The organism is Pedobacter nototheniae (assembly GCF_004335085.1).
Taxonomy (GTDB): domain Bacteria; phylum Bacteroidota; class Bacteroidia; order Sphingobacteriales; family Sphingobacteriaceae; genus Pedobacter; species Pedobacter nototheniae.
In genome coordinates, this window is sequence record NZ_RQRS01000007.1 from 1 (window position 1) to 57,671 (window position 57,671).

58 protein-coding genes, 1 tRNA gene and 1 other RNA gene (1 of these 60 running past the window's edge) are annotated in these 57,671 nt (G+C 33.7%); 40 read left to right on the top strand and 20 right to left on the bottom strand.

Annotated features, from left to right (window positions below; all coding sequences use genetic code 11):
* Positions 1-255: 255 nt before the first annotated feature.
* Together EHC72_RS07690 and prmC are read right to left on the bottom strand one after the other, a co-directional pair.
* Positions 256-984, bottom strand: coding sequence for a LytR/AlgR family response regulator transcription factor (locus EHC72_RS07690; protein ID WP_131537102.1), 729 nt, complete (start codon positions 982-984; stop codon positions 256-258).
* 454 nt (positions 985-1,438) lie between these two features.
* Complete coding sequence (prmC, locus tag EHC72_RS07695; RefSeq protein ID WP_131537103.1) at positions 1,439-2,290, bottom strand: peptide chain release factor N(5)-glutamine methyltransferase; 852 nt, start codon at positions 2,288-2,290, stop codon at positions 1,439-1,441.
* Between the two features lie 88 nt (positions 2,291-2,378).
* On the opposite strand from prmC, the gene ribD reads away from it, so the two are divergent.
* Genes ribD through EHC72_RS07715 form a run of 4 tightly spaced genes read left to right on the top strand, consistent with a single transcriptional unit; the run spans position 2,379 to position 5,775 of the window.
* A complete protein-coding gene (gene ribD / locus EHC72_RS07700) occupies positions 2,379-3,431 on the top strand; it encodes a bifunctional diaminohydroxyphosphoribosylaminopyrimidine deaminase/5-amino-6-(5-phosphoribosylamino)uracil reductase RibD (protein WP_170311720.1) in 1,053 nt (350 codons plus the stop codon).
* Positions 3,431-4,297, top strand: a complete 867-nt coding sequence (locus EHC72_RS07705; RefSeq protein ID WP_131537104.1) for a DMT family transporter — start codon at positions 3,431-3,433, stop codon at positions 4,295-4,297. Before ribD ends, EHC72_RS07705 begins: the two co-directional genes overlap by 1 nt.
* Positions 4,287-4,901 (top strand): IMPACT family protein, encoded by a 615-nt coding sequence (locus EHC72_RS07710; RefSeq protein WP_131537105.1) that lies wholly within the window; start codon positions 4,287-4,289, stop codon positions 4,899-4,901. The genes EHC72_RS07705 and EHC72_RS07710 overlap by 11 nt, the downstream gene beginning before the upstream one ends.
* Before the next feature lie 13 nt (positions 4,902-4,914).
* Complete coding sequence (locus tag EHC72_RS07715) at positions 4,915-5,775, top strand: nucleoside phosphorylase (protein ID WP_131537106.1); 861 nt, start codon at positions 4,915-4,917, stop codon at positions 5,773-5,775.
* Positions 5,776-5,877: 102 nt separating this feature from the next.
* Here EHC72_RS07715 and EHC72_RS07720 read toward each other — a convergent pair whose 3' ends face one another.
* Entirely contained in the window at positions 5,878-6,273 is a 396-nt protein-coding gene (locus EHC72_RS07720) for a DUF1398 domain-containing protein (RefSeq protein WP_131537107.1), read from the bottom strand.
* 3 nt (positions 6,274-6,276) lie between these two features.
* Positions 6,277-7,326 carry an aldose epimerase family protein gene (locus tag EHC72_RS07725; RefSeq protein ID WP_131537108.1) on the bottom strand — a complete coding sequence of 350 codons (1,050 nt, stop codon included), beginning with the start codon at positions 7,324-7,326 and terminating at the stop codon, positions 6,277-6,279.
* A 74-nt stretch (positions 7,327-7,400) separates the two neighbouring features.
* On the opposite strand from EHC72_RS07725, the gene EHC72_RS07730 reads away from it, so the two are divergent.
* The 4 genes from EHC72_RS07730 to EHC72_RS07745 all read left to right on the top strand — a co-directional run bounded on the left by EHC72_RS07730 (position 7,401) and on the right by EHC72_RS07745 (position 11,308).
* Positions 7,401-8,552: a galactokinase gene (locus EHC72_RS07730; protein WP_131537109.1), complete on the top strand. Its 1,152-nt coding sequence runs from the start codon at positions 7,401-7,403 to the stop codon at positions 8,550-8,552.
* Between the two features lie 18 nt (positions 8,553-8,570).
* On the top strand, positions 8,571-9,101 hold the full coding sequence (locus EHC72_RS07735; protein WP_131537110.1) for an RNA methyltransferase: 531 nt from the start codon (positions 8,571-8,573) through the stop codon (positions 9,099-9,101).
* A gap of 14 nt (positions 9,102-9,115) precedes the next feature.
* Positions 9,116-9,781: a YdeI/OmpD-associated family protein gene (locus EHC72_RS07740; RefSeq protein ID WP_131537111.1), complete on the top strand. Its 666-nt coding sequence runs from the start codon at positions 9,116-9,118 to the stop codon at positions 9,779-9,781.
* A gap of 210 nt (positions 9,782-9,991) precedes the next feature.
* The gene (locus tag EHC72_RS07745) at positions 9,992-11,308 is read left to right on the top strand and encodes an OmpA family protein (protein WP_131537112.1); all 1,317 of its coding nucleotides are present in this window, start codon (positions 9,992-9,994) and stop codon (positions 11,306-11,308) included.
* A 100-nt stretch (positions 11,309-11,408) separates the two neighbouring features.
* Here EHC72_RS07745 and EHC72_RS07750 read toward each other — a convergent pair whose 3' ends face one another.
* Complete coding sequence (locus EHC72_RS07750; protein ID WP_131537113.1) at positions 11,409-12,710, bottom strand: DEAD/DEAH box helicase; 1,302 nt, start codon at positions 12,708-12,710, stop codon at positions 11,409-11,411.
* A 215-nt stretch (positions 12,711-12,925) separates the two neighbouring features.
* On the opposite strand from EHC72_RS07750, the gene EHC72_RS22640 reads away from it, so the two are divergent.
* The 10 genes from EHC72_RS22640 to EHC72_RS07790 all read left to right on the top strand — a co-directional run bounded on the left by EHC72_RS22640 (position 12,926) and on the right by EHC72_RS07790 (position 22,782).
* A complete protein-coding gene (locus EHC72_RS22640) occupies positions 12,926-13,087 on the top strand; it encodes a hypothetical protein (RefSeq protein WP_165585787.1) in 162 nt (53 codons plus the stop codon).
* A 7-nt stretch (positions 13,088-13,094) separates the two neighbouring features.
* Positions 13,095-13,166: transfer RNA gene (locus EHC72_RS22645), tRNA-Met, on the top strand.
* Positions 13,167-13,470: 304 nt separating this feature from the next.
* Positions 13,471-14,496 carry a S66 peptidase family protein gene (locus EHC72_RS07755; protein ID WP_131537114.1) on the top strand — a complete coding sequence of 342 codons (1,026 nt, stop codon included), beginning with the start codon at positions 13,471-13,473 and terminating at the stop codon, positions 14,494-14,496.
* Between the two features lie 166 nt (positions 14,497-14,662).
* Positions 14,663-15,958: a TolC family protein gene (locus tag EHC72_RS07760; RefSeq protein ID WP_131537115.1), complete on the top strand. Its 1,296-nt coding sequence runs from the start codon at positions 14,663-14,665 to the stop codon at positions 15,956-15,958.
* 41 nt (positions 15,959-15,999) lie between these two features.
* Complete coding sequence (locus EHC72_RS07765; RefSeq protein WP_131537116.1) at positions 16,000-17,199, top strand: efflux RND transporter periplasmic adaptor subunit; 1,200 nt, start codon at positions 16,000-16,002, stop codon at positions 17,197-17,199.
* The gene (locus tag EHC72_RS07770) at positions 17,199-17,945 is read left to right on the top strand and encodes an ABC transporter ATP-binding protein (protein WP_131537117.1); all 747 of its coding nucleotides are present in this window, start codon (positions 17,199-17,201) and stop codon (positions 17,943-17,945) included. The genes EHC72_RS07765 and EHC72_RS07770 overlap by 1 nt, the downstream gene beginning before the upstream one ends.
* 10 nt (positions 17,946-17,955) lie before the next feature.
* Positions 17,956-19,179, top strand: coding sequence for an ABC transporter permease (locus EHC72_RS07775; protein ID WP_131537118.1), 1,224 nt, complete (start codon positions 17,956-17,958; stop codon positions 19,177-19,179).
* Between the two features lie 133 nt (positions 19,180-19,312).
* Positions 19,313-20,383 carry a sensor histidine kinase gene (locus tag EHC72_RS07780; RefSeq protein WP_131537119.1) on the top strand — a complete coding sequence of 357 codons (1,071 nt, stop codon included), beginning with the start codon at positions 19,313-19,315 and terminating at the stop codon, positions 20,381-20,383.
* A complete protein-coding gene (locus tag EHC72_RS07785; RefSeq protein WP_131537120.1) occupies positions 20,380-21,078 on the top strand; it encodes a LytR/AlgR family response regulator transcription factor in 699 nt (232 codons plus the stop codon). The genes EHC72_RS07780 and EHC72_RS07785 overlap by 4 nt, the downstream gene beginning before the upstream one ends.
* Positions 21,079-21,126: 48 nt before the next feature.
* Positions 21,127-22,782: a MutS-related protein gene (locus tag EHC72_RS07790; protein WP_131537121.1), complete on the top strand. Its 1,656-nt coding sequence runs from the start codon at positions 21,127-21,129 to the stop codon at positions 22,780-22,782.
* Here the strand turns inward: EHC72_RS07790 and EHC72_RS07795 are convergent, their stop codons facing one another.
* Together EHC72_RS07795 and EHC72_RS07800 are read right to left on the bottom strand one after the other, a co-directional pair.
* Complete coding sequence (locus tag EHC72_RS07795; RefSeq protein ID WP_131537122.1) at positions 22,783-24,096, bottom strand: nicotinamide mononucleotide adenylyltransferase; 1,314 nt, start codon at positions 24,094-24,096, stop codon at positions 22,783-22,785.
* Between the two features lie 156 nt (positions 24,097-24,252).
* Complete coding sequence (locus tag EHC72_RS07800; RefSeq protein WP_131537123.1) at positions 24,253-24,687, bottom strand: Hsp20/alpha crystallin family protein; 435 nt, start codon at positions 24,685-24,687, stop codon at positions 24,253-24,255.
* A 67-nt stretch (positions 24,688-24,754) separates the two neighbouring features.
* Here EHC72_RS07800 and EHC72_RS07805 point away from each other — a divergent pair, with 67 nt between their 5' ends.
* Positions 24,755-25,243 carry an acyl-CoA thioesterase gene (locus EHC72_RS07805; RefSeq protein ID WP_131537124.1) on the top strand — a complete coding sequence of 163 codons (489 nt, stop codon included), beginning with the start codon at positions 24,755-24,757 and terminating at the stop codon, positions 25,241-25,243.
* Here EHC72_RS07805 and EHC72_RS07810 read toward each other — a convergent pair.
* Genes EHC72_RS07810 through EHC72_RS07820 form a run of 3 tightly spaced genes read right to left on the bottom strand, consistent with a single transcriptional unit; the run spans position 25,237 to position 27,979 of the window.
* Positions 25,237-26,166, bottom strand: coding sequence for an alpha/beta fold hydrolase (locus EHC72_RS07810; RefSeq protein WP_131537125.1), 930 nt, complete (start codon positions 26,164-26,166; stop codon positions 25,237-25,239). The genes EHC72_RS07805 and EHC72_RS07810 overlap by 7 nt on opposite strands.
* 33 nt (positions 26,167-26,199) lie before the next feature.
* The gene (locus EHC72_RS07815) at positions 26,200-27,609 is read right to left on the bottom strand and encodes an FAD-binding oxidoreductase (RefSeq protein WP_131537126.1); all 1,410 of its coding nucleotides are present in this window, start codon (positions 27,607-27,609) and stop codon (positions 26,200-26,202) included.
* Positions 27,610-27,616: 7 nt separating this feature from the next.
* Positions 27,617-27,979 (bottom strand): dihydroneopterin aldolase, encoded by a 363-nt coding sequence (locus tag EHC72_RS07820; protein WP_131537127.1) that lies wholly within the window; start codon positions 27,977-27,979, stop codon positions 27,617-27,619.
* 113 nt (positions 27,980-28,092) lie between these two features.
* On the opposite strand from EHC72_RS07820, the gene EHC72_RS07825 reads away from it, so the two are divergent.
* The 4 genes from EHC72_RS07825 (at position 28,093) to EHC72_RS07840 (ending at position 30,870) form a co-directional block, all read left to right on the top strand.
* Positions 28,093-29,283, top strand: coding sequence for an acyl-CoA dehydrogenase family protein (locus tag EHC72_RS07825; protein ID WP_131537128.1), 1,191 nt, complete (start codon positions 28,093-28,095; stop codon positions 29,281-29,283).
* A 100-nt stretch (positions 29,284-29,383) separates the two neighbouring features.
* Entirely contained in the window at positions 29,384-29,764 is a 381-nt protein-coding gene (locus EHC72_RS07830; RefSeq protein WP_131537257.1) for an SRPBCC domain-containing protein, read from the top strand.
* 22 nt (positions 29,765-29,786) lie between these two features.
* Positions 29,787-30,605 (top strand): hypothetical protein, encoded by an 819-nt coding sequence (locus tag EHC72_RS07835; RefSeq protein ID WP_131537129.1) that lies wholly within the window; start codon positions 29,787-29,789, stop codon positions 30,603-30,605.
* Positions 30,606-30,657: 52 nt separating this feature from the next.
* A complete protein-coding gene (locus EHC72_RS07840) occupies positions 30,658-30,870 on the top strand; it encodes a YidH family protein (RefSeq protein ID WP_131537130.1) in 213 nt (70 codons plus the stop codon).
* A gap of 72 nt (positions 30,871-30,942) precedes the next feature.
* Here the strand turns inward: EHC72_RS07840 and lysA are convergent, their stop codons facing one another.
* Entirely contained in the window at positions 30,943-32,112 is a 1,170-nt protein-coding gene (lysA, locus tag EHC72_RS07845; RefSeq protein WP_131537131.1) for a diaminopimelate decarboxylase, read from the bottom strand.
* Positions 32,113-32,480: 368 nt separating this feature from the next.
* A complete protein-coding gene (locus EHC72_RS07850; RefSeq protein ID WP_131537132.1) occupies positions 32,481-33,794 on the bottom strand; it encodes an aspartate kinase in 1,314 nt (437 codons plus the stop codon).
* A gap of 183 nt (positions 33,795-33,977) precedes the next feature.
* Here EHC72_RS07850 and EHC72_RS07855 point away from each other — a divergent pair, with 183 nt between their 5' ends.
* The 13 genes from EHC72_RS07855 to EHC72_RS07915 all read left to right on the top strand — a co-directional run bounded on the left by EHC72_RS07855 (position 33,978) and on the right by EHC72_RS07915 (position 44,894).
* Positions 33,978-35,714 (top strand): phospho-sugar mutase, encoded by a 1,737-nt coding sequence (locus tag EHC72_RS07855; RefSeq protein ID WP_131537133.1) that lies wholly within the window; start codon positions 33,978-33,980, stop codon positions 35,712-35,714.
* Between the two features lie 183 nt (positions 35,715-35,897).
* Positions 35,898-36,026 (top strand): ORF6N domain-containing protein, encoded by a 129-nt coding sequence (locus EHC72_RS23185; RefSeq protein WP_262711061.1) that lies wholly within the window; start codon positions 35,898-35,900, stop codon positions 36,024-36,026.
* The gene (locus EHC72_RS07860) at positions 36,023-36,418 is read left to right on the top strand and encodes an ORF6N domain-containing protein (RefSeq protein WP_262711062.1); all 396 of its coding nucleotides are present in this window, start codon (positions 36,023-36,025) and stop codon (positions 36,416-36,418) included. Before EHC72_RS23185 ends, EHC72_RS07860 begins: the two co-directional genes overlap by 4 nt.
* Positions 36,419-36,636: 218 nt before the next feature.
* Complete coding sequence (locus EHC72_RS07865; protein WP_131537134.1) at positions 36,637-36,951, top strand: hypothetical protein; 315 nt, start codon at positions 36,637-36,639, stop codon at positions 36,949-36,951.
* 93 nt (positions 36,952-37,044) lie between these two features.
* The gene (locus EHC72_RS07870) at positions 37,045-37,863 is read left to right on the top strand and encodes an MbnP family protein (protein WP_131537135.1); all 819 of its coding nucleotides are present in this window, start codon (positions 37,045-37,047) and stop codon (positions 37,861-37,863) included.
* Positions 37,863-38,900, top strand: coding sequence for a cytochrome-c peroxidase (locus EHC72_RS07875; protein WP_246029401.1), 1,038 nt, complete (start codon positions 37,863-37,865; stop codon positions 38,898-38,900). The genes EHC72_RS07870 and EHC72_RS07875 overlap by 1 nt, the downstream gene beginning before the upstream one ends.
* The gene (locus EHC72_RS07880) at positions 38,863-39,840 is read left to right on the top strand and encodes a transporter (protein ID WP_131537136.1); all 978 of its coding nucleotides are present in this window, start codon (positions 38,863-38,865) and stop codon (positions 39,838-39,840) included. Before EHC72_RS07875 ends, EHC72_RS07880 begins: the two co-directional genes overlap by 38 nt.
* Positions 39,841-39,844: 4 nt before the next feature.
* Positions 39,845-40,324, top strand: coding sequence for a hypothetical protein (locus EHC72_RS07885; protein WP_131537137.1), 480 nt, complete (start codon positions 39,845-39,847; stop codon positions 40,322-40,324).
* A gap of 3 nt (positions 40,325-40,327) precedes the next feature.
* Positions 40,328-40,573, top strand: coding sequence for a YHS domain-containing protein (locus EHC72_RS07890; RefSeq protein ID WP_211660297.1), 246 nt, complete (start codon positions 40,328-40,330; stop codon positions 40,571-40,573).
* Between the two features lie 195 nt (positions 40,574-40,768).
* Complete coding sequence (locus EHC72_RS07895; protein ID WP_131537138.1) at positions 40,769-41,419, top strand: SCO family protein; 651 nt, start codon at positions 40,769-40,771, stop codon at positions 41,417-41,419.
* 77 nt (positions 41,420-41,496) lie between these two features.
* Positions 41,497-41,919 carry a c-type cytochrome gene (locus EHC72_RS07900; protein ID WP_131537139.1) on the top strand — a complete coding sequence of 141 codons (423 nt, stop codon included), beginning with the start codon at positions 41,497-41,499 and terminating at the stop codon, positions 41,917-41,919.
* A 700-nt stretch (positions 41,920-42,619) separates the two neighbouring features.
* Positions 42,620-44,200: a hypothetical protein gene (locus EHC72_RS07910; RefSeq protein WP_131537141.1), complete on the top strand. Its 1,581-nt coding sequence runs from the start codon at positions 42,620-42,622 to the stop codon at positions 44,198-44,200.
* A 10-nt stretch (positions 44,201-44,210) separates the two neighbouring features.
* Positions 44,211-44,894, top strand: coding sequence for a hypothetical protein (locus tag EHC72_RS07915; protein ID WP_131537142.1), 684 nt, complete (start codon positions 44,211-44,213; stop codon positions 44,892-44,894).
* Positions 44,895-45,080: 186 nt separating this feature from the next.
* On the opposite strand, the gene EHC72_RS07920 is transcribed toward EHC72_RS07915, so the two are convergent.
* Together EHC72_RS07920 and EHC72_RS07925 are read right to left on the bottom strand one after the other, a co-directional pair.
* Positions 45,081-45,818, bottom strand: a complete 738-nt coding sequence (locus EHC72_RS07920; protein ID WP_131537143.1) for a hypothetical protein — start codon at positions 45,816-45,818, stop codon at positions 45,081-45,083.
* Between the two features lie 237 nt (positions 45,819-46,055).
* Positions 46,056-46,454, bottom strand: a complete 399-nt coding sequence (locus EHC72_RS07925) for a helix-turn-helix domain-containing protein (protein WP_131537144.1) — start codon at positions 46,452-46,454, stop codon at positions 46,056-46,058.
* Between the two features lie 100 nt (positions 46,455-46,554).
* Between EHC72_RS07925 and rnpB the strand changes: the two genes are divergently transcribed.
* An RNA gene (gene rnpB / locus EHC72_RS07930) (RNase P RNA component class A) lies at positions 46,555-46,931 on the top strand.
* 139 nt (positions 46,932-47,070) lie between these two features.
* Entirely contained in the window at positions 47,071-48,474 is a 1,404-nt protein-coding gene (locus tag EHC72_RS07935) for a sigma-54-dependent transcriptional regulator (protein WP_131537145.1), read from the top strand.
* Between the two features lie 75 nt (positions 48,475-48,549).
* Here the strand turns inward: EHC72_RS07935 and EHC72_RS07940 are convergent, their stop codons facing one another.
* The 5 genes from EHC72_RS07940 to gatB form a co-directional block, all read right to left on the bottom strand.
* Positions 48,550-50,340, bottom strand: coding sequence for a chloride channel protein (locus EHC72_RS07940; protein WP_131537146.1), 1,791 nt, complete (start codon positions 50,338-50,340; stop codon positions 48,550-48,552).
* 75 nt (positions 50,341-50,415) lie between these two features.
* The gene (locus EHC72_RS07945) at positions 50,416-51,138 is read right to left on the bottom strand and encodes an RluA family pseudouridine synthase (protein WP_131537147.1); all 723 of its coding nucleotides are present in this window, start codon (positions 51,136-51,138) and stop codon (positions 50,416-50,418) included.
* 167 nt (positions 51,139-51,305) lie between these two features.
* Entirely contained in the window at positions 51,306-51,995 is a 690-nt protein-coding gene (locus tag EHC72_RS07950; protein ID WP_131537148.1) for a response regulator transcription factor, read from the bottom strand.
* A gap of 104 nt (positions 51,996-52,099) precedes the next feature.
* Complete coding sequence (locus tag EHC72_RS07955; protein ID WP_131537149.1) at positions 52,100-53,212, bottom strand: TlpA disulfide reductase family protein; 1,113 nt, start codon at positions 53,210-53,212, stop codon at positions 52,100-52,102.
* Between the two features lie 2 nt (positions 53,213-53,214).
* Positions 53,215-54,672, bottom strand: a complete 1,458-nt coding sequence (gatB, locus tag EHC72_RS07960; protein ID WP_131537150.1) for an Asp-tRNA(Asn)/Glu-tRNA(Gln) amidotransferase subunit GatB — start codon at positions 54,670-54,672, stop codon at positions 53,215-53,217.
* Between the two features lie 143 nt (positions 54,673-54,815).
* On the opposite strand from gatB, the gene EHC72_RS07965 reads away from it, so the two are divergent.
* Together EHC72_RS07965 and EHC72_RS07970 are read left to right on the top strand one after the other, a co-directional pair.
* Positions 54,816-55,379, top strand: a complete 564-nt coding sequence (locus EHC72_RS07965) for a hypothetical protein (RefSeq protein ID WP_131537151.1) — start codon at positions 54,816-54,818, stop codon at positions 55,377-55,379.
* A gap of 127 nt (positions 55,380-55,506) precedes the next feature.
* Complete coding sequence (locus tag EHC72_RS07970) at positions 55,507-56,013, top strand: hypothetical protein (RefSeq protein ID WP_131537152.1); 507 nt, start codon at positions 55,507-55,509, stop codon at positions 56,011-56,013.
* Between the two features lie 56 nt (positions 56,014-56,069).
* On the opposite strand, the gene alaS is transcribed toward EHC72_RS07970, so the two are convergent.
* Positions 56,070-57,671, bottom strand: partial view of an alanine--tRNA ligase gene (alaS, locus tag EHC72_RS07975; protein WP_131537153.1) — the 3' portion only. 1,014 nt of this gene lie beyond the right edge of the window; 1,602 of the gene's 2,616 nt are visible here — the last part of the coding sequence; its start codon lies off the right edge, out of view; its stop codon occupies positions 56,070-56,072.

Sequence of the window (57,671 nt, forward strand, 5' to 3'; positions counted from 1 at the left end):
CGTATTAAAAAATTAGTGAGTAATTCAATGAGTAGAATTACTGAACAGCCTCAAATACTATTTAACCGTCGATTTTTGCACTAGGTGCAAATCCCAGCGGGATCACAGAAAGCCTTACAGAAATGTAGGGCTTTTTTGTTTAAGAATATTTTAATAGCTTATTAAATTGCTACTTAGTTAACATAAATATATAAACTGGGAAATGATTATATATCTTTTCTTTTTAAAGTAAACTTCTGGTAAAAGCCTTCAACCTTAACTAATCCCTTTCTTAAGAGTTCTATCGCCGATAAACGATAACAAATTTTTCTTGTAACTTTTACCCATTGGAATTGTGATTCCATTTGTCATTAATATTTTATCATCCATTAAGCTATTAATAAATTTGGCGTTAACAATAAACGATTTGTGAACTCTCAAAAATTCGGAATAAGGCTCTAAAAATTCTTCAATATCCTTAATGGTATGATAACCCAAAATGGTATTTTTAATTGCGTGCAACTTCACATTTCCAATCTCAGCTTCAACAGCTATTAAATTTTCTATTTCCATTTGATTGAAAGTGTTTTTAAGCTTTCCCTTAACATAAAACATTTTTTGTACCTGTAAATCTACCCTTCTTTTAGGTTCTCCAATAGCACGTTGTACAGTAGTAAAAAACTTAATTTGTCCAAATGGCTTGAGTAAAAAATCATCTGCATTAACCTGAAACGCATTCAGGGCATACTTTGGATAAGCAGTTACAATTATGATTTTCTTTGCCATTGGCCTTGCTAATGGAAGTATATCTAAGCCAGAAACCTCTCCCATTTCTACATCTAAAAAGAGTATATCAATAATTGGCATCTTTTTCATATCTATTAATGCATTTACAGGATTAAGGTATGTGGCAATTAGTCTCAAATCCTCAGAACCATTGATAAGCTCAGTTAAATAATTTACAGAACTTGCATCATCGTCTATAACGATACAATTATATTTCATAGTTTATATTTTGAAATGCCTTCCCTAGACACCGTTTTAATTACAATTAACCTCTTGGGATGAGGCAGGGATGCATGGCTAAATATACAACATTTAGAAAAACTGCCAAATTTAAATTAGACTATAATGTTTTATAATTCATAAAAGTAAGGCTTTAGTGCGTTAACGATGGTCGCGGCATCCCCCGAATTTTTTCTATCGGGGATATAGCAAACAGCGTGTTAAAACGCCCAAATAAATTTTATTTAATTCAGAAATTAAAAGGAAATTATAATGATGATTTGAAGCGCAAGGTTCTGCAATAATCGTTTATACCTCTCCTGCTTTCCATTATTGCACCGATAAAAATCGGTAGCCGCCATTTCAATCAGGGCTATTAAACAAAGATTATACTTAAATTTCCTTGCAGATATTGTACTACGAAATAAATTTAATTTGCTTCAAAGAAAATATTTTAACTGATTTTAGCCTTAATCATTCTATCCTTTCCCTGCATATCTTTCCTCAACTCCACATCATTAAAGCCTTTGTTTTTTAGCATTTCAATAGTTTCTGTACCGAGATATTCATTAATTTCAAAAAATAACTGCCCATTTTCAGTAAGATTGCTTAAAGCAAAGTCTGCAATTACATTGTAAAAAATCAGCGGGTTTTCATCACTAACAAATAATGCCAGGTGAGGTTCAAAAGTTAGTACATTTTTATGCATATCCCTCTGTTCCAAAATTCTTATATATGGCGGATTGCTTACTATAACGTCGTATTTCTCGTTACTTTTATACGTTAATATATCCGCCTCAATAAAATTAATCTTCTGTTCTAAAATTATTGCATTTTCTTTCGCCTGTGCAATTGCCTTTGCAGAAACATCAATTGTAGTGATACTGCTTTCAGGTAAATACTTTTTAATACTAATTGGAATACAGCCAGATCCAGTTCCTATATCTAATATATCTAACTTTTGAATTCCTGTTTTTTGAATTTCAGCAATAATCCAATCCACTAACTCCTCTGTTTCAGGCCTCGGAATCAGTACATTTTCATTCACTTTAAAAACCGACCCATAAAAATGAGCTTCTCCTATAATATGCTGAATGGGTTTGCCTGATTTTAATTCTTCAAGAATAGATAACAATTTCTGGTAATCATCATATAGTAGGGATACCGCTTGCTGCATCCTTAATTTAATTGGCGAGAGGTTTAAAACATGCTCAGCAGATAAACTAAATAAAGCTTTGGCCTCATCTAAGTCGTATACGTTTTTTAAGTCGGAAATATATTTATCTTCTAATTCTTTGATTTTCATGCATTGCAAAATTAAACATAGTTTAGCTTTTTTATTTACATTTTCTATTTTACTAATTCCATTAAAATCTTTAACTACTTTTGCGATAATGAGCGATGAATTTTACATAAAACGTTGTTTAGAACTAGCAGCCACAGCAATTGGAAATGTAAGCCCAAACCCGATGGTAGGCTGTGTAATTGTTGCAAACGGAAAAATAATTGGCGAAGGTTACCATCAGCAGTTTGGACAAGCACATGCAGAGCCTAACGCAATTAAAGCAGTATTTGAGCAATACGGTGATGATGCCGAAGCCTTGTTAAAGGAAGCTGTAGCTTATGTTAATCTAGAGCCGTGTGCGCATTTTGGTAAAACGCCTCCTTGTGCTGATCTTTTTGTAAAGCACCAACTAAAAAAAGTGGTAATAGGTAATCGTGATCCATTTTCTGGTGTTGATGGTAAAGGTATTGAGAAACTTAAAAATGCTAATATTGAAGTTATTAGCGGCGTTTTAGATGATGAATGTAGATATTTTAACAGACGTTTTTTTACTCGGATACAAAAACAACGCCCTTATATTATTTTAAAGTGGGCAGAAACTGCCAATAGATATTTTGCTACAACTGATGGTCATCAAAAATGGATTAGTGGAGCTTTAGCAAAGCGTTTAGCACACAAATGGCGTACGGAAGAAGATGCAATATTAATAGGTAAAAAAACAGCTATAGTAGATAATCCTCATTTAACAGCTAGAGAATGGCCAGGTAAAAATCCAATTCGCTTGGTTATTGATAAACATTTACAAATTCCTCAAAACAACCATATTTTCAATAAAGAGGCGAAAACTATTATTTTAAATGAGGTAAAAACCGATGTAATAGATAATGTGCATTACATTCAAATGGAGGATATGCATTTTTATTTGGCGCAAAAAGTTGCTTTTCAGCTTTATCTAATGGATATTCAGTCTGTAATTATTGAAGGCGGAGCACATATTTTAAACCAATTTTTAGAAGCCAATCTCTGGGATGAAGCACGTGTTTTCACCTCAGATAGTAGTTGGACTGAGGGCATTGCCGCTCCTACTATAAATGGTCATTTGCAAGATAGTTTTACGCTTGGAAATGATAAACTATCAATCTATATAAACCACTCAAATTAATGTTATACATAGCTTTAAGTATTTTCTGCAGCGTAACAGTTGCTGTTCTTTTAAAACTTGCTAAAAGATACCAAATTAGTATTATTCAAGCCGTTACTTATAACTACTTAACCGCTTTAATATTATGCTTTTTATTCTTTAAACCAGATGTTTCAATAATTACTGCAACAGCACCGTGGCCTATTTACATTTCTTTAGCAATACTTTTACCCACCATCTTTTTGTTTTTAGCAGCATCTGTTAAAAACCTTGGCATTGTTAAAACGGATATTGCACAAAGACTTTCTCTATTTATACCAATATTAGCAGCTTATTTTATATTTAAAGAAGATTTTAATGATTTAAAATTTATTGGATTGGCGGTTGGTTTTGTTTCTATATTTCTAACATTTATCCGCAAAAGCGATAAGCAAACAGAACGAAATAAATGGATTTACCCCGTTATTGTTTTTGTTGGATTCGGTGTAATTGATATCCTTTTTAAACAAATTGCCTTACACAAAGAAATACCTTATACCACGTCACTTTTTACCGTTTTTTGTTTAGCATTTATCGTTTCTGTGGTTATTGTAATTACAATGACTTTAACTAAAAAGACTAAATTACAATTGGTTAACTTAGCTTGCGGTATAATTTTAGGTTTGTTTAATTTTGGAAATATCCTCTTCTACCTAAAAGCACATCAGGCTTTATCCAAAAATCCATCTACCGTATTTGCTGCAATGAATTTAGGCGTTATCGTTGTAGGAAGTTTAATTGGAATCATAATCTTTAAGGAAAAACTAACCAAACTCAATTACGCCGGTATCTTTTTAGCATTGACAGCCGTTATATTAATCACTTTATCGCAAATTTATGCTGTTTGATGATTCCTATAAAACTATAGAAACTCCTGCTGAAGGTATATTTAGAGATAAAGGAAGCAAATTTATTGCATATGCATATCCCATTCGATCTGAGGAAGAAGTTAAACCTATTATAATAAATTTAAGGGCTGAACATACAAAGGCAAGGCATTTTTGCTATGCTTATCGGCTTACGCCAGATCGTTCTGTTTTTAGAATTAATGATGACGGCGAGCCGTCTGGTACAGCTGGTAGACCGATTTTAAATTGTCTATTATCCGAAGATATAACCAATATTTTAATTGTTGTAGTTCGGTATTTCGGTGGTACATTATTAGGTGTTCCTGGTTTAATTAATGCTTATAAAACTGCTGCAATAGAGTCTATTAAGGCTTCATTAATAATCACCAAAACTATTAACGATTTATATGAGGTTCAGTTCGATTACCTGCAAATGAATGATGTAATGAAACTGGTAAAGGAAGCAGACTTACTAGTATTGGCTCAAAGTTTTGATACACATTGCAGCTTAAAATTTGAGATTAGAAAGGCACAATTAAATATAGTTTTAGCTAAGTTTGATAAAATTGAAGGCATTAAGTTAAAATACCTTCAAACCATTTAATACCAGATATACTATGAAAATAGCAGAAAGTGATTTAATTATAAATCCAGACGGAACAATTTACCACCTAAATATATTGCCTGATGATGTTGCACCAACAGTAATTACTGTTGGTGATCCAGATCGTGTTGGCGAAGTAAGCAAGTATTTTGACCGCATAGAATTAAAAAAAGGTAAGAGAGAATTTATTACGCATACCGGTTATGTGGGTTCTAAGCGAGTTACGGTGCTCTCTACAGGTATTGGCACCGATAATATTGATATTGTTTTTAATGAACTTGATGCTCTTGTTAACATAGATTTTGAGAGTAGAGAAGTTAAAAAAGAACTCACTTCTTTAAATATTATTCGCGTTGGTACTTCTGGTGCCGTACAACCCGATATTGCTATGGGCACTATTTTAGCTTCTTCATATGGCTTAGGTATGGATGCTTTAATGAATTATTACGTTCAGGAGTTATCAGGTGATGAACATAGTTTGCTCGATGATGTAAAAACACATTTCGGGCATTTAAAAAATATTAATCCTTATTTAACTGCCGCAAGTAAAACCTTACTCAACACAATTGGTAAAGATATGGAACAAGGAATTACCATTACTGCGCCAGGTTTTTATGCGCCTCAGGGCCGACAAGTACGAGCTAAAAATGCTGTACCTAATTTTATTAGCTTGATTAATTCTTTTAAAAGTGGAAGTTTAAGGGTTACTAATTTAGAAATGGAAACCGCAGGTATATATGCATTAGCAAAAGTGTTAGGTCATAAAGCTCTGTCTGTTAATGCAATTCTGGCAAGTAGAGTAAACCTTCACTTTAGTAAAAACCCTAACGATATAGTAGAAAAAGCGATTAAAATGGTGCTTGAGAGAATATAGAATTCTGTAAAGATTAATTTATTTTCACTCAGGACTATCTACAACAAATTAAAAAGCCTCATAGAAATAACTCTATAAGGCTTTTTAATCTTATAGCCATAATTATACTACAGGTATATTTTCCTTAATCAACACATTCCCTTCGCTATCCAGATAAACTACTGTCAAATCTCCTGTTTCTATAACCCATTTTTCTACACCTGCATCAGCTGCCTGTTTACAAAAAGTGAAATAATCCGTTTCACCACGCTGGTGAATAATTAAGGCATGTTGCAATTTCTCAGCAGAAGATTCTTCATTGATAATTAAATCAGGATAATTTTCAGGACTTCCCTGCTCCGTATGATTTCCTTCACCAAAATATATTGATAAACCATTGGAAACATAAACATCGTTTCTTTTTACCCCTAACGCTTTAATTTCCCTAACAAAGTTCGGGAAATCTGCGCCGGTCTTTATTTTAGATTCCGCTGTTTTTATCTCTTCAATAGTAAACATATATTATTTGTTTAATGATACCTTATAAATTGTAGTTTGCGTATACAAATCCTCAGGTTTTAACACCGTACTCGGAAACTCAGGAATATTAATGGCATTTGGATGGTGCTGTGTTTCAATGCAAAAAGCATCATAACCAATATAATTTCTTCCTCCTTTACCATTTTCAGCTCTTAAATACTTCGAAGTATATAAATGCGCTACCGGTTCTGTTGTATAAACACTTAATATTAAACCGCTTTCTTCGTCAATTGTTTTGCTAGCTAAAGATAAATCTCCGTATGTTTTATCTAAAACAAAGGTTTGATCGTAGCCTTCATCAGCATCCCAATCGTGTCCAATTTCTTTCATTTTAGTGAAATCCAAATGGGTATCCTTAACTGGAATTAATTTTCCAGTTACTGAGTAATTGTCATCTTGTTCCAAATAATTAGATCCAAAAATCTGTAGTTTATGCTTTGCTAAATTTCCGCCCATCGGTGATAAATTGAAATAGCCATGATGAGTTAAATTTATAGCGGTTGCCTTATCTGTTTCAGCTTCGTAACTTAAAATAAGTTCGTCATTATCCGTTAATTCAAAGGTTAAGGCAACAATCAGGTTTCCTGGGAAGTTTTCTTCACCATCCTCACTTTCATATTCAAGTGTAACCGAAGCATGTGGTTCTTCGGTAGTATCAATAACATCCCAAACCTTTTTATCAAAACCAACTAATCCACCATGTAAGCTATCCGTTCCTGCATTTTGTGCCAGTTGATAGGTTTCTCCATCTATAGAAAATTTACCGTTTTTAATACGGTTGGCATATCTACCAACTACTGCGCCTATTAAGCCATTATTTTCAAGGTATTTTTCATCCAAATATTGTTCAATAGTTTCAAAACCTAAAACAATATCCTGCTTTTCGCCTCGCGCATTTGTAACGATAAACTTGTTAATTATAGCGCCATAGTTAAATATTTTAACGTAAGTGCCTTTGTTATTGGTTAGTTCGATTGCGATAACTTCTTCGCCATCAATAAATTTTCCTGTGGGTATTTGCTGAACGCTCATAAATTGTAACTTAGGGCTTTTGTTTTCTAAACAAACATACTATTATTAATGATTTTATAAATATTTTTAACCAGATGAACATTGAATTAGCTGAAAAATTTGCTGAACATTACCATAAAAATGCGGATGCCTTATACTTTACACCCGGTCGGGTTAATTTAATTGGAGAACATATTGATTATAATGGTGGCCTTGTAATGCCTTGCGCAATAACGCTAGGTACGTGGCTAGCCTTAGCACCAAATAATGAAGGTAAGTTTCGGTTTAAAAGTTTAAACTTTGAGACAACCATTGAAATTAACAGCAACGAAATTCAACAAAAGAATGGAAGTTCATGGTTCAACTACCCTATTGGTATTATAAATGAACTAATAAAAGATGGAAAAAATATTCCTGGAGTAGATTTATTATACTTTGGAAATATCCCGATTGGTTCTGGTCTTTCTTCATCTGCATCTATTGAAATTGCAACTGCTTTTGCGTTAAACGAATATTTCAGCTTAAGTTACGATAAACTTGATCTTGTTAAAATGGCCAAAAGAGTCGAAAATGAATTTATTGGCGTTAACTCAGGAATAATGGATCAGTTTGCAGTGGCTTATGGCGAAAAAGATAAGGCAATTGTACTGGATTGTGATACGTTAAAATATAAAATGGTAGATATAAATCTCGGAAATTATGTTTTGGCTATCATCAATACAAATAAACCAAGAGAACTTGCCGATTCTAAATATAATGAACGTGTTGCCGAATGTCAAACTGCTTTAAAAGCTTTAAATGAAGAAATTACACTTCATAATCTTTGCGAATTAACAGCAGAAAAATTTGCCTTACACAGTCATTTAATTAAAGATGAAGTAGTTTTAAACCGTGCTACACATGTAGTTAAAGAAAATGATCGGGTTCATTTAGCAGCCAAAGTTTTAAATGCAGGTGATTTAGTTGAATTTGGACGATTGATGTATGCTTCACACCAATCTTTAAAAGAATTGTATGAAGTTAGCGGTCCTGAGCTTGATGCTGTTGTTGATTTTTGCAGAAATTATAATCATGTAATTGGTGCACGTATGACTGGTGCCGGCTTTGGAGGTTGTGCTATTGCACTACTAGAAAAAGGTTTTGAAGAAGATTTTGCCAAACACCTAACTGATTATTACGTAGATAAAATTGGTTATCCTGCGGCAATTTATATTAGTGAAATTGGAAATGGGCCAATTAGGCTTTAGTAGAGGAAATATTATTAAATGAAGAAATTAAAGTTAGACGAGCTGAATCGTCCGGATATTAGCGAATTTAAAGCACAAGAAAAACTGCCTGTTATAGCAGTTTTAGATAATGTAAGAAGTATGCACAACGTAGGTTCTATTTTCAGAACTGCTGATGGTTTTGCACTTGAAAAGGTTGTGCTTTGCGGAATTACTGCACAACCGCCACATCGCGAAATAGAGAAAACAGCTTTGGGCGCAACTCAATCTGTTGATTGGATTCATTACACTGATACCATACAGGCTGTTGATGCGCTGCGTGCTTTGGGTTATGAAATTGTAGCCATTGAACAAGCAGAAAACAGTACGATGCTTAATGCATTTAGCCCGAATCCTAATAAAAAATACGCCTTAATATTTGGTAATGAGGTTGATGGTGTTAGTGACGAAGTAATGACGAAAATAGACGAATGCATCGAAATACCTCAATTTGGAACTAAACATTCTTTCAATATTACCATTTCTGCTGGCATTGTTTTCTGGGATTTCTTTGCTAAATTAAGGCTGTAATTTATTAGGGCGATATGCAAAATGCACTTTTAAAAAAGCTTCATATTAAATCAGGTTATACTGTAGAAATTGCTGATGCGCCCGAAAGTGCACCAGCAATTTTTGGTGAAATCCCTACAGATGTGTATTTTAAATATAATAACGCAACAAAATTTAATGCTTTAATTTGCTTTTCTCGTAGCAAGAAAGATTTATATAATCAAATTGAAAAGTACATTAATCAAATAAAACCTGATATCATCGTTTGGATTTTTTATCCGAAGAAATCATCAAAAATTGATTCTGATTTAGATTTAATGAACAGCTGGCAAGATTTAAATATGCAAGGCTTAACTCCTTGCGCATCTGCATCAGTTGATAATACCTGGACTGCTTTAAGATTAAAGCTTATTTCAGAAGTAAAAACATCCGGCGTTGGTAATGCTGAAATAAAAAAGAATGAATTTTCTGAATTTATAGATGTAGATAAAAAAAATGTTAAGCTTCCCAATGATTTTGAAGCTAAACTGAGGAATCATCCAACCGCATTTCAGTTTTACAATACCCTCTCTTATTCTAATAAAAAGGAATATGTACTGTGGATTTTAACAGCTAAGCAAGAAAAAACCAGAACTAACAGGTTAGAAAAAGCCCTTGAAATGCTTTTAACTAGCAAAAAAAATCCAAATTCAAAGGATTAGAATATTATCATAAAGTTAATTCTGTATAGAATACTATACAGAATTTAACGCTCATTTCTCTTTTATATAACAAAACAATTACGAATTTTATTTAATATAAGCTATTGATTTAGTGTGTATTGATTTGTTATTTCAATCTTTGGCAGGGTTTTTTCTTAAAGTCAAGCAACAACAGTAGTAAAATCTATTGATTAACATAAAAAGAAAAATATGAACTCCAAGATTACAAAATCAACAATGTTGGTTGCCTTATTAGGCTTATCGTCCCAAGTATTTGCTCAAGAAACACCGACTACTAGTCGTTTCTCTACACAAGATTTCAGAACATGGTCTGTAGGTGTTCATGGTGGTTTATTAACGCCTAGAACAATTTTTGGTAACTCTAACCATTTATTTCAAACTCCAAGCGAGCACATTGGTTACGGTGGTTACATCAAAAAACAAATTTTACCTTCATTAGGTATCCAAGCAGATTTCTTAGCTGGTAAAGTTGAAGAATTAAGATTAGCTAATGGTGCTGGTGGTTACGTTGCTAACACTGGGTACAAAACTAACATCCAATGGTCGGGTGCGTTAACAGCAGTTTATAATGTTGCAAACATTAACATTAATAACGAAAATGCAGTTATAATCCCTTATTTAAAAGCTGGTGCTGGTTATATGTCATCTGGTGCTACTACTTCACCTTCAACAGCTGATGCTGGTTATTACAGAGAAGGATGGTTTATACCTGTAGGTGCGGGTTTTAAATTAGGTGTTGCTAAAGGTATTAACTTAGATTTCGGTTACGATGTAAACTTTGTTAAATCTGCTAAATTTGATGGATTTAACACTGGTACTAACGACAGATTTGCTTATGCACACGCTGGTTTAGAGTTTGCTTTAGGAAGTAAAGATAAGCCACAATTACAAAATTATAGCTCTTTAGCTAATTTACGTAAACAAAGTGCAGAAGAAAGTGCTGATTTAAGAAGAGCATTATCTACTGCAGAACAAAATGCAGCTAGAGATCGTGAGCAATATGCTAAAGATTTAGGTGATGATGATAATGATGGTGTTGCAAACAAATTTGACAAATGCCCAGGAACTCCAGCTGGTACTGTAGTTGATGGTTCAGGTTGTCCTTTAACAACTCCAAAACCACAAATCATTAAAGAAACTAAAGTTGTTGTAACTGAAGCAGATCGTAAAGTTGTTACTGACGCGATTAAAGATTTAGAATTTGATTTAGGTAAAGCGACTATTCGTCCAAAATCATACACTACATTAAACCGTGTTGCAGCTTTATTAGTTGAGAAAAACTTTAGCTTAAAATTAGCTGGTCATACAGATAATACAGGTTCTAAAGAGTTAAACTTACGTTTATCTAAAGATAGAGCTGAATCAGTAAAAGCTTACTTAGTATCTCAAGGCGCTAACGCTTCAAGAATCGAAGCTACTGGTTACGGAATGGGTCAACCAATTGCAACTAACAAAACTGCAGCTGGTCGTCAACAAAACCGTCGTGTAGAGTTTACTTTATACTAGTCGTTAATTAACGATAAATGAAAAGGCCCGATTAAATCGGGCCTTTTTTCATGCTTATAATTTTTAGATAAAAAATCAAATAAGTATTTAAACCAAAAGATTAAGATAAACCCTTTTTGTTTTTATAAGTCATTTTAGCTTTAGTACCCGCACTATAATTGTAATTTTTTACATTGCTGGCTTTCTTTTCATGAAAAGCTGCACCACGTTCAGAAGAGTCATCTTCATCATCTACTGCCTTTTTCTTTTTCGTTTTTGAAGCAGTTGCATCAACAACCTTTAAGTCTTCAGGCAAATCCATAACTTGCATTAGCTCTCCTACTGCTTGTTCAATTTTTCTAACTTCAATTAATTCAATATCTGTAGAAAAAGTAATGGCAACAACTTCTTCATCGCTATGCTTTACAATTCTTTTAATTAGAGTTTCCTTTTGCTCAGGTAATTCTAAATGGATGATAAATGGAATACCCGAAATATCAAGATCCTGCAATCCTTCATTCGCTACAATTAAAATTCGTGCTTCAGCAATATTTTTAAAATCCTGAATATCATCAAAGCCTGCATCGTCAAAAAATAATGATCTATAAATACTAATTTCACCCTCATTAACGTGGTTAAAGTTTTTATAAACCGTTTGGGCCGTTAATTTAGTATTTACAAAAACTACCACCTTATCAAAAACTTCAACATCGCTCATTAAAAGTGTAAGCAAATTAAGTTTAGTTCTAAAATTTGGAACTTGATACAACAATTGTTGGTGCACTTCAGCTTCTTTTTCTGCCAATTCCTGAACTTCTATAATAGCAGGAAATTTCATAAAAGGATTAAGCATGTGGTTTAATTTATCATGCAATACCTCCGTAAAAATTACGTGTTGAGATTTTTGAGCACTATTTGCCAATTCCACAACTGGTAATTGTAATCCTTTTTTAACGATCAATTCAGCATTATCTACAATAAATAACTGAATTTTATTAGTGTTAAGTGCCAGCTTCAAATATAAGGCACGAGCCCGATCAGGCACGGCAACAATAATATCCACACCATCGGTAAGTTCGTTCATTTGGGCATCAATGCTTCCTGAACTATCTATGCCAACAATGCGAAATGTTTTATTTCTGTTTAGTAAATTAAACTGTGCTATAACCTCAGCAACATGCTCTGCATCAGGCACTAAAATCAAAGCTCTAGGTGCTTCTTCAAATGCATATTTAAGCTTCATTAGTGTAGCCAAAACATAAGTAGTGGTTTTTCCAATGCCCTCTGGTCCTACAGCTATTACATCCTGCCCACCTAAAATTCTCGACATCGTTTTTAACTGAACCTCTTTTGGGGTTAGAAATCCGGCATCTGTCATTGCCGCAACAAGTGGCTTACTGAGTTTTAATTTATCTAAAGACACAATTTTTTTGATTAATGAATAAGAGTGCAAATATCCTGAAAATAATTAGCTTTTAAGAACATGAATTTGCAAAGCTTTATTTGAGCGATTTAAATGGCTAAAAAATATTTCAAAATAAACACTACTATTTCTATAGATATTGTATACTAATTTATATATTTGCCTAACATTATTGGTTAACGTTATTTATGCTTTAAAATTAAAGGATTACTATTATGTCTATTTACTTTCAATATCCCGCAATAGATGAATATCCAAATTTCATTTATCCACTAACAAGTGATGAAAAAAAGGAATTAATTTCTGATGATAAAGATAATTTAAACAAAGAGCAAATTGCCGAATTAAAGGATTATTTAACGCTTAAACAATTATAACAATATTGGCCAGTTGACTGAAAGGAAGGTTGGGGTTTCATAAACTCATACATGGTGGTTCGAATCCATCACTAGGCCGCAAAGTATACGCTCATATACTTTACAAGCTTGAAATAAGCTTGAATGATTTGGTTATCATATATTTGTTTTGTTGTTAGCTAAGGCTATCCGCGAGGGATAGCCTTATTTTTTTTGAAATAATTTAACAATCAAAACAATTTTTAAAATACTTGGTTATATAGTTAATTCACATTATACTAATCTTTTACAGATTAATTTGTTTGGTTTAAAGGGATTTATGGATATAAATCCCTTTTCTTGTTTTTTGTTACCTTCATTTCAGCTATCCAAACGCTATATTCGTTTAAAATATCACATATTAGATGAACAGAAAACATTTCCTTTCTTCATTTATAGCTTCAGCTACATTATTACCGGCATTTAAAAGCTTGGCTAATCCCATTGAACCTGAAAATAATTCCTCTTTCAAAATACCCCCTTATTTAAAACCAGGCAGTACAATAGGAATTACAAGCCCCGCTGGCTACATTACAATGGAGCAAATTCAACCTTCCGTTTTGCAAATGCAAAGTTGGGGTTTTGATATTAAGATTGGAAATACAATTGGCAAACGCGATTTTACTTACGGTGGTACTGATGAAGAAAGACTTTCGGATTTTCAGAATATGCTTGATGATCCAAAAATTGAAACCATTATGTGTGCTCGAGGTGGATACGGTTTTGTGAGGATTATTGATAAGCTTGATTTTTCTAAGTTTAAGAAAAATCCAAAATGGATTATAGGTTTTAGCGATATAACGGTTTTACATTGTCATTTAGCCAAGCAGTTTAATATCGCATCTATCCATTCAAAAATGTGCAATAGCTTTCCTGATGACTGGAACAAGGCTGAGCCGATTCAAATAGATACTATTTTGTCTATTAAGAAAGCATTAATTGGTGAAGAAATGACCTACTCCGCTCCTGCTCACATAAATAATAAATTTGGTAATGCTGAGGGCATTTTAGTTGGAGGCAACCTGAGTATTATTGAAACACTTTGCGGAAGTGAATCTGATTTGAACACCGATCACAAAATTCTTTTTGTAGAAGATACTGGCGAATATTTATACAGCTTGGATAGAATGTTTTGGAATTTGAAACGAAGCGGAAAACTAAATAAGCTAAAAGGATTGATTGTTGGAGGTTTTAAGGTTAAGCCCGATGATGCTGGTGAAGAATTTGGAAAAACCATTTATGAAATCGTGATGGAAAAAATTAAGGAATATAACTATCCTGTTGCATTCGATTTTCCTGTAGGCCATCAAAGAAATAACTTTGCATTAAAGTGTGGCGTACAACATCAATTACAAGTAAATGAAAGCGGAACTGTATTAAAAACAATATAAATTATCAATTTTTCTCAATAAAAGGCAAACCTTCGGAATCCACTTATCTCAAAATAAGATTCTTTGATCTCAACAATTTCAGGTTTGGTCTCAATTTCCAAAATATCACTTTACGCGGATATATTTTTGTGTACAATATTACGATTACGTACAAAAAATATTCGCCATGCGCCCATACATTCAATATATAGTTATAATTCTATTTCTGCTTGCAGGATATAGCGGCAATGCACAAGAGCAATCTAAAGTTTGGGATTTAAAAACCTGCATTGAATATGCTAAGGATAAAAACATTAACATTAATAATTTGGTGTTAAGTTCTAAAACTGCTGAGCAAGATTTAATCGCTTCTAAAAGTGCCACACTTCCTAATTTATCCGCCAGTGTATCACAAGCAATCACAAATTATAAATCGGGGTTGGAAACTACCAGCGGTTATGGTGTAAACTCTGCATTAACACTTTATAATGGTGGTTATTTAAAAAACGACATTAAGGCTAAAGATTTGAGCTTACAAACAGCTAATCTTTCTGTTGATGCAGCTAAAAACGATATTACCATTTCTATTACGCAAGCTTATTTAAATATTCTTTTGGCTAAAGAAAATATCACTTACCTGCAGGATTTACTTACTACAAGCAAAGCACAGGTAGACCAGGCGCAACAACAAATGAAATTTGGCACGATAGCAAAAAAGGATTTGCTTCAGTTGGAGGCTAGTTATGCAAATGATAAATATACGCTGGTAACTGCACAAAATACTTTGCAGCAAAATATTTTAACCTTAAAACAAATTTTGCAACTACCAACTTCGTCGCCTTTTGATGTGGTAACACAAGATACTACAAAGAATACTCAGGCATTGGATAATCTGGCTTCAGCACAAGATAAAGCCTTGCGCACGCGTCCGGAAATTAAAAGTGCAGAATTAAATATTCAACTGCAAACCACAGAGTTGTTAAAGGCAAAAGCCACAATAAGACCAACTTTAAGTTTGTCTGGATCTTTATATAGTGGCTACAACAATAATTCAATAGGCAATTATTCTTACCAACTTAATAACGCATTTAATCAATCCTTGGGTTTAACTCTTTCTATTCCAATTTTTGATAGAAAAGTAACAAAAACTAATGTTGCAAAAGCGAATATAGGGATAGAACAAGCCAGATTATCTTTACTAGATACCAAAACAACATTAACTCAAAATGTTGAGAGAGCCTACATTAATGTGCAAAATGCTAATAGCCAATACGAAGCAGCAGAAGAACAATTTAAATATACGGATGAAGCTTTACGGATTTCCAATGCACAATTAAAGCAAGGCGTTAGCAATACCGTGGAATATTTACAACAAAAAAATCTTTATATACAAGCGTTGCAATCTTTTGTGCAAGCAAAATATACTGCAAACTTATATACCAAAATATACAATTTTTATACAGGTATTCCAATAACTAATTAAATCATCATAAAAGATTAAGGCATCATATTAACATTAAGAAAATGAAGAAGAATAAAATTATATGGATCATAATAGGTATTGCCATTATTGCCTTTGGAGTTTGGTATTTCGCCTTACGTAAAACCGAGCAAGTTGTAGTTTTAACAACGGAGAAACCTAAAATGGGTTATATTTCTGAAAACGTAACTGCAACGGGCAAAGTACAGCCAGTAGATACCGTTGCCGTAGGTACTCAGGTTTCAGGCACTATAAAAACTCTTTATGCCGATTTTAATTCAAAAGTTAAAAAGGGCCAATTGCTGGCAGAGCTGGATAAAACCTTATTCGAAGCCACTGTTAATCAATACCAGGCAAATTTAGCAAGTGCGCAAAGTCAGCTTGTTTATCAGCAAGGAAATTTTAGTCGCCAAAGTGGATTATACAATGTTGGGGCCATAAGCAAAGCCGATTATGATAATGCTTTATACACTTACAATGCCGCAAAAGCATCTGTAAATAGCATCAAGGCACAGTTGCAATCTGCACAAAAAAACCTATCGTTGGCAAGCATCTATTCTCCTATTGATGGTACAGTTTTATCTCGTAGCGTAAGTGAAGGTACAACCGTGGCTGCAAGTTTTAGCACCCCTACCATTTTTAGTATTGCAAAAGATTTAACTAAGATGCAAGTAGAGGCTTCTGTAGATGAGGCTGATGTAGGTGACATTTCAAAAGATGAACGTGCTACATTTACGGTTGATGCTTATTTGAATGATACTTTTAATGGAACAATTCAGGAAATAAGGCTTAATCCTACCATTTCTTCTAATGTGGTAACTTATAAAACCATTATTAAAACCGCAAATGATGATAACAAGCTAAAACCTGGAATGACAGCTAACATAACCATTTTTACTAAAGAGGTAAATAATGCAATGTTGATTCCTGCAAAAGCAATTAAATACATGCCAGATTCTACACTTGGTCCAAAATATCAGCTTAGTTGGATTAATCCAGATAAAAAACCAGTAGCAGAAAATGAAGCCTATGTTTGGGTTAAAGCTGCAGAAAATAAATTAGTACAGAAAAAGATAAAAACTGGCATAAATAATAATACCCAGGTAGAAGTTTTGGAAGGTTTGGCTGCTACAGATGAAGTAATTACAGCAGCGCAAGCAATGGGTAAAGCCGAAGCTAAAAGTCAAGGACAATCAAGTCCATTTATGCCAAAACGTCCAGGTGGAAATAATAGGAAAAGATAATGGGACAAAAGATATTAGATATTCAGGATTTAAAACGAGAGTTTGTAATGGGAAACCAAACTGTTCGTGCTTTAAAGGGAATAAGCTTCGATATAAAAGCCGGAGAGTTTGTAACCATTATGGGTAGCAGCGGTTCTGGAAAAACAACTTTGCTTAATATTTTAGGCTGTTTAGATAAACCAACCGATGGCACTTATTTGCTGGATGGTGTAGATGTTAAAAGCTTAGATAGAGATAGTTTAGCAGGTTTAAGAAATACAAAAATTGGTTTTGTGTTTCAGGCTTATAATTTATTGCCTAGAACATCTGCATTAGAAAATGTAGAACTTCCTCTTTTCTATAATAAAAAAATATCAGCTGATGAACGTAAAGAAAAAGCCATTAAAGCATTAGAATCGGTAAAATTAGCCGAACGCTTTGATCATACACCAAGCCAGCTTTCTGGTGGGCAGCAACAACGTGTGGCTATTGCAAGAGCACTTGTAAACCAACCTGTTATGATTTTAGCCGATGAAGCTACCGGAAATTTGGATACAAGAACTTCCTACGAGATCATGGCTTTAATGCAAGAACTTAATGCCGAAGGGAAAACAATAGTTTTTGTAACACACGAGCCGGATATTGCCGCTTTTAGTACCCGAACTATTATGCTTCGTGATGGAAAAATTCAAAAAGATAGTATAAATCAAAATCAGCGTTCTGCGAAAGAAGCACTTGCCGGTTTACCAGAATCAGATGATTATTAAATAAAAAAAGATGAGCATTTTAAATTTATTGAGAATTGCTTTCATGGCATTGAAGAGGAATAAGCTTAGGGCTTTTTTAACCATGCTAGGCATAATTATTGGCGTTGCAGCTGTAATTGCCATGATGGCGATTGGACAAGGCTCTAAGCAAAGTATCCAGTCTTCATTATCAGGAATGGGCTCCAATATGATAACCGTTATGCCGCAAAGTAACGAACCCGGTGGCGTACGCTTACAAGGAAGTAGTATTCAAACCCTTAAACTTGAAGATATTCAGGCGATTGAAAGGCTAAACTCAAAAAATATAAATGGCTTATCTCCAGTGGTATCTACAAGCGGACAAGCCATTAAGGGAGCTTACAATTGGCCAACTACAATCACGGGTGTAAGTCCTGATTATTTGAATATCCGCCAGTTAAAGCTTAAAGATGGAATACTATTTTCAGAAACTGATGTGAAAAGATTTGCAAAAGTTTGCTTATTGGGGCAAACTGTTATTACCAATTTATTTCCTGACGGAAGCAATCCAATTGGTCAGATTATTAGATTTAAAAACATTCCATTTCAGGTAATTGGCATTTTAGAGCCCAAAGGACAAAGTAATTTCGGTCAAGATCAGGATGATATTATTATTGCGCCTTATACAACCGTTCAAAAAAGAATTACAGCTACAAATTATTTGCAAAGTATTTATGCTTCGGCAACTAGCGAAGCTTCAAGTGATGCTGCAACAACAGAAATTACAAATTCAATTCGCGATAGCCACAAATTATTAGGTTCACAAGAAAATGATTTTCAGGTACGTACCCAAGCAGAGCTTATTACAACCATTACATCAACAAGTAGCATGTTAACGGTTTTGCTAACGGCTATTGCAGGTATTTCTCTTTTAATTGGGGGCATCGGCATTATGAATATTATGTATGTTTCGGTTACCGAACGTACACGAGAAATAGGTCTGCGAATGTCTATTGGCGCAAGAGGGCAAGATATATTGATGCAGTTTTTAATTGAAGCTATCTTAATAAGTATTACGGGCGGTATTATTGGTGTATTATTAGGTGTGAGTTCTGCTTTTATGATTTCTTACTTTTTAAACTGGCCGATTTTAATTTCAGAATCTTCTATCGTGATTTCTTTTATCGTTTGTGCGGTTACTGGTGTGTTTTTCGGTTATTATCCAGCGCAAAAAGCATCAAATTTGGATCCGATTGATGCACTAAGATATGAGTAGATTTATTGGCGCTGTGGTATTGTTTTGAGAGTCCAATAGCCATAGTGCCATCTGCTCTTTTTAGAAATAAAAATTTCTCGAGCATCATAAATTATCAAAAATAGTAAAAGTATAATTTATTGATAACTTAGCTATGAAAAGATCGACGCAAAAGATAATGACTATCAATTTTTCAAAAAAATGGATTAAAATAACCATGCACATTTTGGTATGGGCTGTTTTAATTGCTTTGCCTTATATAATAAACGTCAACCGGAGCCGCCCACCACGCCCCTTATCTCCTGATGAGGAAGCTCAATTTTTAAGGTTAAACTTCACTAGTTATTTCTATTGGATTGCAATATTCTATTTAAATAGCCAAGTTCTTGTTCAAAAGTTCCTATACCCAAAAAAGTATTTACTTTATGCTGTATTCTTTCTGTTGAGTTTACTTGGAGTAATGGTTGTTCATGCAGTTTTATTTCAACTTTATCTTCCAAACTTTAATTTTAATTTAATCAGAACCATTTGGTTTAATTTACCAACTTTTCTACTTACAATGGCAGCCAGTACGGTTTTCAGAATGATTACTGATCGAATTAAAGAAGAAAAAAGAGCTTTACAACGTGAACAGGAAAACATGAAAACAGAACTTTCTTTTCTCCGTTCGCAAATTAGCCCGCATTTTATTTTTAATGTTTTGAATAACATCGTTGCTCTAGTTCGTCTAAAAAGCGATGAGTTGGAGCCCACAGTAATGAAATTATCGGGCTTAATGCAATATATGCTATATGAAACTGATGAAGAAAAAGTTTCCTTAAAAACAGAATCAGAATATTTAAATGGTTATATAGATTTACAAAAGCAACGTTTCGGTAAAAAAGCAGAAATTGAAACCAATATTAATCTGGAAAATGAATATGATGAAATTGAGCCTATGCTTTTAATTCCATTTGTAGAAAATGCTTTTAAACACGGGGTTGGCTTAATTGAAAATCCTAAAATAGTAATCAATCTTACGGCAGAAAATGGAACTTTAACCTTTAGCGTTAAAAATAAGTTTAATCCAAATGAGACAAACGAAGCAAAGGATAATTCATCAGGTATTGGATTGGCTAATGTAAAACGCCGATTAAATTTGCTTTATCAGAAAGAGCATTTGCTCAAAATTGATAAGAAAGATGATTGGTTTATAGTAAATTTATCACTAAAACTAAATATATGATTAACTGCCTGGCCATTGATGATGAACCCCTGGCTTTAAACCTTTTGGCTGATAATATTAGCAAAATACCATTTCTTAATTTGGTAGCCAGCTGCGATGATGCCTTTTCTGCTAATAAAATAATGCAGGAACAACCCATTGATTTAATTTTTATTGATATTCAAATGCCTGGCATAACTGGGTTGCAATTTATCCAAAGTCTGGTAAAAAAACCGATGATAATTTTGGTTACTGCATACAAACAATATGCATTAGATGGCTTTGCAATGGATGTTTTGGATTATTTAATGAAACCTGTTTCCATGGATCGCTTTATGAAAGCATGCAATAAGGCTAAAGATTTATATGAATTAAAGCAACCTACAGAGCATTTAGCCTCTGCGAAACAAGAATACATGTTTGTAAATGTTGGTTATAGCCTAATGAAAATTATCTTTAATGATATTACTTATATTGAAGGCTTAAAAGATTATGTTCAAATACACCTTTCCAATACTCCAAAAGCAGCAATTGTACGGGTAAGCATGAAGAATATGGAAGAACAACTTCCCAATTATTTCGAAAGAATCCATAAATCTTATATTATAAATATAAAACAGGTTACCTCCATTAGAAAAAATTCAGTTTTTATTCAGGATCGAGAATTATCCGTTAGTGATAGTTATAAATTTGTAATCGAAAAATTGCTTAAATAATCTCTTTTAGACCGTATCTTGTAGTCTGTTTTCCGAACGTATTATGCAATGAATTATATTTTAGCTGGCCTTATTCTCCTATCCTTCTTTTTTATATTCTCAATTATCGATCAAAAAAGAAGAAAGAGAAATATATTAGAAGATTTAAAAAGTAGCTGGGCCAAAGAAAGGGAAGAATCTATCAATTTTGATAAAGCCAGTTGGTATTCCATTTACTATCAGGAAGAAAAAAGTTTTCATACACTTTCTGATCAAACTATGGCTGATATAGATTTTGATCAGTTATTTGCTAAAATAGATCGAACAAATAGTAAAGTTGGGCAGCAATATTTATACAATAAACTTAAAAATCCAACGAATAATATCAATCAACTTCATGAATTAAATGAACAATCAAAGTTTTTTAGAGAAAATACTACTTTAAGGGAAAAGATCCAAGGTGAACTTATTAAATTAAATAGTAGCGAGGGTTATTCTATCGTGTTACTGTTTAATAATAAGTTAGTTGAAAAACCGACTTGGTTTAAATGGCTTGCGGTTGATTTATTTTTAATGGTCGCCTTAATTATTCTTTCCTTTAAATTCTCAATTTGCGCTTTATTCTTTCTTCTTTTAGTTACATTTAACGCCACTTTTTTAAATTACTGGAATAAAAAACATCTTCTGGTTTTTACAAAATCGTTGTCGCAGTTAAATATTCTTATCGATGTTTCTAAAAGAATTTCTAAAGAAAATATTCCTTTTGATGCTACAAAAATCAAAGAATCAATTCCTTTATTCAAGAAATTTCAGAAGAAGATTAGAATTTTATATCAGGATTTTAGCCAAAGTAATCAGGGCGATATAAGCCAAATTCCCCTCTATTTGTTTGAATTGATTAAGGCAGTTTTCTTGGTTGAACTTTTTACATTCTTTAAACTCATGAGTTTGCTTGAAAACAATCAGGAAAACATATTAAATTTATTTCAATACGTTGGAAGTGTAGATGTAGCTATTTCTGTGGCTTCACTTAGAGAGAATACTTCACTTATATGTGTGCCAGAATTTATTTCACCAGACAAAAAGATCGATATAAAAGAAATCAAACACCCATTAATTAAAGATTGCATTTCAAATGATGTTTATCTCGATCATAAAAGCATGCTGATAACAGGCTCTAACATGTCTGGGAAATCTACCTTTTTAAGAACACTGGCAATTAACTCTTTGTTAGCTCAAACAATTTTTACGTGTTATGCTACGGCTTACAAAGCTCCAATTATAAAATTACACACTTCAATAAGAATTGATGATAATCTTTTTGATGGTAAAAGTTACTTTTTAGAAGAGGTTGAGGTAATGCATACTATTGTAAATGAAGTAAATAAAGGCTATCAAAATCTATTTATATTAGATGAAGTTTTTAAGGGAACTAATACAACAGAGAGAATTGCAGCTGCCAAAGCCATTCTTTCTTATCTCAACAATAATTTAAATCTGGTTTTTGTTGCCACCCATGATATTGAGTTGGTAACAATGCTCGAACCAGAATACGACTTATATCATTTTACAGAAACGATAGAAGATAACGAACTTATTTTTGATCATAAGCTAAAATCTGGCCCTTTAAAAACTAAAAACGCAATCAAAATATTAGAAATATCTGGCTATCCAAAAGAGATTATTATCGAAGCATTACAGATTAGCAAAAGCCTAAGTAATTAATTAAACAGTTTTCACTTCGTCTTCACTATAATCTTTAATATCTGTAATATAGCCGTTTATCAATAAGAAATCAAATAAAGGTTTAGCTTCAGCAGTGATTGGCATATTTGCAGTAGTAATAACCTGATTGGTTTTTTTATCTAAAAATGGATAAGCAAAAAGCCTTACATTTTTACTAAACATATCATTAACATAGCTTAAAAGCTGACCAGAATAATTCTCGCCAAAATTGGTGGAGTTAAATACAAATTTTAAGTTGTTGATATTCGTTGCCAAACCTACACTTTTTGGTTTACAACGATCCAAGTACTTTGCAAGGCGATTATGTCTTGTAAAATTAGATACAATCACAATATTTCCTGTATCACACATATCCTGTGTTCTTTTTGCAACTGCCTCTAAATCTACATCATCCGGTGTTTCCTGGCCATCCGTTAAAACATTGGTAAGCAATACTTCAATCATTACAGCTAAGTTCCCTTCGGCAACGTTATTAGTACGTTTAAACTGCTCTGTAGCTTTATTGAATAAATTAAAGTTTGGATTAGATTTCTGACCATATTTGGTTCTCAAAATCATGATATCCTTTTTGTATAATAAATCTTTAGCTTGACGTGGATGTGCGTCTGCATCGAAAATTGCTGCTGCAGAAAAATCCTTCATAATCATATAAAGATTAAGTAGAATATTATTTACATCAGGAAATGCTGGTCCTTTAACAGAAATCAAATCTATTTCTACTGAACCGATCGTTAAGTTATCGGCCAGAGATTCGACCATTAATTTTGGATCCTGATAATTATAGAAAGCTGCGTAAAGTAAATTAACACCAATAATTCCTAAAACACGTTGTTGCATGTTTACATCGGTATCCAATAAGCGTACATGAAAAAAGATTTCATTTGGCAAGCCACCAGGCTCATTTTGAAATCGAATTCCCACCCAACCGTGTGGCTCATTGGTACGTTTATAATTTAGGGTAGTTACGGTATCTGCAAATGCGAAGAAAGTACGGCTTTCATATTTTTCACCTGATAAGCGTTCATTAAGCAGACCAAATTCATGATCCAGCATTTGTAAAAGTCGGTTCTGACTTACATAACGACCAGAAGCTTCAGCTCCGTAAATGGCGTCGCTAAAAGTCATATCATAGGCTGACATTGTTTTTGCCACCGTTCCGGATGCGGCTCCTGCATTAAAAAAATTTCTTGAAACTTCTTGTCCTGCGCCAATTTCTGCAAAAGTGCCATAAATAGCTGGGTCAAGGTTTATTTTTAATGCTTTGCGTTTAGTATCCAGAATTTCTCTTTCCATGGCGCAAAAGTACAAAAAAATGACGTTAGGATAAATCCAGATGCAATATAAAATCAATCTAAATACAACGGCAAATAAATCAAATTAAAAAAATAAGGATAACAACCATCCGGTGTTATCCTTATAAACCTAAACTTAAACTATTATGAAAAACTATTATGCTACTACAATTTCTTTGTGTTGTAATTTAGCCTCATCTTTTTTACCAATGTTGATATTTAAAATTCCGTCTTTATATTCAGCGGTAATTTTATCGCCATCAGCACTATCTGGTAAATTAAATGATCTTGCAAATGAACTGTAATCAAACTCTTTACGGGTAAAATCTTTAGCAATTTGGGTATCGTCTTTTTTCACTTCTGCCCAAACAGATAATGTATCTTTCTTTAAATTAATCTGAAAATCTTCTTTCTTTAAACCCGGTGCAGCCAACTCAATTACGTAAGCAGTTTCATTTTCGCTGATGTTCACATTTGGTGATTTATCAACCATTTTATTTTTTGTCATTGCATCGCTAAACAATGAATCAAAAACATTGTTAAAGTAAGGAGCTGTGTTGCGGGTTTTGTTGTTGAAATTTACTAGTGTCATATCTCTGATTTTTTATTTTTAAACTTATATATCATCCTATTCAACTTATATACCAATCCTAAATTTTATGATTTTTAAGACATTTTGGCAAAATAAAAATAAATCAAAAGACAAATTGTCAGAAATAAAGAGTTTTTCTGACTTTTATAACTATAAAACAAATATTTCATTGCGTTTTATAGATTTTGATATGATGGGCCACGTAAACAATTCTGTTTACTTTACCTATCTGGAAATTGCCAGAACTAAATATTGGGAAGAAATTATTAAATGGGATTGGAAGAAAACAGGAATTGTTATCGCCCATGCAGAACTTGACTATATTTTACCAATTTTAATGGGCGATAAAATAGCAGTTCATGTTAAAACATCCAGAATTGGTAATAGTAGTTTTGATTTGGATTACCAGATTGTAAAAGTAAGAGGTAATGAAGAAGTAATTTGCAGCAAGGGCAAAACTGTGTGTATAGCTGTAGATTATGCATCAGGAAAGCCAACTTCTATACCTGATGCAGAAAAGCAGAAAATGTTAAATTTTGAACAGTTAAATCAATAAGATTTAAGCCAATTTTTAACGGCCGCTAAAAATTCTTGTTGTTGATCCACAAAAAGGTAATGTGAACAATTATCTAAATGTACAAAATTGCTTTTCCCGGTAATGCGTTTCATGTCTTCAATCTGTTTGTCAGAAAAAATTCCATCCTGCTTACCATAAATTGCATAAAGATGGATTTTCTTATTTTTTATTTTCTCAAGAATGGGCTTGGTATCTATATTTTTAAGCGGCTCATTTTTATAAAAACTTATAGGCGCATTTTGATTTCTAATATTGGTTTTATAAAAAATACTAGTTTCGTAGCGCTTATTTAAGTTATTGGCTTCATCGCTTGGGTGCTGAACTTTAAAGTAACCATTTTTTCCAGCCAAGTCAAAGCAGCCTTTTCTATATTCGGCAGAATTTTTATCTAAAGCTGTAACATAAGCTACTCTTTTTAGCATTGTGGTATCTTTTTCTAAGATATATGTTTTTTTAACCGATGCTAGAATATGGTTATATGTTTCCTGCTGAGAGAATAAAGCACCAGCAAGGATTAATGTATTCACTTTTTCTGGATATTTAACAGAAAACAGCGTACCTACCAACCCGCCGAAGCTGTGTGCAATAATATTAGCAGATTTTAGGTGATACTTTTCGTAAATAACATTTAAATCATTAAAAGCTTCTTGATAAGTAAATTTTGCATCAGGATCAGCAGATCGACCTTCACCTCTTCTATCGTAAACAATTACATAAAAGCCTTTATCAGCCAAATTTTGCGCCGTGGTACCTTCAAAAAGTGTTGCGTTACCGCTTGGTCCACCATGAATAAATATAATAGCTTTATTATTTGGATTGCCATATGCATGGCTATAAATTGTTTGCGCTTTCGCAAGAAATACGCTTAAAATAGTATAAAGTAAAACTAGAGTGCGCTTCATTAATGCATTAAAAATCTTATTGATATAACTAATTTATTTTAAATCAGGAATCATCTTTCCTGGGTTTAAAATACCTTTTGGATCAAAAACCTGTTTAATTCCCCGCATTAGGTTTAAATGAATCTCAGAATATTTAATGGGCATATAATCTTTTTGAACCAATCCAATTCCATGCTCACCAGAAAGTGTACCTCCTAAATCTCTGGTTAACTCAAAAATTTCAGTAATACCAAATTTTAATTTACTCTTCCAATCTTCATCACTCATTCCGGCTTTAATAATGTTTACGTGTAGGTTCCCATCGCCAGCATGCCCATAACAAACACTTTCAAAACCATATTTTGCACCAATTTCTTTAATTCCATTAATCAGCTTTGGTAATGCAGCTCTAGGCACAACGGTATCTTCTTCTTTATAAACAGAATTAGATTTTACAGATTCAGCCATTGTTCTGCGCATTCTCCATAATTCTTCTTTTTGAGCTGCAGAATCAGCAAAAAGAACTTCAGTACATTTATGTTCTTCTAAAACCACGTTGGCCTTTTCGCAGTTTTTAAAAATATCATCTAAGTCATCACCATCAAATTCGATCATTAATAAAGCCTTAACGTCATCTTTGAGGTCAAATTTAATATCATCATATTTAATTACCCACTCCACTCCCTTTCGTTCCATAAATTCTAAAGCCGATGGCGTTACACCAGCTCTAAATATTGCAGAAACAGCTTCACAAGCTTCCTCATTGGTGCTAAAAGAGCCCATCATTAAAACAGAATTTTGTGGTTTAGGCAAAAGCTTGGTTACAATTTTAGTTACTACAGCCAATGTACCTTCAGAACCTATCATTAACTGGGTTAAATTATAACCCGAAGCATATTTTAAGGTATTTGCCCCTGTCCAAATTACATCACCATTTGGTAAAACTACTTCCAGATTTAAAATATATTCTCTAATAGTACCATATTTTACTACTCTTGGTCCACCAGAACCATGCGCTACATTACCGCCGATAAAGCAAGAACCCTTACTGCTTGGATCAACAGGGTACAAAAGTCCTTTTTCGGCAACTGCATTTATAAATTCTTCGGTAATTACCCCAGGCTCAACCGTTGCTTGTAAGTTTTCGGTATCTATATCAATAATTGCTTTAAATTTTTCCATTGATAAAGAAACCCCACCATAAATTGGTAAAGCAGCGCCACTTAACCCGGTTCCGCCCCCTCTTGGGGTTACAGGAATACCATAACCATTGCAAAGTTTAAGTAAAGCAGAAACCTCTTCGGTGGTTTTTGGTTTTACAACAACTTCGGGTTGATAACGCAAATCTTCTGTTTCATCATGACTGTAATTATCCAAACTTTCAGCATCTGTAAAAACTGAGTTTTCGCTTAAAATGCTTTTTATTTCTTCTAAAATTTGAGGATTTAATTTGGTAAAGTTCATGCTATATTTATGGTGTATAAGTTAGTTTTACAAAAGAATGGCCAATTTGTCCGGGCATTGGAGGATTTAATTTTTTGATGCTCACATTTACCACTTCAACAAAAGGATACAATTCTACAACTTTCGAAATCATATTGTGTAAAACTGTTTCTAAAAGTTTCTGTGTATTTTTCATTTCAGATAAAATAATTGCATTTAAATCTTCATAATTTACCGTTTGGTTCAACTCATCATCAAAGCCCAAAGGGGAAAATTCTGTTTCTAAATCTACAATAAAATGATTACCAGTTAATTGTTCTTCGGGATAAAAACCATGCAAAGCGAAACACTTTACATCTTTTAAGGCAACAGTTTGTTTTAAATTACTCATTATGTTCGTTCGTTGAGCAAAATTAAATTTTTATTCATGAATATAATGCCCCTTGCTGTAAATTGTTACCTTTGAAATGAACACAATCTCTTAACCAGATAATTTCATTTTATATGAGCAAATCAGCAAAAAAAGACCTTTACGAAGCTCCGGATTATTATTTACTAGATGAACTTTTAACAGATGAACACAAGCTAATTCGTTCTACAGCAAGAGAATGGGTTAAAAAAGAAGTAAGTCCAATAATTGAAGATTACGCTCAAAGAGCAGAGTTTCCGAAACATTTAATTAAAGGTTTAGCAGATATTGGCGCCTTTGGTCCTACTATTCCAATTGAATATGGTGGCGCAGGTTTAGATTATACAGCATACGGAATTTTAATGCAGGAAATTGAGCGTGGCGATTCTGGAATCCGTTCTACGGCATCCGTTCAAGGTTCTTTAGTAATGTATCCAATTTATGCATACGGCACAGAGGAACAGCGCAAAAAATATTTACCAAAATTAGCCAGTGGCGAAATGATGGGCTGTTTCGGTTTAACAGAACCAGATCATGGATCAAATCCAGGTGGTATGGTAACTAATATAAAAGATGCAGGTTCTCATTACGTTTTAAATGGTGCTAAAATGTGGATCAGCAATGCTCCATTTGCTGATATTGCCGTAGTTTGGGCTAAAGATGAAGCTGGTAAAATTAGAGGAATGGTTGTTGAACGTGGTATGGAGGGTTTTTCTACTCCAGAAACCCACAATAAATGGAGCTTGAGAGCTTCTGCTACTGGAGAGCTCGTTTTTGATCATGTTAAAGTTCCTAAAGAAAATGTTTTCCCTGAAATTAGTGGACTAAAAGGCCCATTGGGTTGTTTAAACCAAGCCCGTTATGGTATTGCATGGGGTGCTTTAGGTGCAGCTATGGATTGCTATGATACAGCACTTAGATATTCGAAAGAAAGGGTTCAATTTGGTAAACCTATTGGTGGTTTCCAACTGCAGCAGAAAAAACTAGCCGAAATGGTTACCGAAATTACTAAAGGACAGTTATTGGTTTGGCGCTTAGGGGTATTGAAAAGTGAGAATAGAGCTACCGCTGAACAAATTTCTATGGCTAAAAGAAATAGTGTAGAAATTGCATTGGATATTGCCAGAAATGCACGCCAAATATTGGGCGGGATGGGAATAACTGGCGAATATTCAATTATGCGACACATGATGAATTTGGAATCTGTAGTAACATATGAGGGTACACACGATATCCATTTATTAATTACTGGAATGGATGTTACAGGCCTAAATGCTTTTAAGTAAGTAGAAATGGATGAGGTGAATGGAAAAATATACTTTTGATTTAATATTTTATTCTGTTTTACCTCCTATCCTGTACCTTTACAGTTTTACATTTTACATGATTATGGATTACAAAAAATATATTTATTTACCAGCAACACCTGAAGAAGTTTATCTGGCATTAACAAAAGACATCAGTATAAAACTTTGGACTGGTGCAGAAGTAGAATTTGAAGAAAAACAAGACACAGAGTTTTCTTTATGGGATGGTGATATTGTTGGAAAGAATTTAGAATTTGAAACCAATAAAAAAATTGTTCAACAGTGGTATTTTGGTGAAGATAACGAGCCTTCTATTGTAACTATAAAACTCCATGAAGATAAACCCGGAACATCCTTGGAGTTCAGACAAACCAATATACCTGAAGAAGATTTTAAAGACTTTACCGAAGGTGTTGAAGATAATTATCTGGGTGGTTTGTTAGATTTTTTTGAAGAATAACAGTCGTAACCTAAACAAAAAAATGAAAATTAAAATTATCGCTCTCTCTTCAATTTTACTATCTGGTTTGCTTTTAAGTTCTTGCAGAACTTACCTTACACCGGCAATTTTGGGCAGCAATATGGTATACATGCCACGCCCAATGGCTTCAGATAGCATTAAAAAATCTTTAAACGTTTCTGGCTCTTATGCCGCTTCCATTTCTCCTGGTAAAATTATTGGTTTTCAAATGGGCATGCTAAATGTAAGTAGAAGTCATACTTTTAAATCCTTTAATCTTTCTTACGGACTTTTTGGTTATTTAGGCGAAGCCACATTTAACTCCAATTTAAGTGCAGAAAGCTACCCACAAGGTGCTGGTGTACTTTCATCATTTAATAAAACCATTAGTGGTATTGGATTAAGAACTACAGCGGGCTTTCATTTAACCTCAAGTAATGGTAAAACCGATTTTAGAATTATCAATTGGGAAAACTCCATAAGTACCGAAAGTGGTGCTTATGCAGATTTTAGGCAGCAAATATATAATAACAATGTTTATAGAAGAACTTATGCTTCCAATAAAAATACGTTATGGACAACCGGTTTTTCAACAGAAATTATCTCTGCACTTAGAGAGAATAATGAAGTTAAACTTGGTGTCAAGTTATTTATTGGTGCTACACCAGGGCTTTTAAAAAGTTTTAATTTTAATTCTGCCTACCCTAGTGAAAATGATATTACCAATTCAACATCTTGGGCTTTTAGCAGTTTTTTTTCTGTTAAAAAGTTTTCATTTACTTATGAAATCGCTAATAATGTTAACTTTTCAAATAGACTATCATTAGGTTATAGCTTTTAAAAAAAACTTAATGGAAGCTTACTTGTTGTGATTTTAACTAATATTTAAAATCATGAACAAGACACTAGGCGTTGTTTTAATATTTCTGGGGATTATAATGCTGGTTTGGACAGGTTTTTCTTACACCAGAAAAGAAAAAGTTGTTGATGCAGGTCCTATTCAAATATCCGCAGACAAGCAAAAAAATGTAAACTGGCCTCCTTACGTTGGAGGAATAATTTTAGTTGCCGGCGTTTTTATATTTGTCGCCTCTAAAAGGAAGTAAAAAAATATTATTTTAAATTTATGAAGAATCTGCATTACACTCATATGCAGATCCTTCACAAATAAAAGAATTCTATATCTCGCTGCTATAAACTGATCTTATAGCATCTCTTAGATTATATTTTGAAGCCATAACTTCACCATAAGCGCCAGCACTACGAATAGCAAAAATATCACCCCTAAAAGATTCGGGCTGCTCTACTTCTTTGCCGAAGCAATCTGTACTTTCGCAAATGGGACCGACAATATCGTATTTAATGATTTCAGCATTATGACTAACGTTTTTAGATTGAGTTAAATTCTCAATTTTATGATATGCCTGATATAAAGCTGGTCGCATCAACTCAGTCATACCGGCATCTAGTACAACGAAATTCTTTTTCTTACCATTTTTAATGTACAACGCCCTCGTAATAAGCGAAGCGGATTGACCAACTAAAGCTCTTCCTAACTCAAAATGAACCTCCTGACCAGGTTTAACTTCTAAAAATTCATTAAAGATTTTAAAGTAATTAGCAAAATCAGGAATTTGATTATCAGGCTCATAGTAATTAATCCCTAAGCCACCACCAACGTTTAACACTTTTAAGGTAAAGCCTTTATCTTCAAACCATTTTGCAAATTCATTTACACGAACGCAAAGGTTTTTATAAACGTCGAGATTTGTTATTTGTGATCCAATATGAAAATGTATACCAATAAATTTAAGGTTTGCTGATGCTTTTAAAGTATCAGCGCATTCCGGTAAATCCCATGAGTTGATTCCAAATTTATTTTCATCCAAACCCGTTGTAATATTATGGTGCGTATGTGCATCAACATTTGGATTAATGCGGATGGCTACCTGTGCGATTTTACCTTTTTTAGCTGCCAGTTCATTTAAAACTTCAAGCTCCTGAATAGATTCTACATTAAAGCAAAAAATATCAAGGTCTAAAGCTTCGTTAATTTCCTTATCAGATTTACCTACACCTGCAAAAACTATCTTTTGATGATCGAAACCAATTTCTACGGCTTTCCTAACCTCTCCAGCACTCACACAATCTGCACCGAAACCAATTTGTTTAATCTGCTCAAGTAAAACCTGGTTAAAATTTGCTTTTAGTGCATAGTGGATATGAAATTTATAGGCAGCAGCGGCATCGGCACAAGTACGCAATGTTTGCTGCAATAAATTTGTATCGTAGTAGTAAAAAGGTGTTTCTATATTGTTAAACTTTGATATATCTTTATCGGCGAACATGTTCAAATTCCTTATTATAATTTTAATTATTTTCTTTGCGCTAATTTATTGGGGTAACTACCTCGATTACAAGCATGCAAGAATTACCCGAAAACAATATGACGGTAAAATCAGATTTTTTATCCTCTTACTTTTTATTGTTTTATTTCTATTATTTCTCAGAAGATTATGATTTAATCTTTAAAACTAATTCACCTTCTTTTTAAAACAACATTATGAAAATTGTAGCTGCCATATTTATTGCTCTTATTATTACCCTTGGATTATTAAATTCTTATCGCAGGTATAAAAAACAAATGTTGCCGATAAATTTTTTAGCGATTCATATATTTATCGGCATTATAGTGCTTACGGCCTGTTTCTTTTTATTATTCGAATAAACGATTGTGTAAGCTTCTTAACGCTTCCGTTTTATATTCGCTTAATATCAATAAAGAAACGTTATAATTACTTCCACCGTAAGAAATCATACGAATTGGGATGTGTTTTAATCCTTCTAAAACTCTGCTGGCAAAACCATGTTTTTCTGAACCGAAATCGCCAACTACACAAACAATGCTGTGATCCGTATCAACCTCAACCGTTCCAAAGCTTTCCAATTCCTCAATAATCTTTGGTAAATGGGCCGTTTCATCAATCGTTAATGATACTGCAACTTCTGAAGTTGTAATCATATCAATTGGTGTTTTATAACGTTCGAATACTTCAAATACTTTACGTAAAAATCCGTAAGCCAACAACATACGACTAGATTGAATACGGATTGCCGTAATGCCATCTTTAGCTGCTATTGATTTAATTTTACCTTTTTCACTGTCGTGCGTTATTAATGTGCCGGCAGCCTGCGGCTCCATAGTGTTTAATAAACGAACAGGAATTTTATATTTCTGAGCAGGGAAAACCGATTGTGGGTGAAGGATTTTTGCTCCAAAATAAGCCAACTCTGCTGCTTCATCAAAAGATAATTGAGCAATTGGTTTAGTGCCTTTAACAATGCGTGGGTCGTTATTGTGCATTCCATCAATATCAGTCCAAATTTGAACTTCCTCTGCTAAAATAGCGGCGCCTAATAACGAAGCGGTATAATCACTACCACCACGGCGTAAATTATCTACCTCGCCAAAGCTATTACGACAAATATATCCTTGGGTAATAAAAAGTTTATTATCCTTATGTTGTTCTAATAATGGAGTTAAATGTTTTGTTGTAAAAGGAATATCAGGCTCGCTATCCTCATCAGTTTTCATAAAATCCAGGGCAGGCAACAATACCGAAGGTACGCCAATAGACTTTAAGTAAATGTGATATAAAGTTGTAGATAACAATTCGCCTTGTGCCAAAACTACCTTTTCTTCAATTGCAGTAAAAATATCGTTGGCTAAACCTGCTAAAAAGTTAAAATGATAATCAATAACTTCATTTCCTTGCTCCTGAAATTCAACAACTGGTAAAAGTTCAATTACAAAGGCTTTATATTTTTGATAAAGGTTTTCTACGCACTCGCTTCCCTTCTTCTTATCTCCAGCTAAAAAATTACTTGCAATTTCTACTAAACTATTTGTAGTTCCGGCAACAGCCGATAAAACCACAATTTGCTCTTCATTTGGATTGATTATATCCAACAACTTCGTCATGCGCTCGGGACTACCTACAGAAGTACCCCCAAATTTTAATATTTTCATTTTTATACTGGAATATGTAATTTTCTTTATTATTGTATCGGGGCGTGAAATTAAACAAAAGGAGCTTAAAATCAACATCCTCAACAAAATAAAATTTGGAATAGAATAAAATAATTTGAATTCTACCAAACATCCCCCGTTTAAAATTGTTCAAAACCAGATATTAAATTAAAAATAAGCTCAATGCAAGCAATTGATCAAGCAACACAAAACACTATTAACAAGTGGTTAAGTGGTAATTACGATGAAAATACCAAGGCCGAGATTCAGGCTCTTGTTGATAAAAATTTAAATACAGAACTTACTGATGCATTTTATAAAAGTTTAGAATTTGGAACAGGTGGCTTACGTGGTATCATGGGGGCAGGTTCTAACCGGATAAATAAATATACTATTGGTACGGCAACTCAGGGGTTAGCCAATTATTTAAACAATAAATACCCTGGAGAAAAAATTAAGGTTGCAATTGCTCATGATAGCAGAAATAACTCTGATTATTTCGCTAAAATTACAGCTGATGTTTTTTCTGCAAATGGAATACATGTTTATTTCTTTTCGGCATTAAGACCAACACCTGAACTTTCTTTTGCTGTGCGCCATTTCGGTTGCAAAAGTGGCGTAATGCTAACGGCTTCACATAACCCTAAAGAATATAATGGTTATAAGGCATACGGTGCCGATGGTGGTCAGTTTACTTCTCCTGATGATAAATTAGTTATTGATGAAGTAAATAAAATCTCTAGCATTGATGAGGTAAAATTTGATCGTATTGAAGCCAATATTGAATTAATTGATGAAGATGTAGATAAACTTTACCTGGATGGTATTACAGCGCTATCTATTTCGCCGGATGCAATTAAAAGACAGCACGATTTAAAAATTGTTTACTCTCCTATTCATGGTACTGGAATTACATTAGTGCCAAAAGCTTTAGCTCAATTTGGCTTTACCAATGTAACCTTGGTTGAAGAGCAAAGCACGCCTGATGGAAATTTTCCTACGGTTGTGTACCCTAATCCTGAAGAAAAAGAGGCATTAACACTTGCACTTAAAAAAGCTAAAGAAATAGATGCAGATTTAGTTTTAGCAACCGACCCTGATGCTGATCGTGTTGGTATTGCAGTTAAGGATAATAAAGGCGAATGGTTATTGTTAAATGGCAACCAAACCGGAAGCTTATTAATTAACTATTTATTAAGTGCCTGGGAAGAAAAAGGTAAATTGGATGGAAACCAGTTTATTGTGAAAACCATTGTTACTTCAAACCTGATTGAAGAAATAGCCAAAAAGAAAAATGTTACTTTCTATAATACTTTAACAGGCTTTAAATGGATTGGGCAGGTTATGACAGAGTTGGAAGGTAAAAAATATTTTATTGGTGGTGGCGAAGAGAGTTATGGCTATTTAATTGGAGATTTAGTACGTGATAAAGATGCAGTTGTTTCTGCTGCGTTTATTGCAGAAATGACCGCCTACTATAAAGATAAAGGCAATAGTTTGTATGATGCATTGCTTGATACTTATGTAGAATATGGCTTATATAAAGAAGATTTAGTTTCTATTACCAAAAAAGGTAAAACCGGTGCTGAAGAAATTAAAGCCATGATGGAAAAATTTAGAAACAATCCACCTGCTACATTAGGCGGCTCAAAAGTGGCTTTATTAAAAGATTATGAATTGGGTAACGAAACTGATTTAGCTACCGGAAAAGTGAGCAAACTGACTTTGCCAAAATCAGATGTATTGCAATTTATTACAGAAGATGGAAGCATTGTTTCTGCCCGCCCTAGTGGTACAGAACCTAAAATTAAGTTTTATTGCAGTGTTAATGCACCTTTAGCAAGCCGAGCAGATTTTGATGCGGTTAATGATAAACTGGCTGAGAAAATTAAAGCTGTAATGACTGACTTACAGGCATAAATGTATCCATTTTTACTATCCTCCTAGTCTTAAACTAGGAGGATAACAATACCACTTACTTGCTTATCTGGGCGTTAGCATACCTATAACCAGATAAAACTTAAACAAACACCATCCTCATCGGTAGCCGCCAGTTAGCCATTGAAATAAGAGTAACAAAATTATTTATCCATAATGAGTAAATTGAATACGATCAGCGTGCCTGATGAGGTGGTAATGAGTAAAATCTACGTGATACGAGAACAAAAAGTGATGTTGGATGAAGATTTGGCAGAATTGTACAGTGTAGAAACTCGCCGATTAAATGGGTGAAACGTAATATAGACCGTTTTCCGGAAGACTTTATGTTTACGTTGAGCGAACAGGAATTTGCAGACTTGAAGTCGCAAAATGCGACATCAAGTTGGGGTGGTAGAAGAAAATTACCAAATGCCTTTACCGAGCACGGAGTATTGATGCTATCAAGCGTGTTGAACAGCAAACAAGCTATTCAAGTAAACATACAGATTATGCGTATTTATACCCGTATTCGAGAAATGTTGTTAGCTCATAAAGATGTTTTTATACGAGTTGAGCAAGTCGAAAAACACTTAATGAAACATGATCAAAAAATAGAACTACTTTTTAGTTATTTAAGCAAATTCATCGAAAAAGATGATATGCCACGTAAACAAATAGGTTTTAAAAGAAAGGAAGAATCTTAATCGTGTGATTATGCCAGCGTGACCATGTTTATGGAGGCTTGCCCGAGAAGAGTTCAGAAATAGAGTGCTAAAAATCAACTAGTTAATTCTATTACTAATCGACAGGACAAAATTTTATTTGTCGCAAACAAATTCGTTTGTACATTTGCTGCCAATTAGCTATGTTCAAAAGAATCCTTATATTCTTCTTAATCACATCAATATTGTCCAACGGCGCCATGCAATTGGTTATATATTCTGGCTATAAACTTAATAAAGAGTACATCACAAGCGTATTTTGTATCAATAAAGAACACCCTGAGCTACATTGCGATGGTAAATGTTTTTTAGCGACTAAATTAAAAGATCTCGAAAAAAAGAATAAAACCGAGCAAGAAAACCTCCGTAGAGTAATTGAGGCTGAGCCTTCTTTCAAATTTCTTGTTTTAAATCCTGTTATTCCTTCTTTTGAAATAAAATCTGAAATCGGTTACTTACAAAAACCGCTTCCATCATTACACCTATCAATTTTTCAACCACCGAAACTGGTTTAGTAATTCTATTTTCTCGTTCGTAAAGCCCTCTATTTACTTCAGGGTTTTTCTTGCTGTTATTCAGGCTTAGAGAGCTATGCAATAATTTCAGCAATGGAACGATACTTTAAACTATTATTTATTAATCCAATTTTCGATAAAATGAAATTATCTCAATACTTACTGGCATTAATTTGCCCTATTATTCTATTATCTTCTTGTAAAAAAAATAACGATGAAATTGCTGCCGATACAAAATCATCTTTCACCATGGAGTTTGAAAACCAAGTAAATGGAGCAGCATTAAACTTAGGTACAACAACCTATAAAAATGCTAAAGGCGAAGATTTTAAAATCAACATTTTTAAATATTATGTAAGTAATGTTAAGCTTACCAAAAGCGATGGAACTGTATATGCAGTGCCTGAAAGCTATTTTTTAATTGATGCATCAAAAGATAATTCAAAATTGGTTACAGTATCCAATGTACCTACAGGCGATTATACAAAAATTGAATATACCATTGGCGTTGATTATGCACGTAATTTTGCAGGGGCACAAACGGGTGCTTTAGATCCAATTAATGGCATGTTTTGGACTTGGAACAGTGGCTACATCTTTGTTAAGTTAGAGGGTACTTCACCGCAGTCTGTTGCAACAAACAATGCATTAACCTTTCACATTGGTGGCGTTTTAGATCCCAATAACACCATTAGAACGTTTTCTACAGAAATTAATGCTGCCAATCCATTAAGAATTAGAACAGATAAAAAGCCTGATATGCACTTTATTGTTAATGCTGCAGCCCTTTTTACAGGTAAAACAGATATTAGCTTTGCAACGTTAAACTTTACAATGGGTGGTGCCAACTCTGTTGTTGTGGCCAACAACTATGCAAATGGTTTATTTCGTTTAGATCATATCCACAACTAATGCTAAGGAAATTAATCGTCTTCGCAATGCTTTTTTTAAGCATTGCGTTGATGTATGCCTGTAGTAAAAATGAAGGAGAATTACAACCTGAAGAAAAACCTGTAGTTTTTGAAAAACCTTCTAATTTCCCTAATCCGGCATATAATTTTGAAGATAACAAGCTTACAAATGCAGGTTTTACTCTTGGTAAAAAGTTGTTTTACGAAGCTCGTTTATCCGCAGATAAAAGTGTTTCTTGTGGTAGTTGCCACCAACAATTTGCAGCTTTTACCCAGCTGGATCATAAGGTTAGCCATGGTGTAAACAATTGTCAGGGAAAACGTAACACACCTCCCCTAATCAATTTGGCTTGGCAAAAAGCTTTCTTTTGGGATGGTGGCGTCAAAAACCTAGAAACTTCTCCGCTTAATGCCATTACTGATGCATGTGAAATGGGAACAGATATTGAAACTATTGTTGCTTTTTTAAAAAATACGGCACCATATCCAGATTTATTTAAAAAAGCCTTCGGTTCAACAGAAATCAATTCTCAATTGATTTTAAAATCCATTACCCAATTTACAGGAGTTTTGGTTTCGGCTAATTCTAAATACGATAAAGTTATTAGAAAAGAAGGCGGTGCAACCTTTACTGATGCAGAACAAAAAGGCTATAATTTGTTTAAGGAAAAATGTGCCGCATGCCATAAAGAACCCTTTTTTACAGATTTCGATTATAAAAGCAACGGTTTAGATTTGGTAAGTGTTGATGAAGGAAGATCGCACATTACCGGAATAGATGCCGATAGAGGGAAATTCCGTGTACCTACTTTAAGAAACATCGAATACACTTCACCTTACATGCACGACGGTCGTTTTTACAGCCTGGATGAAGTATTAGAACATTACAATTCTGGCATTAAAGCATCAGGAAATTTAGATCCGCTATTAAAAAATGGAATTCCATTAAGTGGATCAGAAAAAGAACAAATCAAAGCATTTTTAAAAACATTAACAGATTATGAATTTATTAAAAACACCTTATATAGCGAAGCGTAAAGTATTGATATTGGTTTTTATGCTCATCAGCGTACAAACTTTTGCCTGTGATATTTGCGGATGCTTTATGGGAATTACGCCATACTACAATCGCAATAGTATTAGCCTTCTGTATCGCTACCGTTCATTTAATGGTTACCAAGGGCAATCGCACTCGTTATTTCCTGGTGGAAGCAGTTTCTTTATTCCTGCTAGAAGTCAGGATCAACCAATTACAGGACACAATAATAATCCTGCAGATTATGAAATCTATCGTTCACTGGAAATTAGAGGAAGATATTTTATAACCGATAAATTGGAAATTAATGCCATTATTCCGTACGCATCAAATTCTGAAAGGTACAACGGTTATACATCTTCTATTTCGGGCATTGGTGATGTAAACCTTTATGCGGGCTATCACTTATTTAGAAAGATGGAAGATAATTTTAAACAGCAGTTAATTGCTGGGGCAGGAATAAAGTTACCTACTGGTAAAAACGACTTTAAGAATTTTGAAGGCATCCGTTATTCCTCGCTAATGCAAGCCGGAACAGGGAGTACTGATGGTTTTGTTTATTTAAACTATATGGTAGGCTTAGGCAAATTTGGTGCAAGCTTAAATACATCTTACAAAGTTAATGGGCAAAATAGCCAGCAAGAAGGCATAGCAAACAGTACAACAAGTTTTCTTAATGTTTTTTTTACGCAAAGAATTAATAAAGATTGGCAGGTTATGCCATCTGCACAATTTTTTTATGAATACTCTGCAGGTGAAAAATACAAAGGACAACAAACCGGAGAGCATAAAATGAATAATTTAATGGGTGGTATTGGTGCGGATATTTTCTATAAAAATATTGCTTTAAATGCAGGCATCCAGAAGAACATTTGGGAAGCTAAAACAGATCATCCAATGAGTGCTGGTAAGGCATATATAGGTATTACTTATAATTTTTAAAGCTATGAATATAATAAGTTTCAAAAAACTAAGCTGCATCGCCATTATGGCTGCATCTTTTACCGCTTGTAAAACCACACCAGATTCTAAAGCCATAAAAAAAGAAGTGCTCAATATCCATGATAAACTGATGATTGACGGCGAAAAGGTGATTAAAAATAGAATGGTTTTAGATACCGTTCTATTATCTTCAAAGGTTAAAACAGCGCCTGATTCTATCTTGCAAAAGCAAAAGATAACAGATTTAATTAATCGGTTAAACCTTGCAGATGAGTTAATGATGGATTGGATGCACGATTTTAAAGATGATTATAACGGTAAAACTGAAGCAGAAAATTTAGCTTATTACAAATCAGAAATGATTAAAATTAGAGGTGTAGAAGATACCTACATTAGAATAATAAGAGAATCTGATTCACTTCTAAACATTTATAACGTTAAAACATCGGTATCAAATACCGAAATGAAAACACATAAACATTAAAATATGAAAACAATAATGATAACCGCTTTTATAGCAATGGTCTCAATGGCTACTTTAAAAGCAAATGAAAAGCCGGCAGTATTATTAACAGATACCTTAAAAAAAGAAGCGATAGATCCGGTTTGTAAAATGAAGGTTAAAGCTGGCAGTACTAAAACCGTTGTTTACAACAAAGTACTTTATGGTTTCTGTTCAGAAAGTTGTAAGCAAAAGTTTGTAAAAGAACCATCAAAATACATCAAAAACTAATAAACTGTTTAAATTTCACTAAATATTTTACTCCGTCACCCTGAATTTAGTTCAGGGTCTTTTAAGATAGATTCTGAAACAAGTTCAGAAGGACGATCATTTTTTTAGACAAAATTTAAACAGTTTCTAATTGATGTTATAAATAATTGTCTTCTGCAAAACAGAGGTTGTATATTTACACTTTAATATAATAACATGAATAAAATTATTTCTTCAATCGCAATATGTTTGTTATCTGTTGCTTTAATTTCATCTTGTAAGCAAGATAAAAAACTTCCCATTTATGGCGAACGCCATGCAGAAGTTAAAAAGGACGCTGCTGGAGTAGAAAAAATAGACACTGTTTATCAAACCATTCCAAATTGGGCATTTTTAAATCAAGATAGCACCTTAATTACAAATAAGGTTACTGATGGTAAGGTTTACGTTGCTGATTTCTTTTTCACTTCTTGTACAACCATCTGCCCTACCATGCACCGCAATTTAATGACGGTTTATAACGAATTTAAAACCAATCCTGATGTGATGTTCCTATCGCACACCATTGATTTTAAATATGATAAACCTTCTGTATTAAAAAAATATGCACAAAAATTGGGCGTAGATGGTGCTAAATGGCAATTTGTATATGGAGCCAAAGACAGTGTTTATACTTTAGCCGAAAAAAGTTATTTAGTTGCCGTTGGCGAAGATAGTACAGCCAAAGATGGCTACATTCATCAAGGTTATTTAGTACTTGTTGATAAAGATAAACGCATTAGAGGTGCTTATGATGGTACTAAACAAGACCAAGTAGAGCAATTAAAAAAAGATATTCCAGTATTATTGGCAGAATATAAAAAATAAAATAATTAGCCACAGAATCCAGGTTTTTATACTACTTTTCTGTGGCTAAATAATATTCGATTTACAACAAAACATCAATGCGTAAATACATTATCAATTCTATTTTTATCGTTTCCATAGTGGCGATAATAGTTTCTTGCCAAAACCAGCAGCAAATAGATTTACAAAACTATATGGCTAACGGGAAAGATATTTACGTAGCAAAATGTCAAAACTGTCACGGCGAGAACGGAGAAGGCTTAGGAGAGCTTGCCCCACCGTTAACAGATTCTGTATTTTTAAAGAATAATAAAACTCGTTTAGCCTGCATTATAAAAAATGGTTTAAATGAATCTATCACCATTCATGGTAAAGAATATAAAGAGAAAATGCCCGCATTTCCTGAGCTTGCAAATATTGATGTGGCACAGGTAATGGTTTTCATCACCAATTCTTTCGGTAACAAGCAAGGCTTTGTTCATTATAATGAAGTAAGTAAAGATTTACAAAACTGTAAATAGCTCCTTAAACCCTTCTTAAATAAATATTTCTGTAAATACCATCAGCCTAAAGGTTATGTATTTAATATTTAAACGTTTTTTTAGGAAAATCAAATTCAATGCATTTCAGTTGCAGTAGTCCCGCTTTTCCTGCTGCCATTTAAAGAAAAATGGCATTCGTTCAATCAGGTTTATTAAACATTAGCCTGTTTAATAAACTAAGTTATTGGCTTATCATTTAGTTTTTAACAGATTATTTAAATAAGAAATGGTATGATATTTCTGGTAAGCATTAATACCTTGCCAGGATGCGGTAATACGGTTACGGGTTGTGCTAAGACTTTTATGGCAAGTAGCAATACTACTCGGGGTTATGTTAACACCTTTCCGGGAAGCGATAACACTGCTCTGTGTTATGTTAATACCTTTCCGGGAAGCAATAATACTGTTGCGGTATGTGTTAACACTTTTCTGGGAAGCGATAATATTCTCCCTGCTTGCAATAATACTAAAACGGGTATACTATAAAATAAAACAGCAGCTATTTGGTTGGCTTTAAACGTTCTCAATGGATTGTTGGTTGTTTAATAAGATGCCCCTTTTCGGTTTAAGCAAATAATTTAAAATGTTCATACCATATTATTGTTTTCTTAATATTGTGTAAATATATTTGTTTACATAACGTACTACAAAATAATACGCTTAAGTAATTATAAAACTTATGAAAAAAGGCAAATTAATTCTCTTCATTCCTTGGGCACTATTCATTATTTGTCTTTGTTTTAATTCTTGTAAAAAAGAATATTCAAATGCAGATTTGAAAAATAATCCTAAAACAACTCTTTCTAAAGATGGTCCTGATTTTAAAGCTAGATTGAAAGCTATAAAAGATCAATTTTACTTACTTAAATTAGATGAAAAATTCATACCTAATGTAAAAAAAGATATGATATGGACACCGGATTGGGAGCATCCCAATACACAAATAGTAAATGATACTGTTTCTTATGTATTTTATCGCTTAATACCAAGACTAAAAAAGGATGGCAAATTGCTAGAAGCAAATGAAATTAGCGCGGCTTCCTATCTAATGGTAAAGAATGAAAAGGAATTTTTCAAAGCATTTTATTACTATCCACAAAGCTCCGAAGCAACTACAAAGGCTAAAGATAATTTTAAAATAGATCACTTTACAGGTAATTTGCTACTTACTAACCTCCAAAATAAGCAAAATTTCTTACTTGAGTATGTTAATGGTAGGGTGAGCCAATCTTACCAGAATAAACGATTACTAGCAGTTAATAGATCAGCACTTACACGTCCTAATTCTATTTCTTATGTAGAAACTTCATGTAATACAGTGATTGTAAATTGTCGATTTTCTTCCTTAAGCCCGAGTTGGTGTGGAGGAAGTGTAAATATTGTTTATAGTGCAACCTGTTTGTGGCCACAGGGTTTCTGTGGTGAGGTTTATTCTTTGGAAGACTCAAGTGAAGAAACAGTTTGTGTAGATATTTGGTATCCTGACCCTCCCAATGGACCCAACGATCCAGGAGGTAATACAGACGGAAATGTTGATGACAATGGACATGAAACTGCTGAAGGCGTATTTTATCGTAAAATAGATAAAACAGGACTTAAAAAATGTATGTCAGATATTTTGACCAATATAACTTACGAGACTGAAAATGGTATAGCTGCCGTAATCAAAAAGTTTTCAGGTGAAACTCCAGGTTATAATTGGACTGTAAAGGAAGGCGTTTTACCTTCTGACGTAAATGGGATTACTAGTCCTCTCTATGATCGCACTACAGGAACAGTTACAACGACATTTGATAGTGGTAAATTTAATGATGCTTCAGATTTATCTGTAGCTAGAACCATGATGCATGAATCGATCCATGCCTACCTCATAGCTTTCTTTAAGACAGATCAACAAAGTTTTATTACTACTTACCCAGAGATGGTCAATGAATGGGGAACATATCAAAATTGGAACGAAACTCATCATTCGCAATTTGTAAAAACATTTGTAAGCGATTTAGGAATCGCATTGCAGGGATACGGAATTGGCAGAGGATATGATTTTAGTGATCAATTTTATCAAGATCTAGCATGGGGCGGGCTTACGCATACTTTAGACGCATCCGGAAATCCAATTGAAACATCATGGTTTAAGAGCGCAGTTCCAAATCCAAACGATAGGAAAAGGATTCTAGATAATATTCAAGCAGAGCAATACGGTAAGGATACTGAAGGTAAACTCAAAGCTAAAAGAGGAAGAAGTGCTAATTGTAATTAAATTAAAAAAGATGAGATTATTAAATACTATTTTTTTATTACTGTTTATTGCCCTTAACGTTAATGCTCAAAGATTGTCCGGTACATACGTATATCAATCGAAAAGCGATACTATAAAACTATCCTTCTGGGGTAATCGGTTTAACCAAGTAATTACAGGAACTATGGGGCAAACTACAGGAAGCGGAACATATAGTTATGAGAGCGGGAATTTATCGTTATTTTTTGGTGAAAGTGATGAACCAGATAGCTTGGCATATAAACTGATTTTAGACAAAACTAAAGATTCGAATATTGTGCATCTTAAGGTGAATATTTATGATGGAAGTGACAACAATAAACCTTTAAAAGGTGCAACTTGTATTCTAACAAATATAGCAGGGAATACAGTTTTAGCAAATTTTGCAGGCAATGATGGACACTCTGATATGATTATCTATGACACTAAACTTTTTAAATCAATCAAAATAACAGCTCTAGGATATCAAAGTGTGACGATCCCACTGTTTAAAATTAAAGGGAACATAGCAACAATAGATGTCACTTTAAGGGAAGTTCAGCAAATGGATAGAAAAATTAATCATGTGACTACTTTTAAATTGGCGCCTGAAGTTAACAACAAAGGATTTATATTAACTTCAAAAACCGGCGAGAGATTACCGTTTAAATGGATTTACACTCCGATGATTGAGTAATTTTTCATTAACAATAGTTTACTCGTAATGTTAAAAGCGTTATTTGGCTTTAATGTTAGGAAAGTTATTAGCGAGATAAAAAATTGAGTTCTAATTTTAAAGGCTTTTGTGCTTTTTTATGAATCTAGTGTTTAATCATTTCTAATGACTGTCTTATTTGGGATGTATTTTTTCATAAAGCTTTTTTTATTGATCAAACTCTATACCCGATATTTGTTTATACTCTGTGCTGGTAGCTCCAAACACTGCTTTAACATACTTTTTTGTGCCCATAGCCAAAGCTGTCATACCAGTAACTTTTACATACATTTCTAAATCACGGTTGGCACGGGCATTATATAAATTTACAGCTTCATTTGCAGTAGCCTGATGTGTGGCTTTTAGTCGGCTAAGTTTATCTTCCAAATTGGCAATACTTAAATCGGTTTCGTTTGGAGTGTAGGTTGATACAGTTTTTAAAAGGTGTATTAATTTATCAAAGGTTTCAATCAGGTTATCCTCACTTTGTTGTGATACCGATATTTGTTTTACTTCTACACCTTTAGCGCTTAAAGCCTCAATTGTGGCCATACTTAGTTTTGTACTTGCTCTTTTACCCCGCATTTTACGGATCAGACTTGCGGCTTCGTCCATAATAGATACCGGAAGGTCTAAAATACCAAGCAAGTTTACTACACGTGTACTTAGTTTTTTTAAGGGTTTTAATTCTTCGTCTTTAGCGGCAAGGGTAACATTGTAAACCGCATGGGCTCGATTTACTAAATCTAAAGCATTTCTTACGTTTGTGGCTTTATCTTTTAAGCTACTAAGGCTTAAACTTACTACTGGTGGTGCATGGCTTTTGCCGTATGAAATTACATAACGAATAATTTCATTGAAATTGGCGAGGTTCCTTGCATGACCTGTTTCATAATTTTTAGGCATACATTTTAATGGTTTAGATTTAGTTTATTGGTTCCTAAAATTAGAATTAATCCGCACTCAACGGATTAATTTGTCAGATTTAGTTACAGATATAAATGGGTTCCTTGATTTTAAAATCCAGCTTTATCAATGGTTCGAGATGCGCTGAAAAAGCTAACATCTCGAACAGCTGGGACCATTAAAACAGATTCCCCTATTCTTCCAATTTTGTTGAGCGCCATTTAGTTTATTTGATAGTTACTTCCCTTTCAAAATTTCAACTTTTTCTTGTTCGCTTTTTAATAAACGCTCATAAAGTTTTTTATTTTCATCTAAAGCTTCCATCAATTTATCAATGGGATTAAAAGTTGGATAGTAGTTTAAAGATGCTGAATTATCGTGATAAGTATTTCCAATTATATTAAATACGGCTTCTTCGCTAAAGTTTTTGATTGAATCAACTGATAAGCCTAAAACCTTTGCTATCTTCTCTAAAACGTCACTCTCAATGGTTTCGCTCTGCTCAAGTTTGCTTATAGTTTGCTGACTAACGCCTAACTCTATTGCAAGTACATCTTGTTTCATTCCTCTAAGCTCGCGTATGCGAGTAATTTTGCGGCCCAAATGTGGTTTAATAGTTTTTAGTGCATTTTCCATAGTTCAAATATATTTAAATTATTGGTAGCCTAAAGTGCTGAACTACTCGTTGTTAATAATGGCATGTGCATTATGAAAAAAAAACCTCATATTTGCGCAAAATGCAGGTTGTTCTATCGCTGTTTCGAGTAAAATCGAGAGAGAGGAAAGTCCGGGCAACGCAGGGCATCTCGCTTTCTAACAGAAAGGAATTTAGGATTGAAAACCTGAATTACGGAAAGTGCAACAGAGAGTATACCGCCACGATTTATCGGGGTAAGGGTGAAAACGTGTGGTAAGAGCGCACGACGTTTGCAGGCGACTGTAGATGATTGTAAACCCCGGGAGTTGAAAGACCAAATAGGCTAACGCATGTAGGGCTGCCCGTCCGATGTTAGTGGGTAGGTCGTTAGAGATAAACGGCAACGTTTATAGTGGATTAATGATAGAAGCCCATTTATTGGGAAACAGAACCCGGCTTATAGACCTGCATTTTTTTCCTCCCCTTTAATTATTTGAAAACGGTTAAAACTTTTAAAACTTTTCTCCGTTAATAGCTTAACTTATTGTATAAAAAACTATACATTAATTAAAAAATAATATATTCGCATTTCAAAATAGAATAAACAAACCCCAAATGGCAAAACTGCTTATAATTGATGATGAACGTGCAATAAGAAGTACATTAAGAGAGATTTTAGAGTACGAAAATTACGACGTTGAAGACATTGATAATGGTATTGATGGATTGGAAATGATCAAAAAAGAGAATTTCGATCTTGTACTATGTGATATCAAGATGAATAAAATGGATGGTATGGAAGTGCTTGAACAAGCATTAATCATTAAGCCGGATTTACCATTTATCATGATATCTGGACATGGAACTGTTGAAACCGCCATAGAAGCCAGTAAAAAAGGAGCTTTTGATTTTATATCTAAACCACCAGATTTAAACCGTTTATTAATTACGGTTAGAAATGCGCTTGATCGTGGAACATTAGTTACCGAAACGAAGGTTTTAAAACGCAAGGCAAGTAAAACCCGTGAAATTTTAGGAACATCAGAAAGTATTTCAAAAATTAAGGAAACGATAGAGCGTGTTGCTCCTACCGAGGCTCGTGTATTAATTACTGGTGCAAATGGTAGTGGTAAAGAATTGGTTGCACGTTGGTTGCATGAAAAATCAAACCGTGCAGATAGCCCTTTAATTGAAGTAAACTGTGCGGCTATTCCTTCTGAATTAATTGAAAGTGAATTATTTGGACATGAGAAAGGTTCATTTACATCAGCTGTTAAGCAAAGGATTGGTAAATTTGAATTAGCTAACGGCGGTACCTTATTTTTGGATGAAATTGGGGATATGAGCCTTTCTGCACAGGCTAAGGTGTTACGTGCTTTGCAAGAGCATAAAATATCTAGAGTTGGTGGAGAAAAGGAAATAGAAGTAAATGTTCGTGTTTTAGCGGCTACCAATAAAGATCTTTTAAAAGAGATTGAAGATGGTAATTTCCGTATGGATTTGTACCACCGCTTAAATGTTATTAATATCCATGTGCCACACTTAACGGAGCGTACGGATGATATTCCGGTAATTGCACAAAACTTTTTAGAAAGCATTTGTAGTGATTATGGTATGCCTGTTAAAAAGATAAATGATGGCGGTATGGCTGCTTTACAATCTTTACCGTGGACGGGTAATGTGCGTGAACTTCACAATATGATTGAGCGTTTAATTATTTTAAGTGATAAGGTAATTACTGAAAATGATGTTAGGGCATTTGCTAATCCAGGTGGCGGTACCAATATTGGTGCGGCAACTAGTGCTCAAATTGCTGGTTCTGGTGGCTCTAGCCTGGCCTCTACTTTTGATAGCTTTAATAACTTTCAGGATTATAAAGACCATGCAGAACGTGAGTTTATAAAATTTAAACTGGAAAAAAATAGCTGGAATGTTTCTAAAACTGCTGATGAAATTGATATTCAACGCAGTCACTTATACAGTAAAATAGAAAAATTTGGTTTGAAAAGAGCTGAATAAAATAAACTAATAACAATAAAAAAAGGTTGGAACATTATAAAATATTCCAACCTTTTTGTTTTAAAGTAATTCTAATTACCCCATATAATCGTTCTGTCTCATTAATAAAGCACGATATTTATTAAAGATTGCCGTTTTAGATACAAACCCTTTGTAACGGTTAAGCTCATCTACCACGGGTAAAAGCCAAACATTATCTTGCTCCATCTTTTGTAATACAATTTTAAGGTCATCATTTTCTTTAATGGTGTTTGGTGCTGCCTGAACAAGATGGTTTGCGGTTAGTTCATTTTTTTCAGGGTTGTTCATCATTTCTTTAAATAACTCTTCAACATAAACTAAGCCCTTAAAATCATCAGCTTCATCTACAACAACACAAATATTTCTTTTTGATTGTAAAATATCAGCCATCCTATCAGAAAATTTATCCTTTACATTTAACTTTACATAGTCCTTTTCGATCAAATACCTGAGCTTCATTTGATTTAAAACTGTTGTATCCTTGTCTTCGTACGATAAAAGTTCGCCTTTATCAGCCAGTGCTTTAGTATAAATAGAGTGTTTTTGTGAACTGCGGTTTATTGCATAAGAAATTGCTGAAGTAATCATTAATGGAACCATCAGAATGTAGCCTCCTGTAATTTCGGCTATTAAAAATATTCCGGTTAAGGGTGCATGCATAATAGCGCTTAAAGCGGCAGCCATACCTGCAACAATAAAATTAGAAACATTTAAATGTGCAATACCCGAGAGATTAACGGCGTAGGCGAATACAAAACCTATTAGTCCCCCCATAATTAAACTGGGCGCAAAAGTACCACCATTACCACCTGCACCTAGCGTAACCAATGTTGCTATAGATTTCATAAATACAGTTACTACTGTAAAAAGAATTACCAAGGCAGGGATATTATTGTATTCAGAAAATATACTATTGTTTATAACCGCAAGATAATCGCCACGCAATAAGCTTTTAATGGTAATATATCCTTCACCATAAAGTGTAGGAAATAGAAAAACCATTGCGCCTAGCATCAAACCACCTACTATAACTTTGGTATAAGGATGTTTTATTTTATAAAAAAAGCCTTTAATTGCGTAGTTAACTTTAGTGAAATAAATGGAGAATAAACCAATAACGCCAGCTAATAAAACATAATAAAATAGAGCATTCATTTGCCAGCCTTCTGTTACTAAGAAGAATAATTGCTGTGTATAAAATACTCTTGCTACAACGGCTGCGGTTGCTGCTGATAATAGCAATGGTATAAATGCTGGGATAGTAAATTCGGGAAGTAAAATTTCAATGGCAAATACAATTCCTGCAATGGGGCTATTAAATGCGCCGGCTATCCCTGCGGCTGCACCGCAAGCTACAAGCATAGTGATTTCACGATAAGATAAACCTAAAAACCTACCGAGGTTGGATCCTATAGCCGAACCACTGGTTACAATGGGTGCTTCTAACCCTGTTGAGCCACCAAAACCTACTGTAATTGCTGCAGTAATGATTTGAGAATAAATATTATGTGGCTCTATTCTACTGGACTTTTTAGAAATGGCATATAAAAGAGGTGTTAAACCTGTTTCAAATTTACTTTTTCGGATAAAATACTTCACATAAAGCACCGTAAAAAGTATACCAATTAACGGAAATAGTAAATACAAATAATATTTATACTTCCATTGCCAATCAGACTGAAGAAATTCTTCGATATGATGTGTAAGTGATTTTAAGGCAGCAGCAGCCAAGCCTGCTAATACACCAACAATAACGGCTAGGATGATAAGAAAATTACGATTTGATATTTTAGATTTTCGGTACTGGTTTAAGCTATCTAGGTAATTTACAAATCGAATATACATTTCTTAGGAGTTTATCAGGAGCGATAATCCAAAAGTAAGAAAAACATAGATGCAAGACAATTTTTATGTCGTTAACTACGCATCAAATTTATCTAAAAGTTTTATTAAGGTTGCAAAATCTTTAGGGTAAGGTGCATCAATTACAATATCCTGATTGTTAAGTCCTTTAAACACTAAATGTTTAGCATGCAAGGCAAAGCGTTTCATAATAGGTTGCTCCTCCTCACCTTTGGTTAATTTGAAGCCTCTTTTAATAGAAGATAAAAATACGGGTTTTCCACGATACATGTCATCACCTACAATAGCAGCTTTTTGTGTGGCGAGGTGAATCCTGATTTGGTGCATTCTACCTGTTATTGGCTTACACTCTACCAAAGTATAATGCTTATAATATTTTAAGGAATTGAAATAGGTTTCGGCTCTTTTTCCGTCAGTTCTATCAATGGTTACGTTTTTGTTACCTGCATTTAAAATGGGTAAATCAACCAATAAATCATCAAATATTACGTGCCCATCAACCACGGCATGGTAAGTTTTATTTACTTTACGTCTTTCAAACTGCATAGATGCATGACGATAGGCTTCAGGGTTTTTAGCAATAATTAATGCTCCAGAAGTTTCTTTATCCAATCTATGGCAAACCTGCGCATCATCACTATATTGTTTAGCTAAACGCAAAAGGTTAATTTCACCTGCTGCGCCTCTTTCATCCAATGATGCAAGAAATGGTGGTTTATTTACAACAATAAAATCGTTGTCTTCGAACAGAATAAGGTCTTTAAAACTTGGAAACTTCAATATTTGATAATGCTAATGAATCGCAAAAATACAATTTAATTTCGGAGATGCCATTTAGAAGAAGTTATTATCTCAGGAAATGAAATTAAAAAGACCTTTTATGGGGTTACAAGGTATAAAAAAAACCGCAGGTTATAATTACCTGCGGTTTTTATCATTTTATTTTTTTAAGAAAGTTCGAACTTATATCCTACACCTTTAACGGTTGATACATAAGTTTCGCCTAGTTTTTCTCTCAATTTACGAATGTGTACATCAATAGTACGGTTGGTTACCACTACAGAATCTTCCCAAATGTTTTTAAGAATAGATTCTCTTGTATAAACTTTACCGGGCTTTGATGCTAATAAGTACAACAGCTCAAATTCTTTTTTGGCGAGTACAACTTTGTTTCCACCTTGAAAAACTAAATAAGCTTCTCTATCGATTACTAAATCGCCAATTTCTAATTTATTCTCAGATACTTCTTCTGAGCTGATGTTTCTTCTTAAAATTGCATTTATACGGCTTACCAAAGCTCTAGGCTTAATTGGTTTGGCAATATAATCATCTGCACCAACATTAAAACCTGCAATTTCTGAATATTCTTCGCTCCTAGCGGTTAAAAACACCATAAAGGTATTCTTAAATTCAGGTATTGCACGCATTAAACGGCAGGCTTCTATCCCATCCATTTTAGGCATCATAATATCTAAAATGATAAGGTCGGGGTGTACTTTTTTCGCAATTGTAATGCCTTCCTGGCCATTTGAAGCTAGGAAAACTTGGTATCCTTCTTTTTTTAAATTGTATTCAATCAATTCCAGAATATCTGGTTCATCATCAACAATTAATATTTTCTGACCTGCGTTATTCATAAATTAAATATTTGTTACGAAAGTAGTGTCTCTGATGCAATATTTAGTTAACTAAAGGTTAAGAAATTGTTAATCGATAAAAATAGATTAACATTGAATTTCTTTTAAAGTAATGTTTTACTCAAAAAGGCATCCAATTCTTCTCCACGAAGGTTTTTTGCAACTATTTTACCATTAGGATCGATCAGGAAAGATGACGGAATGGCTTGTACTTGATATTTTTTAACTGTAGTACCGTTAAAATCCTTCAATTCGCTTACATGTTGCCATGCTAAACCATCAGCTTTAATGGCTCCTAACCATGCTGCTTTATCTGTATCTAATGAAATACCTAAAATATCAAAGTTTTTTGCTTTAAACTTATTGTATACTTTAACTACATTCGGGTTTTCCTGGCGGCAAGGCTGGCACCATGAAGCCCAAAAATCAAGCAATACATATTTACCTTTATAATCTGTTAAATTAACTGGTTTACCATCTGCTGTGTTCATGGTAAAAGTTGGTGCTGGCTGACCAACCTGAACAGTTTTAAGTAATTGCATTTGCTTCACAAAGGTATCTACGGTTGCATTTCCTTTGATCTGATCTTTAATTTCATCGCTAAATTTTACCAATTCTGCCTCATAATCTTGAGGGCTTAAAGTATTCATGGCGTAAAAACTAGCAAGTGTACCTTTATTATCCGCGGCAAATTTTAAAACAGAATTATTAAGTTGTTTGATGTATGATTCGTATTGAGGACGCATGGCATCTAAAATTGCGGCTCTGTTTTGTGGTTGGGCAGCAACTTTTGCATCAAAGTCTTTTTGAATTCCTTCTACTTGTTTGGCAAAATTATTTCTCAGGGCATTAAGTTCAGAGAGTTTATCAACTTCGTTTGCTCCAGAAATTTTATAAGCCAATGTTTTATCTGCTAAATCGGCTTCTAATTTAATGTTATCGCCATTTTTAGCGATCAGCATAAACTCATGATTACCAATTGAAACTCTGAAAAAATCAACAGAAGGTGTTTTACGAATAAACTTAAATTCGCCTTTTTCAGATAGGTTAGTAGAATCTATAGCAACCATATTGCTACTTTTCATTCCGAATAAAAATACTTTTTTCTCCGCTCCTGGATTTTGGAAAGTTCCATCTATTACAAAACTATCTTTTGGCTTACATGCTGCAAATGCAACGGCGATAAGCGCAATCAGGCTTAATTGTTTTAATTTCATTATTATTTCAGTTTTTCAATTATCAATTCATTAATTTTTTTTGCATCGGCTTTACCCTTTGCCATTTTCATTACATCGCCAACAAACAAACCTAAAACGCCTTTTTTACCTTTTTTATATGATTCTACCTGTGCGGTATATTTATTTAAAACTTCATCTATAAAATCCGACAGTTCATCTCCATTATCAGAAATAAGTAAGTTTAAAGTAGTGGCTAAATCCAATACGTTTGCATTTTCCTTTCCTTCAATTGCTGGCAACAGTTGTTGTATTGCTATTTGTTGTGTTATTTTTTTATCATCAACCAAGTTAATTGCTTCTGCCAATTGGTTCGGTTTTACTTTAAAATTAGCAATGCTAATTCCTTTTTCATTCAGCAAAGCTCTAATTGGACCAATTAACCAATTAATTAACGTTTTTTTATGGTTTACGGATGGCGATGCAGCATTAAAATAGTTTAACAAATCTAAATCTTCAGCAAAAAGCGTAGCATCTGCCTTGCTAATTTTAAATTCTGAGATCAGTTGTTTAGAGATTTCATTTGGCAAAGCTGGCATAGCCGATTTTATTTCAGCAAGCCATTCATCAGAAATTTGGATGGGTTGTAAATCCGGATCGGCAAAATAACGGTAATCATTTGCTTCTTCTTTTGTGCGCATTGGCGAAGTTGTGCCCTTATCTGCATCAAAGTTTAGTGTGCTTTGAATAATTTTTCCTCCTCCAGAAATAACTTCTACTTGTCTACCAAATTCAAAATCTATCGCCCTGCGTACATTACGCATAGAGTTTAGGTTTTTAACTTCACAACGGGTACCAAATTCTGTAGCACCAGTTGGGCGGATAGAAATATTGGCATCGCAACGCAAACTGCCTTCCTCCATATTTCCGTCGCTTACATTTAAATGCCTAACCAGTTTTCTAATTTCGCTTAACAACGCTGATGCTTCTTCTGCCGTACGAATATCGGGCTCGGTTACAATCTCAATTAAGGGAACGCCAGCACGATTTAAATCAACAAAGGAATAATTATCATCCTGATCGTGAATACTCTTACCAGCATCTTCTTCCAAGTGGATTCTATTGATTCCAATTTTTTTGGTCGAACCATCTGCTAGCTCTACGTCTAAGAAACCATTGATGCAAATGGGCTGATTATCTTGTGTAATTTGATAGCCTTTTGGTAAATCGGCATAGAAATAATTTTTTCTATCAAAGTAATTAAGCTGGTTAATGGTACAATTTAATGCTAAACCTATTCTAATAGCCTTTGCAACTACTTCTTTATTTAACTTAGGTAAAGCACCTGGTAATGCTAAAGAAACCGTAGAGATATTTTGATTAGGCAAAGCACCGAATGAAGCACTATCAGCAGAAAATATTTTACTATTGGTATTTAACTGAACGTGAATTTCCAGTCCTGAAACGAGTTCGAATTTGTTTGGTTTTGTACCTAAACTCATATTTAAATTATGCGGCTTAACTATGTTGTAAAGGCAAATATAGTTAAATACTGTTAAAACAAACTGGGCTAATTAAACTAGCGTGTAATACTATTGTCTATTTAGTAATTAACACAGAAAAGGAAACCTTAATTTAAAACGTCATGAAAAAAATATTCTTAGTTGCTGCAATATTGATGGTTTCATTGTTCAGCATAAATGGAGCGAAAGCACAAGTTAGTTTAAACATAAATATTGGTTCACAGCCGCTTTGGGGCCCTACCGGTTATAACCATGTAGATTATTACTATCTGCCAGATATTAACGCTTATTATTATGTACCATCTGGCCAGTACATATACTTAAATAACGGTAGGTGGGTTTGGGTAAATAGTTTGCCTTCTATTTATGGCAATTTCGATTTATACAATGCTTATAAGGTTGTAATTAATAAACCAAAACCTTACCTACAAAACAACATTTATATAGCACAATATAGCAAATACAAAAATTATAGAGGCAAACAAACCGTTATAAGGGATAGCCGAGATTCTAAATATTATGTGGTTAAAGGACATCCAAATTATAACGGTAATAATAACAGGCCAAGTCGTGTTAACCAGACTTTTAGACCTGGAAACAACAATCAAAGACCAGAAAGACAAGGGAATAATAGCGGACGTGGAGAAAGAGTAAACGAGCAGCGTAGAGGAAATGAACGCCATTAATAAATTTTTGATTAATTAATTTTAAAAGAGGGGTTTCGAAAGATTTCCCTTTTTTTATATCTCTGTTACAATAGAAATTTTGGCACAGCGTTTGAATTTAAATTAGTACACACAAATACTATAGATTATGAAAAAGTTATTAATCATCTCCGCGATTGTAGGTATCGTGGCATTAACATCTAATCAATCTCACGCTCAAGTTAGTTTAAACATAAATATTGGTTCGCAACCTGCATGGGTTCCGGCTGGTTACCAAAGTGTAAACTATTATTATTTACCCGAAGTACAATCTTACTATTATGTACCACAAAGGCAGTTTGTTTATTTAAGTGGAAACCGATGGATTAGATCAAGTTATTTACCTGCAAGGTATAGACATTATGATTTAAACCACGGACGAAAAATTGTAATGTATGGCAACAGTCCTTACAGAAGCTATAATACGCACAGAATTAGATATGCTAATAATGTGCATTATACTAATACTTTTTATGGAGGTAGAGCGCCAGTGAGGTATAACAATTATAGAAACTATAGACCGGATAGACGTAACGATTATCGCGGTCATGATAATAGAAACCACGACAAACATGGAAATGATCATTTTTCGAGAGGACGTGGTGGAAGACACTAAAATAAAAAAAGAGGCTTTAGGGCCTCTTTTTTTATGCTATAATTTTTTAAAATCTATTAAGAAATTAATTGTTCTGCTTTTTCCAATACGGCTTTCAATCCTGCAGGATTTTTACCACCTGCGGTTGCGTAAAATGGCTGACCGCCTCCTCCGCCTTGAATTTCTTTGGCTAATTCTCTAACAATATTTGAAGCATTTAAGCCTTTATCTTTAATCAAATTATCTGATAGCATTACTGTAACACCTGGTTTACCATCAATTTCTGTAGTGAATACAAGAAATAAATTATCAACCAAATCTTTTACTGCAAAGGCAAGATTTTTCACTGCATCAGCGCTCGGTAAATCAATATGTGTGGCAATTAAATTTACATCATTAATTGTTTTCATATGATGAACAACCTCATGTTTAAGGTTATTTACCCTTTCATTTGTAGATTTTTCGATTTCTTTTTTAAGTTTAGCATTTTCATCCAGTAAAGCTTGTACAGAAGCCGCTAAATCTTTACTACCACTTAATAAAGTTTTTAAGTGTGCTATTTCATTATTCTGATCTAAGAAAAATTGTTCTGCTTTATCTGCGGTAATTGCTTCTATACGGCGAACGCCTGCTGCAACCGCACTTTCAGAAATAATTTTAAAAGATCCAATTTGACCAGTAGCTTTTACATGGGTACCACCGCAAAGCTCTTTGGAGAAATGATCGTCAAAAGTAATCATTCGAACAAAATCACCATATTTCTCACCAAACAGTGCGGTTACACCACTTTCAATTGCATCTTGATAGGGAACGTTTCTTTGCTCCTTAAGCTTAATATTGGCTCTAATTTTTAGATTGACAATTTGTTCTATTTGTGCAAGTTCTTCGTCAGTTACTTTTGAGAAATGAGAAAAATCGAAACGTAAATAATCTGGGTTTACCAATGAACCTTTTTGATTTACATGCTGTCCTAAAACTTGTTTTAAAGCTGCGTGCAACAAATGCGTAGCAGAATGATTATCTTCAGTTAAAATCCTTTTATCTTCATCAACAACAGCCCAAAATTTACCTTCCAAGTTATCAGGAAGAATATCCGCAAAGTGAACGGTTAGCCCGTTTTCCTTTTTTGTATCAGTTATATCTACCCAAAATTGGCGGCTATGATCTTCTAATCTTCCGGTATCTCCTACCTGACCGCCGCTTTCTGCATAAAAAGGTGTTTGGCGTAAAACGATTTGATATTGCTCCTTGCCTTTAGCTTTAACTTTACGATATTTTAAAATCTCAGTCTCAATTTCAAGATCATCGTAACCCACAAATTCGCTTTGATCGTCTGCATTTACAATAATCCAATCGCCTGTATCAATTGCAGTAGCGGCACGACTATCATCTTTCTGTTTTTTAAGCGCTTGCTCATATTCAGCTAAATCAACTGTCCAACCTTTTTCTTTTGCCATTAATTCGGTTAAATCGATAGGAAAGCCAAAAGTGTCTGATAATTCAAAGGCAAAGTTGCCTTCAATTACTTTATTGGAGGCTTGATATTTTTCAAAACGTTGTATTCCTGTAGATAATGTTCTTAGGAAAGAAACTTCCTCTTCTAAAACCACTTTTTGAACGAAATCTTGCTGTGCATATAATTCATCAAAAACACCTTTAAACTGATCGGCTAATAAAGG

Excerpts from the sequence above, each read along its gene's own strand:
- EHC72_RS07690 (WP_131537102.1), bottom strand. The coding sequence starts at position 984 with ATGAAATATAATTGTATCGTTATAGACGATGATGCAAGTTCTGTAAAT.
- prmC (WP_131537103.1), bottom strand. The coding sequence starts at position 2,290 with ATGAAAATCAAAGAATTAGAAGATAAATATATTTCCGACTTAAAAAAC.
- ribD (WP_170311720.1), top strand. The coding sequence starts at position 2,379 with ATGAGCGATGAATTTTACATAAAACGTTGTTTAGAACTAGCAGCCACA.
- EHC72_RS07705 (WP_131537104.1), top strand. The coding sequence starts at position 3,431 with ATGTTATACATAGCTTTAAGTATTTTCTGCAGCGTAACAGTTGCTGTT.
- EHC72_RS07710 (WP_131537105.1), top strand. The coding sequence starts at position 4,287 with ATGCTGTTTGATGATTCCTATAAAACTATAGAAACTCCTGCTGAAGGT.
- EHC72_RS07715 (WP_131537106.1), top strand. The coding sequence starts at position 4,915 with ATGAAAATAGCAGAAAGTGATTTAATTATAAATCCAGACGGAACAATT.
- EHC72_RS07720 (WP_131537107.1), bottom strand. The coding sequence starts at position 6,273 with ATGTTTACTATTGAAGAGATAAAAACAGCGGAATCTAAAATAAAGACC.
- EHC72_RS07725 (WP_131537108.1), bottom strand. The coding sequence starts at position 7,326 with ATGAGCGTTCAGCAAATACCCACAGGAAAATTTATTGATGGCGAAGAA.
- EHC72_RS07730 (WP_131537109.1), top strand. The coding sequence starts at position 7,401 with ATGAACATTGAATTAGCTGAAAAATTTGCTGAACATTACCATAAAAAT.
- EHC72_RS07735 (WP_131537110.1), top strand. The coding sequence starts at position 8,571 with ATGAAGAAATTAAAGTTAGACGAGCTGAATCGTCCGGATATTAGCGAA.
- EHC72_RS07740 (WP_131537111.1), top strand. The coding sequence starts at position 9,116 with ATGCAAAATGCACTTTTAAAAAAGCTTCATATTAAATCAGGTTATACT.
- EHC72_RS07745 (WP_131537112.1), top strand. The coding sequence starts at position 9,992 with ATGAACTCCAAGATTACAAAATCAACAATGTTGGTTGCCTTATTAGGC.
- EHC72_RS22640 (WP_165585787.1), top strand. The coding sequence starts at position 12,926 with ATGTCTATTTACTTTCAATATCCCGCAATAGATGAATATCCAAATTTC.
- EHC72_RS07755 (WP_131537114.1), top strand. The coding sequence starts at position 13,471 with ATGAACAGAAAACATTTCCTTTCTTCATTTATAGCTTCAGCTACATTA.
- EHC72_RS07760 (WP_131537115.1), top strand. The coding sequence starts at position 14,663 with ATGCGCCCATACATTCAATATATAGTTATAATTCTATTTCTGCTTGCA.
- EHC72_RS07765 (WP_131537116.1), top strand. The coding sequence starts at position 16,000 with ATGAAGAAGAATAAAATTATATGGATCATAATAGGTATTGCCATTATT.
- EHC72_RS07770 (WP_131537117.1), top strand. The coding sequence starts at position 17,199 with ATGGGACAAAAGATATTAGATATTCAGGATTTAAAACGAGAGTTTGTA.
- EHC72_RS07775 (WP_131537118.1), top strand. The coding sequence starts at position 17,956 with ATGAGCATTTTAAATTTATTGAGAATTGCTTTCATGGCATTGAAGAGG.
- EHC72_RS07780 (WP_131537119.1), top strand. The coding sequence starts at position 19,313 with ATGAAAAGATCGACGCAAAAGATAATGACTATCAATTTTTCAAAAAAA.
- EHC72_RS07785 (WP_131537120.1), top strand. The coding sequence starts at position 20,380 with ATGATTAACTGCCTGGCCATTGATGATGAACCCCTGGCTTTAAACCTT.
- EHC72_RS07790 (WP_131537121.1), top strand. The coding sequence starts at position 21,127 with ATGAATTATATTTTAGCTGGCCTTATTCTCCTATCCTTCTTTTTTATA.
- EHC72_RS07795 (WP_131537122.1), bottom strand. The coding sequence starts at position 24,096 with ATGGAAAGAGAAATTCTGGATACTAAACGCAAAGCATTAAAAATAAAC.
- EHC72_RS07800 (WP_131537123.1), bottom strand. The coding sequence starts at position 24,687 with ATGACACTAGTAAATTTCAACAACAAAACCCGCAACACAGCTCCTTAC.
- EHC72_RS07805 (WP_131537124.1), top strand. The coding sequence starts at position 24,755 with ATGATTTTTAAGACATTTTGGCAAAATAAAAATAAATCAAAAGACAAA.
- EHC72_RS07810 (WP_131537125.1), bottom strand. The coding sequence starts at position 26,166 with ATGAAGCGCACTCTAGTTTTACTTTATACTATTTTAAGCGTATTTCTT.
- EHC72_RS07815 (WP_131537126.1), bottom strand. The coding sequence starts at position 27,609 with ATGAACTTTACCAAATTAAATCCTCAAATTTTAGAAGAAATAAAAAGC.
- EHC72_RS07820 (WP_131537127.1), bottom strand. The coding sequence starts at position 27,979 with ATGAGTAATTTAAAACAAACTGTTGCCTTAAAAGATGTAAAGTGTTTC.
- EHC72_RS07825 (WP_131537128.1), top strand. The coding sequence starts at position 28,093 with ATGAGCAAATCAGCAAAAAAAGACCTTTACGAAGCTCCGGATTATTAT.
- EHC72_RS07835 (WP_131537129.1), top strand. The coding sequence starts at position 29,787 with ATGAAAATTAAAATTATCGCTCTCTCTTCAATTTTACTATCTGGTTTG.
- EHC72_RS07840 (WP_131537130.1), top strand. The coding sequence starts at position 30,658 with ATGAACAAGACACTAGGCGTTGTTTTAATATTTCTGGGGATTATAATG.
- lysA (WP_131537131.1), bottom strand. The coding sequence starts at position 32,112 with ATGTTCGCCGATAAAGATATATCAAAGTTTAACAATATAGAAACACCT.
- EHC72_RS07850 (WP_131537132.1), bottom strand. The coding sequence starts at position 33,794 with ATGAAAATATTAAAATTTGGGGGTACTTCTGTAGGTAGTCCCGAGCGC.
- EHC72_RS07855 (WP_131537133.1), top strand. The coding sequence starts at position 33,978 with ATGCAAGCAATTGATCAAGCAACACAAAACACTATTAACAAGTGGTTA.
- EHC72_RS07865 (WP_131537134.1), top strand. The coding sequence starts at position 36,637 with ATGCAATTGGTTATATATTCTGGCTATAAACTTAATAAAGAGTACATC.
- EHC72_RS07870 (WP_131537135.1), top strand. The coding sequence starts at position 37,045 with ATGGAACGATACTTTAAACTATTATTTATTAATCCAATTTTCGATAAA.
- EHC72_RS07875 (WP_246029401.1), top strand. The coding sequence starts at position 37,863 with ATGCTAAGGAAATTAATCGTCTTCGCAATGCTTTTTTTAAGCATTGCG.
- EHC72_RS07880 (WP_131537136.1), top strand. The coding sequence starts at position 38,863 with ATGAATTTATTAAAAACACCTTATATAGCGAAGCGTAAAGTATTGATA.
- EHC72_RS07885 (WP_131537137.1), top strand. The coding sequence starts at position 39,845 with ATGAATATAATAAGTTTCAAAAAACTAAGCTGCATCGCCATTATGGCT.
- EHC72_RS07890 (WP_211660297.1), top strand. The coding sequence starts at position 40,328 with ATGAAAACAATAATGATAACCGCTTTTATAGCAATGGTCTCAATGGCT.
- EHC72_RS07895 (WP_131537138.1), top strand. The coding sequence starts at position 40,769 with ATGAATAAAATTATTTCTTCAATCGCAATATGTTTGTTATCTGTTGCT.
- EHC72_RS07900 (WP_131537139.1), top strand. The coding sequence starts at position 41,497 with ATGCGTAAATACATTATCAATTCTATTTTTATCGTTTCCATAGTGGCG.
- EHC72_RS07910 (WP_131537141.1), top strand. The coding sequence starts at position 42,620 with ATGAAAAAAGGCAAATTAATTCTCTTCATTCCTTGGGCACTATTCATT.
- EHC72_RS07915 (WP_131537142.1), top strand. The coding sequence starts at position 44,211 with ATGAGATTATTAAATACTATTTTTTTATTACTGTTTATTGCCCTTAAC.
- EHC72_RS07920 (WP_131537143.1), bottom strand. The coding sequence starts at position 45,818 with ATGCCTAAAAATTATGAAACAGGTCATGCAAGGAACCTCGCCAATTTC.
- EHC72_RS07925 (WP_131537144.1), bottom strand. The coding sequence starts at position 46,454 with ATGGAAAATGCACTAAAAACTATTAAACCACATTTGGGCCGCAAAATT.
- EHC72_RS07935 (WP_131537145.1), top strand. The coding sequence starts at position 47,071 with ATGGCAAAACTGCTTATAATTGATGATGAACGTGCAATAAGAAGTACA.
- EHC72_RS07940 (WP_131537146.1), bottom strand. The coding sequence starts at position 50,340 with ATGTATATTCGATTTGTAAATTACCTAGATAGCTTAAACCAGTACCGA.
- EHC72_RS07950 (WP_131537148.1), bottom strand. The coding sequence starts at position 51,995 with ATGAATAACGCAGGTCAGAAAATATTAATTGTTGATGATGAACCAGAT.
- EHC72_RS07955 (WP_131537149.1), bottom strand. The coding sequence starts at position 53,212 with ATGAAATTAAAACAATTAAGCCTGATTGCGCTTATCGCCGTTGCATTT.
- gatB (WP_131537150.1), bottom strand. The coding sequence starts at position 54,672 with ATGAGTTTAGGTACAAAACCAAACAAATTCGAACTCGTTTCAGGACTG.
- EHC72_RS07965 (WP_131537151.1), top strand. The coding sequence starts at position 54,816 with ATGAAAAAAATATTCTTAGTTGCTGCAATATTGATGGTTTCATTGTTC.
- EHC72_RS07970 (WP_131537152.1), top strand. The coding sequence starts at position 55,507 with ATGAAAAAGTTATTAATCATCTCCGCGATTGTAGGTATCGTGGCATTA.